The 40,491-nt window shown below is 69.6% G+C and carries 40 protein-coding genes and 1 tRNA gene (1 of these 41 cut by a window edge); 15 read left to right on the top strand and 26 right to left on the bottom strand.

Annotated elements, in window-relative coordinates; translation table 11 throughout:
• The first annotated feature begins 48 nt into the window (after positions 1-48).
• Positions 49-1,446, top strand: coding sequence for a phosphohexomutase domain-containing protein (locus tag NLF94_RS20060; protein ID WP_254839410.1), 1,398 nt, complete (start codon positions 49-51; stop codon positions 1,444-1,446).
• An 11-nt stretch (positions 1,447-1,457) separates the two neighbouring features.
• Here the strand turns inward: NLF94_RS20060 and NLF94_RS20055 are convergent, their stop codons facing one another.
• The 3 genes from NLF94_RS20055 to NLF94_RS20045 are packed head-to-tail and all read right to left on the bottom strand — an operon-like array spanning position 1,458 to position 3,100.
• Positions 1,458-1,808, bottom strand: a complete 351-nt coding sequence (locus tag NLF94_RS20055) for a GNAT family N-acetyltransferase (protein WP_254839409.1) — start codon at positions 1,806-1,808, stop codon at positions 1,458-1,460.
• Positions 1,809-1,811: 3 nt separating this feature from the next.
• Positions 1,812-2,012, bottom strand: coding sequence for a ubiquitin-like small modifier protein SAMP2 (gene samp2 / locus NLF94_RS20050; RefSeq protein ID WP_254839408.1), 201 nt, complete (start codon positions 2,010-2,012; stop codon positions 1,812-1,814).
• A gap of 53 nt (positions 2,013-2,065) precedes the next feature.
• A complete protein-coding gene (locus NLF94_RS20045; protein ID WP_254839407.1) occupies positions 2,066-3,100 on the bottom strand; it encodes a bactofilin family protein in 1,035 nt (344 codons plus the stop codon).
• Between the two features lie 96 nt (positions 3,101-3,196).
• On the opposite strand from NLF94_RS20045, the gene NLF94_RS20040 reads away from it, so the two are divergent.
• Entirely contained in the window at positions 3,197-6,259 is a 3,063-nt protein-coding gene (locus NLF94_RS20040) for a replication factor C small subunit (RefSeq protein ID WP_350355836.1), read from the top strand.
• 71 nt (positions 6,260-6,330) lie between these two features.
• Positions 6,331-6,624, top strand: a complete 294-nt coding sequence (locus NLF94_RS20030) for a translation initiation factor eIF-1A (protein ID WP_256558664.1) — start codon at positions 6,331-6,333, stop codon at positions 6,622-6,624.
• Between the two features lie 6 nt (positions 6,625-6,630).
• Here NLF94_RS20030 and NLF94_RS20025 read toward each other — a convergent pair whose 3' ends face one another.
• The 5 genes from NLF94_RS20025 to NLF94_RS20005 all read right to left on the bottom strand — a co-directional run bounded on the left by NLF94_RS20025 (position 6,631) and on the right by NLF94_RS20005 (position 12,193).
• Positions 6,631-7,833, bottom strand: a complete 1,203-nt coding sequence (locus tag NLF94_RS20025; protein ID WP_254839406.1) for a cation:proton antiporter — start codon at positions 7,831-7,833, stop codon at positions 6,631-6,633.
• Positions 7,834-7,836: 3 nt separating this feature from the next.
• Positions 7,837-8,382: a cation:proton antiporter regulatory subunit gene (locus NLF94_RS20020; RefSeq protein ID WP_254839405.1), complete on the bottom strand. Its 546-nt coding sequence runs from the start codon at positions 8,380-8,382 to the stop codon at positions 7,837-7,839.
• A 49-nt stretch (positions 8,383-8,431) separates the two neighbouring features.
• Positions 8,432-10,165 (bottom strand): glycine--tRNA ligase, encoded by a 1,734-nt coding sequence (glyS, locus tag NLF94_RS20015; protein ID WP_254839404.1) that lies wholly within the window; start codon positions 10,163-10,165, stop codon positions 8,432-8,434.
• On the bottom strand, positions 10,162-11,013 hold the full coding sequence (locus NLF94_RS20010) for a CBS domain-containing protein (RefSeq protein ID WP_254839403.1): 852 nt from the start codon (positions 11,011-11,013) through the stop codon (positions 10,162-10,164). The genes glyS and NLF94_RS20010 overlap by 4 nt, the downstream gene beginning before the upstream one ends.
• A 73-nt stretch (positions 11,014-11,086) precedes the next feature.
• Complete coding sequence (locus tag NLF94_RS20005; RefSeq protein ID WP_254837548.1) at positions 11,087-12,193, bottom strand: IS630 family transposase; 1,107 nt, start codon at positions 12,191-12,193, stop codon at positions 11,087-11,089.
• Positions 12,194-12,591: 398 nt separating this feature from the next.
• Between NLF94_RS20005 and NLF94_RS20000 the strand changes: the two genes are divergently transcribed.
• A complete protein-coding gene (locus NLF94_RS20000; RefSeq protein WP_254839402.1) occupies positions 12,592-13,059 on the top strand; it encodes a DUF4395 family protein in 468 nt (155 codons plus the stop codon).
• Positions 13,060-13,087: 28 nt separating this feature from the next.
• Here the strand turns inward: NLF94_RS20000 and NLF94_RS19995 are convergent, their stop codons facing one another.
• From NLF94_RS19995 to NLF94_RS19960, 8 genes are all read right to left on the bottom strand, one after another.
• Positions 13,088-13,459 (bottom strand): DCC1-like thiol-disulfide oxidoreductase family protein, encoded by a 372-nt coding sequence (locus tag NLF94_RS19995; protein WP_254839401.1) that lies wholly within the window; start codon positions 13,457-13,459, stop codon positions 13,088-13,090.
• Between the two features lie 39 nt (positions 13,460-13,498).
• Entirely contained in the window at positions 13,499-13,966 is a 468-nt protein-coding gene (locus NLF94_RS19990; RefSeq protein WP_254839400.1) for a cupin domain-containing protein, read from the bottom strand.
• A gap of 248 nt (positions 13,967-14,214) precedes the next feature.
• Positions 14,215-15,882 (bottom strand): thermosome subunit beta, encoded by a 1,668-nt coding sequence (gene thsB, locus NLF94_RS19985; RefSeq protein ID WP_254841460.1) that lies wholly within the window; start codon positions 15,880-15,882, stop codon positions 14,215-14,217.
• Positions 15,883-16,258: 376 nt separating this feature from the next.
• A tRNA-Ser gene (locus tag NLF94_RS19980) sits at positions 16,259-16,340 on the bottom strand.
• 77 nt (positions 16,341-16,417) lie between these two features.
• Positions 16,418-16,642 carry a DUF7981 family protein gene (locus NLF94_RS19975; protein WP_254839399.1) on the bottom strand — a complete coding sequence of 75 codons (225 nt, stop codon included), beginning with the start codon at positions 16,640-16,642 and terminating at the stop codon, positions 16,418-16,420.
• Entirely contained in the window at positions 16,639-17,022 is a 384-nt protein-coding gene (locus NLF94_RS19970) for a Rid family detoxifying hydrolase (RefSeq protein ID WP_254839398.1), read from the bottom strand. The genes NLF94_RS19975 and NLF94_RS19970 overlap by 4 nt, the downstream gene beginning before the upstream one ends.
• A 106-nt stretch (positions 17,023-17,128) precedes the next feature.
• Entirely contained in the window at positions 17,129-17,797 is a 669-nt protein-coding gene (locus tag NLF94_RS19965) for a type 1 glutamine amidotransferase (protein WP_254839397.1), read from the bottom strand.
• A 124-nt stretch (positions 17,798-17,921) separates the two neighbouring features.
• Positions 17,922-20,297 carry a DEAD/DEAH box helicase gene (locus NLF94_RS19960; RefSeq protein ID WP_254839396.1) on the bottom strand — a complete coding sequence of 792 codons (2,376 nt, stop codon included), beginning with the start codon at positions 20,295-20,297 and terminating at the stop codon, positions 17,922-17,924.
• 103 nt (positions 20,298-20,400) lie between these two features.
• Here NLF94_RS19960 and NLF94_RS19955 point away from each other — a divergent pair, with 103 nt between their 5' ends.
• Entirely contained in the window at positions 20,401-21,015 is a 615-nt protein-coding gene (locus NLF94_RS19955) for a histidine phosphatase family protein (RefSeq protein ID WP_254839395.1), read from the top strand.
• 30 nt (positions 21,016-21,045) lie between these two features.
• On the opposite strand, the gene NLF94_RS19950 is transcribed toward NLF94_RS19955, so the two are convergent.
• From NLF94_RS19950 to NLF94_RS19940, 3 genes are read right to left on the bottom strand one after another with little or no spacing between them, the layout of a single operon-like run.
• Positions 21,046-21,552, bottom strand: coding sequence for an acetone carboxylase subunit gamma (locus tag NLF94_RS19950; protein ID WP_254839394.1), 507 nt, complete (start codon positions 21,550-21,552; stop codon positions 21,046-21,048).
• Positions 21,552-23,825 (bottom strand): hydantoinase B/oxoprolinase family protein, encoded by a 2,274-nt coding sequence (locus NLF94_RS19945; RefSeq protein ID WP_254839393.1) that lies wholly within the window; start codon positions 23,823-23,825, stop codon positions 21,552-21,554. Before NLF94_RS19945 ends, NLF94_RS19950 begins: the two co-directional genes overlap by 1 nt.
• Positions 23,822-25,984: a hydantoinase/oxoprolinase family protein gene (locus NLF94_RS19940; protein WP_254839392.1), complete on the bottom strand. Its 2,163-nt coding sequence runs from the start codon at positions 25,982-25,984 to the stop codon at positions 23,822-23,824. Before NLF94_RS19940 ends, NLF94_RS19945 begins: the two co-directional genes overlap by 4 nt.
• A 138-nt stretch (positions 25,985-26,122) precedes the next feature.
• Between NLF94_RS19940 and NLF94_RS19935 the strand changes: the two genes are divergently transcribed.
• Complete coding sequence (locus tag NLF94_RS19935) at positions 26,123-27,016, top strand: universal stress protein (protein ID WP_254839391.1); 894 nt, start codon at positions 26,123-26,125, stop codon at positions 27,014-27,016.
• Positions 27,013-28,215, top strand: a complete 1,203-nt coding sequence (locus NLF94_RS19930) for an inorganic phosphate transporter (protein WP_254839390.1) — start codon at positions 27,013-27,015, stop codon at positions 28,213-28,215. The genes NLF94_RS19935 and NLF94_RS19930 overlap by 4 nt, the downstream gene beginning before the upstream one ends.
• A 42-nt stretch (positions 28,216-28,257) precedes the next feature.
• On the opposite strand, the gene NLF94_RS19925 is transcribed toward NLF94_RS19930, so the two are convergent.
• From NLF94_RS19925 to NLF94_RS19895, 7 genes are all read right to left on the bottom strand, one after another.
• Positions 28,258-28,695: a universal stress protein gene (locus NLF94_RS19925; RefSeq protein WP_254839389.1), complete on the bottom strand. Its 438-nt coding sequence runs from the start codon at positions 28,693-28,695 to the stop codon at positions 28,258-28,260.
• 152 nt (positions 28,696-28,847) lie between these two features.
• Positions 28,848-29,705: an ATP-dependent sacrificial sulfur transferase LarE gene (gene larE / locus NLF94_RS19920; protein ID WP_254839388.1), complete on the bottom strand. Its 858-nt coding sequence runs from the start codon at positions 29,703-29,705 to the stop codon at positions 28,848-28,850.
• Between the two features lie 57 nt (positions 29,706-29,762).
• Positions 29,763-30,590: a YqcI/YcgG family protein gene (locus NLF94_RS19915; RefSeq protein WP_254839387.1), complete on the bottom strand. Its 828-nt coding sequence runs from the start codon at positions 30,588-30,590 to the stop codon at positions 29,763-29,765.
• A 59-nt stretch (positions 30,591-30,649) separates the two neighbouring features.
• Complete coding sequence (locus NLF94_RS19910; protein WP_254839386.1) at positions 30,650-31,135, bottom strand: MOSC domain-containing protein; 486 nt, start codon at positions 31,133-31,135, stop codon at positions 30,650-30,652.
• 36 nt (positions 31,136-31,171) lie between these two features.
• Complete coding sequence (locus NLF94_RS19905) at positions 31,172-32,449, bottom strand: D-arabinono-1,4-lactone oxidase (protein WP_254839385.1); 1,278 nt, start codon at positions 32,447-32,449, stop codon at positions 31,172-31,174.
• Positions 32,437-33,621, bottom strand: coding sequence for an alanine racemase (locus tag NLF94_RS19900; RefSeq protein WP_254839384.1), 1,185 nt, complete (start codon positions 33,619-33,621; stop codon positions 32,437-32,439). The genes NLF94_RS19905 and NLF94_RS19900 overlap by 13 nt, the downstream gene beginning before the upstream one ends.
• Before the next feature lie 83 nt (positions 33,622-33,704).
• A complete protein-coding gene (locus NLF94_RS19895) occupies positions 33,705-34,160 on the bottom strand; it encodes an NUDIX hydrolase (RefSeq protein ID WP_254839383.1) in 456 nt (151 codons plus the stop codon).
• A 208-nt stretch (positions 34,161-34,368) separates the two neighbouring features.
• Here NLF94_RS19895 and NLF94_RS19890 point away from each other — a divergent pair, with 208 nt between their 5' ends.
• From NLF94_RS19890 to NLF94_RS19855, 8 genes are all read left to right on the top strand, one after another.
• Positions 34,369-35,052: a helix-turn-helix domain-containing protein gene (locus NLF94_RS19890; RefSeq protein WP_254839382.1), complete on the top strand. Its 684-nt coding sequence runs from the start codon at positions 34,369-34,371 to the stop codon at positions 35,050-35,052.
• A gap of 79 nt (positions 35,053-35,131) precedes the next feature.
• Positions 35,132-35,542 carry a MoaD/ThiS family protein gene (locus tag NLF94_RS19885; RefSeq protein ID WP_254839381.1) on the top strand — a complete coding sequence of 137 codons (411 nt, stop codon included), beginning with the start codon at positions 35,132-35,134 and terminating at the stop codon, positions 35,540-35,542.
• A 101-nt stretch (positions 35,543-35,643) separates the two neighbouring features.
• Positions 35,644-36,357, top strand: a complete 714-nt coding sequence (locus tag NLF94_RS19880) for an endonuclease NucS domain-containing protein (RefSeq protein WP_254839380.1) — start codon at positions 35,644-35,646, stop codon at positions 36,355-36,357.
• Between the two features lie 50 nt (positions 36,358-36,407).
• Positions 36,408-36,821, top strand: coding sequence for a DUF1648 domain-containing protein (locus tag NLF94_RS19875; RefSeq protein WP_254839379.1), 414 nt, complete (start codon positions 36,408-36,410; stop codon positions 36,819-36,821).
• 56 nt (positions 36,822-36,877) lie between these two features.
• Positions 36,878-37,885, top strand: coding sequence for a tRNA-intron lyase (gene endA / locus NLF94_RS19870; RefSeq protein ID WP_254839378.1), 1,008 nt, complete (start codon positions 36,878-36,880; stop codon positions 37,883-37,885).
• Between the two features lie 342 nt (positions 37,886-38,227).
• Positions 38,228-39,775 carry a tryptophan--tRNA ligase gene (locus tag NLF94_RS19865; RefSeq protein WP_254839377.1) on the top strand — a complete coding sequence of 516 codons (1,548 nt, stop codon included), beginning with the start codon at positions 38,228-38,230 and terminating at the stop codon, positions 39,773-39,775.
• Positions 39,776-39,791: 16 nt separating this feature from the next.
• Entirely contained in the window at positions 39,792-40,055 is a 264-nt protein-coding gene (locus NLF94_RS19860) for a DUF7967 family protein (protein ID WP_254839376.1), read from the top strand.
• Positions 40,056-40,111: 56 nt separating this feature from the next.
• Positions 40,112-40,491, top strand: the 5' end (the start) of a protein-coding gene (locus NLF94_RS19855; protein WP_254839375.1) for an ABC transporter ATP-binding protein. 529 nt of this gene lie beyond the right edge of the window; only the first 380 of its 909 coding nucleotides appear in the window; it begins with the start codon at positions 40,112-40,114; the stop codon falls past the right edge of the window.

Below are 40,491 nucleotides of genomic sequence, written 5' to 3'. Positions count from 1 at the left end.
GCGCCCGCGACGGCGGGCTTTTTGTCGGTCCCCCCCGACGCCGTCGGCATGGACATCGAGTTCGGCACGGACGGGTGGCGGACCACCGTCGAGGAGTTCACGACGCCGCGGGTCCGCGCCGTCGGGCAGGCCGCCGCCGACTACGTGCGGGCGGAGGCCGACCCCGGCGACCGACCCACGGTGGCGGTCGGCTACGATCCCCGCGAGGGCTCGCGGGCGGCCGCCGAGGAACTGGCCCGCGTCCTCTGTGTCAACGGCGTCGACGCCCTGGTTCCCGACCGCGACACCCCGACGCCGGTCGTCGCCTGGACCGTCACCAACCGAGGGCTTTCGGGCGCGCTCCAGGTGACCGCCAGCCACAACCCCCCGACGTACAACGGCATCAAGTTCGTCCCCGCGGACGGCGCCCCCGCCATGCCGGCGGTCACCGACCGCCTGGCCGAGAGTCTCCGCGAACCCGACCCCCGCCCGGAAGCCGAGTGGGGCGCCGTGACGGAGACCGACCTCGTCGAACCGTACCTCGAACACGCCCTGGCGTTCGTCGACGCCGACCTCTCGGGGCTGACCGTCGCCCACGACGCGATGCACGGCAGCGGCCGCGGCGTCACCGACGAACTGCTCTCGCGGGCGGGCGCGGACGTGGTCCGTCTCCGCGCCGAGCGGGACCCGGAGTTCGGCGGGACACCCCCGGAACCCGCCGGCGAGCGACTCGAAGAACTAATCGAGCGCGTCCGAAACGGCGCGACCGAACTCGGCGTGGCCAACGACGGCGACGCCGACCGCCTCGGCGTCGTCACGCCCGACCGGGGAGCCGTCGACCCCAACTGGGTGTTCGCGGCGCTGTACGACTACCTGCTCGAGGACGGAACGGTCGGAGCGGCGACGGGCGGCGACGCCGTCCGGACCGTCTCGACGACGTTCCTCATCGACCGGATCGGCGAGGCCCACGGCCACGCGGTCCACGAGACGCCGGTCGGCTTCAAGTGGGTCGCCGCGGCGATGGCCGACCACGACGCCCTCGTCGGCGGCGAGGAGTCCGGCGGCTTCGGCGTCGCCGGCCACCTCCGCAACAAGGACGGCGTGCTGGTCGCGCTTCTGGTCGCCGCCGCCCACGCCGCCGAACCGCTGGACGACCGCCTCGACCGCCTCCGCGAGACTCACGGCGACATCGTCCAGGACCGGATCAGCGTCGACTGCCCCGACGACCGGAAGGCCGCCGTCGTCGACGCCCTGGGCGACGAGATACCCGACAGCGTGGCAGGGACCGCCGTCGACGACGTCGGCACCGCCGACGGGTTCAAGCTACTGCTGGCCGACGGGTCGTGGCTGCTCGTCCGCCCGAGCGGGACCGAGCCGAAACTGCGGGTCTACGCCGAGGCCGGCGACCGCGACCGGGTCGAGGAACTGCTCGCGGCCGGCCGCGGCATCGTCGAGCCGCTGGTCTGAGGTGGCCACCGCTAGGCGTCGAGCACGCCGCGACACCGCCCGCCGTCGCAGGTGACCTCGAACCCCAGCGCCTCGTAGAAGGGCCGCACCCCGGGGTCGAAGCCGGCCGTCAGTCGCGCCCGGCGGTCGGCGGCCGCGTCGACGAGCGCCGTGCCGACGCCCTGGTCCCGTCGCCCGGGTCGGACCGCGACCGCGTGAACCGCCTCGCCGTCGAGGACGAGAGCCCCGAGCAGGCGACCCTCCTCGACGGCCACGAGCGTCGTCCCTCGCCGCAGGGCACCCTCCTCGACGGCGAGCATCGCGGCGTCGAGAATCCCGCGGGCGGCCGTCGCCTCGCCCGGTTCTGCGGTGCGGACCTCCATCGGTCAGCCGCCCTTCACGAGCCGTAGGACGCGAACCGAATCGGCGTCGACGGGCCGGTCCTCCGGGACGGGCGAACCGTCCACGAGGACCGACGCCTCCTGCGTCGAGAGACCGACCGCCGCGAGCACGTCGCCGTAGGTCGCCTCGGCGTCCAACTCGAGGTCGTGGGTGTCCCCGCCGACGACCGCACACGTCACGCGCATACGCCCGATAGGAACCCGGAGTTGTTCAGCGTGGCGCCTCGGGATGCGCGCCGCTAGATGCTCGAGAGACCGCCCCGGCTCTCGGTGACCAGTTCGTAGAGCCGAAGCAAGGCCAGAGCGACGACACCGGCCCCGATCAGGAAGACGACCGCCCGGATGGCGAAGCCGAGGTACGGGACGATGCCGAGCAGGCCGACCACGACGACACCGACGAACAGGGCGAGGTAGCGGCTCTCCCGTCCGGTGTACGACAGGAGCCACTGCCCGACGACGTAGCGGCCGTAGACCGCGGCCACCCACGCGAGGACGACGGTGAGCATGAGCAGGGCGACCGCGAGCGGCAACCCGACTATCGTGATGGCGAGCAACGCGACGGCGAGGGCGACGCCGCCGACCGCTGCAAGCCCCGCCCCGCCGGTCCGCAGCGGTTCGGTGAGGACCGTCTCGTAGGCGGCGTCGGCGAAGCGGGGACCGACGTACAGCAGTATCGCTCCCAGGAGCAGGTTCGCAAAGAACATGAACACCGAAAAGACGACCGACAGCGGGCCGGCCGGCGGGAACAGCGCCAGGTCCTGGGTCTTCTGTGTCACGCCGTCGACGGTGCCGCCGCGGTCGTCGAGTTCGCCCTCGTAGGTCAGGTCGCCGCCGACCGTCGCCGTCCGCGCGAGCGTGATCTCGCCGGCGAAGGCGTTGGCGTCGCCGTCGATCTGCCCCGCGAGGACCACGTCGCCGGCGACCGCGCCGAACGAGCGGTCGATGGTGGCCGTCTCGCCGACCCTCACGCTGCCGGCGTACGCGAGGACGTTCCCGCCGACGGTACCGTCGATTCGCACCTCGCCCGCGTAGGCCCGGACGATGCCGGTCACCTCGCCGCTCTCGGCGATTCGGACCTCGCCGCCGTAGGCCCGGAGGTCGCCGTCGACGGTGCCCTCGATGACGATGGTCCCGGCCGTCGCCGAGAGCCCGTTGACCGTCTCGCCCTCGTCGACGACGACCGTCCCGCCGGCGCGGGTGTCGGCCGCCGTGACGCCGGTGAAAAGCGACAGCACCAGTACGACACCGAGGACGACTGCCAGAGCACGGCGCATACCCGAATCCCGCCGGGCGCCCAAAAATAGGTTTGGGGACGCCCCGGCCGGAGGCGTCTCGCGGGGTTTATGCCCGACGGGAGCGACCCACCGGGCATGAACGAGGCTGCCGCCGTCGACACCGGGCGGGAGATCTGGATCGAGAAGTACCGCCCCCGGAGCCTCGAGGACGTCGTCGGCCACGAAGCCATCACCGAACGGCTGCAGCGGTACATCAACCAGAAAGATTTGCCGCATCTTCTGTTCGCGGGGCCGGCCGGGACCGGAAAGTGCGTAACCGGCGAAACGCCGGTCCTGACGAGTAACGGTGTCGAGCGAATCGAAGACATCGTGGGAGAGCAGCAGGGATTCAGTACGCCGGACGAGACGCTGGAAGTCGCCACGTTCGACGACGGCGAGTTCGAGTTCGTCTCGCCGTCGCACCTGTTCGGCAAGGAGGCCGAGGAGCTCGTCCGCGTCTCGACCCGGGACGGGAACGAATCGGCGGTCACCCCGGAGCACCGCCTGCTTACCATCGACGAGGACGGCCTCTCGTGGTCGGCGGCGGCGGACCTCCGCCCGGGTGACCGGGTCGTCCGTCCACGCGAGGCTCCGCTTCCGGAGAGCGACGGTTCCATCGACTGGCTGGATGAACTCGACGGGGACCGGATATTCGTCCACGTCTCGGAGGAACTCGCAGCGCGGCACGGAATCACGGTCGCCGAGAACCACGTCGGGTACAAGCAGGAGGTGTTCGAGGGCATTCGCTCGGGCGAAACCGACGACGAGATAGTCGACCGGACCGGTATCCCCGCGAAAACCGTCCAGAAGTATCGCCAGCAGGCAACCGGCGTAGACCTCGGGGAGGCGTCGACGGTCTGTCCGCTCTCGCACCTCCGCGCCCTCGGTATTCCTCGGGAAACCCTCCGCGAGCACGTCGAGGCGATTCAGCACGTCTCGTCGAACAACAACCGCTCGGAGCCGGTCGAACCACCGTGGGAACTGACATCCGAACTCGCGACGTTCCTCGGCCTCGCGTTGAGCGAGGCTCGGATCGAACGCACGCGAATCAAGTTCTACAACAGCGACGAGGGACTCCTCGAGGCGTTCAGCGAGGCCGCCCGGGAGACGTTCGGCGTCGACCCGAAACGGGGTGAACAGAAGGGCGTCCCGTATCGAGTCGTCGACAATCGGACCGTCGTCCACTATCTCCGGAGCTGTTTTGCCGTCCTGTGCGACGACGACGCAGTCGGTACGGGCATCGTCCGGGCACCCGCGGAGCCGCGTCGAGCGTTCCTCCGGGCGGTCTTCGACGCCGAGGGCCACGTCACCGAGAAGGGCATCGTCGAACTCACACAGAAAGACGAGGACATCGTCACGCTGCTCTCGTATCTGCTCGCAGGGGAGGGAATCCCGACACGGCGAAAGACCGAGTCGAAAGCGGCGACCAACGGGACCGGTGAGAAGCGGGAGTACGACGTGCTCTATCTTTCGGGCGCGTCGGCCCTCTCGCGGTTCGAGGAACGAATCGGGTTCACGCTACGGACCAAGGCCGACCGGCTCTCGGAGAACGCGGCACGGACGGGTAATCCGAACCACGATACGATACCAGCCCAGTCCGCCATCGACGACCTGTGCGAAACGCTCTATCTCCCGAAGGACGACCTGCTGACGAGGAGTCTGAACCCCGAGACGCCGGGCCACGACAGCTACCTCGCGGACCTCGACCGCGTACTGGATGCCGCATCGGAGCGGATAGAGACGGCCCAGGAGGCGCTCGAGACGGTCCAGCGGCTGGAACACGACGTCGAGCGTGTGGAGGCGATACCGGCGGCGTGGGTCGACGAGCGGAATCGAATCGAGCCGATTTCGGTTCGGCGGTCGCTCAGCGACGAGACGGGAGTCAGGTCCGACCGGTTGCTCGAGTACGCCGACGGGCGCCGGACCCCGGAGCGTCAGCGTGCGACGGAACTCCTCGAGCGCATCGATTCGGTCGAGAGAGAGCCGGACGTCGAGACGGTCCAGACGGAGCTACGTACACTCATCGAGCGTCTCGGCGTACCGTACAGCCACGTCGCGGAAGGGACCGACCTGCTCGGGACGGACGTCATCAACCTGCTGGAGAACGACGACCACTCGCTTTCGACGACGACCCGGTTCCGCACGGTCACGGAGCGGGTCCGCGAGGTCGCCGCTGGGATGCTCTCCAGCGAAGTGCTGGAGTGTCTCCGGACGCTGGACGCCCTCGCCCGCGGCAACCTCTACATCGACGAGGTCGAATCGGTCGAACGGGTGGAGGAATCACGCCGGGTCTACGACCTGACGGTTCCCCGGACGCGAAACTACGTCGCCGGCGACGTGCCGACCGTGATGCACAACACGACGTCGGCCATCGCCATCGCCCGCGAGATCTACGGCGACGACTGGCAGGAGAACTTCCTCGAGTTGAACGCCTCCGACCAGCGCGGCATCGACGTCGTCCGGGACCGCATCAAGAGCTTCGCGCGGGCCTCCTTCGGCGGCTACGACCACCGCATCATCTTCCTCGACGAGGCGGACGCCCTCACTGACGAGGCCCAGTCAGCGCTCCGCCGGACGATGGAGCAGTTCTCGGACAACACCCGCTTCATCCTCTCGTGTAACTACTCCAGTCAGATCATCGACCCCATCCAGTCGCGGTGTGCGGTGTTCCGCTTCTCGCCGCTGGGCGACGAGGCCGTCGAGGCACAGGTGCGCGCCATCGCCGACGCCGAGGGCATCGAGGTGACCGACGACGGGGTCGAGGCGCTGGTGTACGCCGCCGACGGCGACATGCGGAAGGCGATAAACGGCCTCCAGGCCGCCGCCGTGATGGGCGAGACCGTCGACGAGGAGGCCGTCTACACCATCACCTCGACGGCCCGGCCCGAGGAGATACGCGAGATGGTGCAGAAGGCCCTGGACGGCGACTTCACCGGCGCGCGGGCCCAACTGGACACGCTGCTGACGGACGTCGGCATCGCCGGCGGCGACGTCATCGACCAGCTCCACCGCTCCGTCTGGGAGTTCGACCTCTCCGAGCGGGAGGCCGTCCGGCTGATGGAGCGGGTCGGCGAGGCCGACTACCGCATCACGGCCGGCGCCAACGAGCAGGTCCAACTGGAGGCACTGCTGGCGTCGCTGGCCCTCGACGACGGGTGAGCGGGCCGGGCCGTGGAGCGGTCCCGTCCCGAAAAGCGATTACTTAAACGTCTCCGCCGCGTATATATCGTGTGACTGAAGAGACACAGCGGAAGGACCTCCGGATGCCGGGGGACGGTGAGATGTTCGCCCGCGTCACGGAGATGCTGGGCGGTCAGCGCGTGCGCCTGCAGTGCGACGACGGCAAAAAGCGGATGGGTCGGATTCCGGGCCGGATGCGGTTCCGAACGTGGATCGACACCGACGACATCGTCGTCATCGACCCCTGGGACTGGCAGGACGAGAAGGCCGACATCGAGTGGCGCTACGAGGGCGCAAACGCCGACCAGTTGCAGCGCGAGGGCCACCTCGAGAACCTCGTCTGAGGACGCTTATCCGGTCGTAGACCCCGACTTCTTCCCGACGAACCGGTCGAAGACGCCCGCGTACTGCATGAGCACCGTCCCGAGGATGCTCATCACGAGGACGTAGCCGACCGCCACCGAGGGAATCGTCTCGGTCAGTACCGCCGAGCCCCCAGAGCCCGCCGCCAGCGCGGCGATGATGAGCGAGAACTCCCCGCGAGTGACCATGCCGAGACCGACCCGGAGGCTCCGGCGGTCCGAGAGACCGTAGATGCGGCCGCCGAGAAAGCCCGACAGTAGCTTCGTCGGCGTCGTCACGACGACGAGGACTGCCAGCAGTCCGACGACGGCGAGGTCGGCGAAGACGGCCGGATCGGTGTTGAGACCGATCCCCAGGAAGAAGACGGCGGCGAAGACGTCCCGCAGCGGCGTCAGGCGGGATTCGAGGTCGTGGACGTGGCTGGTGCCCGAGAATCCCATCCCGACGAAGAAGGCGGCGACGGCCTCGCTGACGCCCAAAGCGAGGGCGCCACCGCCGACGAGGACGGTGAGCGCGACCGCCCGCACGACGAACAGTTCCCGGGAGCCGACATCGAGGTAGCGCTCGAAGTACTCGCCGCCCCGGTAGACGGCCACGACGAGTACGAACAGGAAGCCGACGGCGACGGCGACGTCGGTGGCGACGGCGGCGATCCCCCCGCCCCCGACGAGGACCGCCGAGACCACCGCCAGATACACCGCGATGAAGAGGTCCTCGAAGACGAGCGTCCCGAGCATCGGCTGGGCCTCGTCGTTGGCAATCCAGCCGAGGTCGATGAGCGACTTCGTGATGACGGCCGACGAGGAGATGTAGACGATGCCGCCGAGGACGACCGCCTCGAGGGCCGACCAGCCGAGCGCCAGCCCCACGACGACGCCAGCCGGGAAGTTGACGACGAGGTCGACGAGTCCCGACTTGCCGACGTTCTCCTTCGCTTCGAGCAGGCGGTCGAGGCTGAACTCCAGCCCCAGGAAGAAGAGCAGGAAGACGATGCCCAGTTCCGCCAGCAGCGTGACGAACTCCTGATCCCGTAGCGCGGGGTAGCCGGCCCGCCCCAGCACGGCGGGGCTGACGAGCATCCCCGCGACGACGTAGAACGGGATGACCGAGAGGTCGAGGCGGGCGGCGACCGTCCCGGCGACGGCGAGGACGGCGAAGAGGGCACCGGCCTCCAGCAGCAGCGCCGCCATCCCTCAGGCGTCCTCGTCGTCGGATTCGGGGGACTCCGCCGCCTCGGCGGCCGTCTCGTGGGGGTCGGTCGCCCCGGCCGCCAGCCGCTCGACGCGGTCGCAGTCGGCCCGGGAGCCGACGACTATCAGCGTGTCGCCGGCCCGGACCGTCGTGTCGGCTCCGGGGTTGGCTTCCGTCTCGCCGTCGCGCTGGACGGCGACCACGGAGGCACCGGTCGCCTCCCGGAAGTCCAGGTCCGCCAGCGTCCGCCCGACCAGTTCCGACCCCTCGACGACCGCCACCCACTCGAAGAGGGTGTCCTCGCCGAGCATCGTCTCCGTCGACTCGGTGACGACCGGCTGGAAGTACGCTCCCTCGAGGATGGTTCCGACCTGGCGTGCCAGTCGGTCGGACAGCTCGAACAGTTTCTCGGCGTCGTCGTCGCCCCGCCGCCGGAACACCTCCCGCTTGCCGGTGTTGTGCGTGACGACGACCAGCCGCTCGCCGTCGTCGATCTCGACCTCGAACTTCTTGCCGACGCCCGGCAGGTCCGACTCGTAGACGGTCATACCGACCGTTGCGTCGCCAGGAGTAAAAATCGACCCGCAGGCCGGGCGGCTACAGGTCCGACAGCGTCGCGCCGCTCACGAGCCGGTCGATGGCGGCGGGCAGTTCCGCGACGGCGACGCGGGTCTGGTCGGTCGAGTCCCGCTCGCGGACGGTGACGGTGTCGTCCTCCAGCGTGTCGTAGTCGACGGTGACACAGTAGGGCGTGCCGACCTCGTCCTGGCGGCGGTACCGCCGGCCGATGTTGCCCGTGTCGTCGTACGTCACCTCCAGACCCGCATCGCGCAGCGACTCGGCAACCTCGCGGGCGCGGTCGTCGAGGCCGTCCTTGGTCATGAGCGGGAAGACCGCGACGGCGGTCGGCGCGATTTCGGGCGGCAACTCGAGGTAGGAGCGCTCCTCGCCGTCGACCTCGTCGGTACCGTACCGGTGGGCCAGCACGCTGTAGACCAGCCGGTCGACGCCGAAGGACGGTTCGACGACGTGCGGCGTGATGTGCTCGCCGGACTCGGTCTGCTCCTCGACGGCGAAGCCGGTCTTCTCGACGGGCAGCGTGTAGGATTCGCCGTCGACCTCGACGGTGACGGCTTCGCCGTCGAACGCCGAGCGGTCGCGGGCGGCCAGCGACTCCAGGGCCTCGACCACATCGCCGGCGTCGTCGCCGAACGTCGGTCCCAGGTAGCTCATGTCGGGGTCGACCGTCGCTCGCTCTACGGTCTTCGGCTCGTCGTACTGCCGGAATATCGTGAAGTCCTCCTCGGAGTACTCACCGTGCTTCCGGAGGTCGTAGTCCGACCGGTAGGCGAAGCCGGTGACCTCGATCCAGTTGCCGCCGAGTTCGGTCTCGGCGTCCCAGCAGTCGGCGGCGTAGTGGGACAACTCGCCCGGCAGGTGCTGGCGGTAGCGGAACCGGTCCATGTCGACGCCGATCCGCTCGTAGAAGGCCATCGACTCGCCGAGGTAGTAGGCGACCCACTCGCTCTCGACGACGCCGGCCTCGACGGCTTCACGGACAGTGTAGGTCTCGGCGGTGCCGTCGCCCTGCTGGGCTTCCGCGGAGTACAGCGGCAGTTCGACGTCTTCGACCCGCTCGATGGGCGGGTCGTCGTACTCGGGGTCGACGAAGTGCTCCAGTTCCGCCTGCGTGAACTCCCGGACCCGGACCAGCGCGCGCCGCGGGGAGATCTCGTTGCGGTAGGCGCGACCCACCTGGGCGACCCCGAAGGGCAACTGGTTGCGGGCGTACTCCTTCAGACGCGGAAACTCGACGAAGATGCCCTGGGCGGTCTCCGGCCGGAGGTAGCCGGGCGAGGAGGAGCCGGGGCCGATGTTCGTGCCGAACATGAGGTTGAACTCCTCGACGGGCTGGCCGGCCAGCGGCGCCCCACAGGAGGGACAGTCGATGCCGTGGTCGGCGACCAACTCGGCGACCCGACTCGGCTCAAGGGCCTCGGCGTCCTCGACGTCCGCGACAGCGTCCTCGACGAGGTGGTCCGCCCGATGGGTGGCGCCGCACTCGGCGCACTCCAGAATCATGTCGTCGAACGTCTCGAGGTGGCCCGACGCCTCGAAGACGGCCTCCGGCATCACCGTCGGCGCCTCCAGTTCCATGTGGCCGAGTTCGCGGACGTAGACGTCCCGCCAGGCGTCCTCGAGGTTCCGCTTTACCGCCGCACCCTCTGGACCGAACGTGTAGAAGCCGGCCGTCCCGCCGTAGGCCTCGTTCGAGGCGAAGAAGAAGCCCCGGCGCTTGGCGAGTTCCGACAGTTCGGCCAGTTCGCTCATACCAGCGCCTCCAGCAGGTCGACGTCCCGGACGATGCCGGCGAGTTCGTCGCCCGAGACCAGCGGAATCTGCTCGATGTCGTGCGATATCATCAGCTGGGCAGCCTCGCGGGCGCGCTTCCGGCCCGACACCGTCACCAGATCCTCGGTCATGAACTCGGCGACCGGCTCGGCCGGAATCTCGACGTTCAGCGTCGGAATGGCGCGGCTCCCGACCGCCTTGATGCCCTCCCACATCCACTCGTCGTCCTGGTTGGCGACGGCGTCGCCGGGGTCGGACTCGCCCTGGACGACCCGGGCGACCTCGATGACGTCGACCTCGGTGAGCATGCCGGCCTGCCGCCCCTCGTCGTCGAGGACGACCGCGTATGGGACGCCGGCGTAGTCCAGTTCGCGCTCGGCGACCGGCAGCGGCGTCTCCCGGTAGACGGTGTTGATCTCGCGGGTCGCCAGGCCGCCGACCTCGGTGTCGCCGTTTTCCTCGCCCTCGGCGATGGCCCGGACGACGTCGGTGACGGTGACGATACCCACCAGTTCGTCCTCGTCGATGACCGGGACGCGGCGCTCGCCGGACTCGAGGACGAGGGCGGCGAGTTCGGTCAGCGTCGCCGACGGCTCGATGGTCGGCACCTCGCGGACGAGCATCGCCAGCTGGTCCTCGTCGGGCTGCTCGATGAGCGACTCCCGGGTAACGAGCCCGCGGAACGTCTCGCCCTCGTCGCCCTGCTTGACGATGGGAACCGACGAGAAGCCCCGCTCCTGGAGGTACTCGAGGACGTCCTCGCGGGTACCGGGGATGTCGACCGACACCACCTCCGACCTGGGCGTCATCGCGTCTGCAACGTTCATGTCCGCCGTCTATCCTCGCCTTCGTACTAAGTCCTCCGAACGAACTTTTTGCACGGCCGCTCGCCGGTAGTGATTAGCGGATCTTATTGAGGAATCCACTGAGGTGATTGTCAATCCACGATGCAGCGAAGCTCAGTTGCTCGGTCAGTTCTTCGAACAGATCGTCAAGGAGTGTTCGGTACTCGTCTTCATCTTCGACAATCAGCGGTGATGACTCCCACTTGAGACTTTTCCAGACTGGCTCGATTGGATTGAGATGCGGCGATCCAACCGGAAGGAATACGAGATCAATTCCTAGTTCGTGGGCACGCTTGCGAGTGTACTTGCAAATGTGAGATGAGAAGTTATCTAAAACGAGCAGAATCCGGGTACGCGGATTCTGCTCGCGGATCGTCTCGAAGCACTCACAGATCTGTTCTTTCTCCTGGTTCGGCGGAAACGACAGTACACTCTCACCGTTGAGTGCATAGAACCCGGCCGCTGGTGTGTCGATTTTCACCAGCGGCCGGGTGATGTGTGGGTCATCAACTGTGTACATCCGCTGAGAATTGTCCCACGGCTGTGGATGTGACAGGTCGAAAAACCCGATGACTGTGCCACCATCTGTTCGAATATCCTCGTCACGGTCCCAGTCTTCGTCGTCTTGATCTTTCTCTCGTTTGTTGTGAGGCTGATCGTCGGCATCCTCGTCGAACGCGTACTCGACGCGTTCGTCGAGAATCCCTTCGGCGTCGTCTGGTCGATCAGGACGTTTCGTCCGTGGAATAGCGTACGAGAGGCCGAGGTTGTCCAGAAACGTCGGTAGATAGTGTGGATGATACTCGATATTGAATTCCTCGTTGAGGAGATGCTGAATCTCCTGTTTTTTCCAGGGCTGGCCCTCACGGAGTCGCTCGATCAGTCGCTGCTGTTCGGCCTCGCCGAGCTTCGGGGGCCTGCCGCCCCCGAAGTTCGGCGTGAGTTTGCCCAGTCCTCCTTCATTCCAGCGTTCGACCCAGTTGTCAGCTGTCCCCTCTGATCGCCCAACGTCATCAGCGGCTTCAGCGAGCGTCGCTCCCTTGTATAGCCGTTTGATGAACACGAGCCGTTCGTGTTGCTTCACGTCGTCAGTTTCCGTGAGCAGTCTATCCAGGTCTTCCTCGCTCAGGTGGCGTACAACTTCTTTCTCACGGCCAGTCATTACATCGAAAAGACGGTTTTCCTCAATAACTTCCCCGAATGACTATGGCGAGCGGCCGGCAAAAACTTCGATGAAAAATAGCGCCTCCCTCCAGTCGCGCTCTCCCTGCGGTCGAGCGCGGTAGTCGGTCGGCGTCCTCGGAAGCGCGAAGCGCTTCCGATGTGCTCGGAAATCGCCGAAGGCGATTTCAGACCGCTACGCCGACTCGCTCGCTCGAACCCTCACATCGCTCGTCGCCGCGAACCGCTCGCTCACTCCGTTCGCTCGCGGATGCTTGCACCGACGCCGGCGGACCCCCTCAACGGTCGGTTCCAACGGTCCCGGCGGCGCCGACCCGTGGACGCGGGCCGCACATTGCCGGCACAACCTTTTCCTCGCCCTGGTCGTCAGGAGCGACAATGACACCCGATATCGACACGGACCCGGCGATGGTCGACCCGCGGGCGCCCCGGTTCGGCCAACTCGTCACGATGTCGGCGCTCGCCGCCGGCATCGCCCTGCAGGAACCGCTCGTCGTCCTCGCCGTCGCGGCGGTGCTGAACCTCGCGCTGCTGTCGGGGTGGCGTCTCGACCTCTACGGCGTCGTCTGGCGGCGCGCGATGATTCCCGTCGTCGGCAAGCCGGACGAGAAGGAGGCCGCCGCCCCCCACCGGTTCGCCAAACTGATGGGCGCGACGTTCACCGGGACCGCGGCGGTGCTGCTGTACGCCGCCCCCGCCGTCGGCGTCGAGGCGCTGTCGCTGGCCGGCTACGCGGTGGCCGGTATGGTCGCGGTGCTGGCCGCCGTCGCCGGCGTCGGCGGCTACTGCGTCGGCTGCCGGATGTACAGACAGGTCGGGTTCTTCCGGCGACTCGGCGTGGTGTAGGAACCCCGCGCCGACGGCCGGGAGCAGGTCACTCCTCGCCGACTTCCTCTTTCGAGACGAACTGCCCGAGCGCGTCCCGCCGGTCGGCACCGGCCTGGTACAGTTCCTCGCGGAAACGCTCGTAGTCGCGGAACTGCCGGAGGAACCCGAAGAGGTCGTCGGCGCCCGGCGGCACGTCCGCCCGGGCCAGCGCCTGCTCGATGGCGGCGCCACAGGAGTACACCGCCCCGTCGGTCAGCAGGTGGGCACACTCCTCGTAGTCGTCGGGGAGTCGCTCCAAGTGCTCGTCGGTCAGTTCCGAGAAGGCGACCATCTCCAGGTCGGTCCGCCGCGCGAAGTAGTCGGCCCACCACTTGCAGAACCCGCAGTCGTCGTCGTAGACGAACGCGTCCTCGGACATATCCGCCGGTAGGACACGGGGGCGTTTAGAAGCCCCGACTCAGGTGAACCGGCCGGTCTCGGCGCCGCACTCGACGCAGACGGTCACGAGCGCCGCGCCGTCGTCGGTCGGCTCTATCTCCTGGTCGGTGCGCTCGCCGCACGCCTCGCAGTCCCGCAACAGCGTTAGCTCGCCGGCGTCGGCGGGGGCGCCGATGCCGAGTACCCGGACCCGGCCGTCGCTGTCGTTGCGGCTCCGCTGGAACTCGCCGGGGGCGAAACGGACGGCCTCGCCGTCGGCGACCTCGACGTCGCCGTCCTCGGTCTCGAAGGCGAGCGTGCCGTCCAGCACGTAGAAGACCTCCTCCTGATCCCCGTGGGCGTGGTAGCCGAAAGCGGTGGACTCGCCCGGTTCGAGTTCGTAGAAGCGGACGCCCATGTGCTCGGTGCCGAGCGCCTGCCCGACCGGACGCTTGACGTCGGCCGGTCCCATCCAGTTGTCGAGTTCGTCGATGGCGACTTTCTCCATGCGCGGCTATGCGACGTTCCGAGCAAAAAACGATTGGATGAATCGACGACAGGAGGACAGTCGAAAGCGATGCGGGTGGGCGGGGGCATACGGCGCCGGAGGCGCCGTTTTGGTTCGAGAGAGCGCGACTCCGCGGTCTTTCGAACGACACCGCCGACGAGCGCCCGGAGCGCGAGTCGGCGGCCTTTTTCATGAACGTTTTTCCGCCGAGTGGTTCGCCGTTGGCGAACCCGAGGCGGAAAAAGGTTCTACATCATACCGCCCATGCCGCCGCCCATGCCGCCCATGCCGCCGGGCGCGCCGCCCGGACCACCGGCGCCGCCCTCGGGCTCTTCGCCCTCGGTGCTCAGGTCGCCGGCGGCGATGATGTCGTCGATCTTCAGCACGAGGTTGGCGGCCTCCGTCGCGGAGGAAAGCGCCTGCCGCTTGGCGTGGGCCGATTCGACGACGCCGGCGTCGTAGGTGTCGACGACCTCGCCCGTGAAGACGTCGAGTCCGGCGGTCTCGTCGCCGTCCTCGTGGGCGGCCCGCAGGTCGACCAGCGTGTCGATGGAGTCCAGCCCGGCGTTCTCGGCGAGCACGCGCGGGACGAGTTCCAGCGCGTCGGCGAACGCCTCGACGGCCAGCTGCTCGCGGCCGGAGACGGAGTCGGCGTAGTCGCGGACGCGGCGGGCGACCTCGACCTCGACGGCGCCGCCGCCGGCCAGCACGCGACCGTCGGAGACGGTCTGTGCGACGACGTCGAGGGCGTCACCGATGCCGCGCTCGAGTTCGTCGACGACGTGCTCGGTCGAACCGCGGAGCAGCAGCGTCACGCCGTGGGCCTCGTCGCCGGTGCCCTCGACGTAGAACAGCTCCTCGCTCTCGTCGTAGCTGACGTCGGCGCTGCCGAGGTCGTCGGCCGAAAGGGAGTCCAGATCGGAGACGACGTTGCCGCCGACGACCTCCCGGAGGAAGCCGAGGTCGCTCTTCTTGACCCGGGAGGCCGCCAGGATGCCCTCCTGGGCGAGGAAGTGCTCGGCGAGGTCGTCGATGCCCTTCTGACAGAAGACGACGTCGGCGCCGGACTCGGCGATGGCCTCGACCTTCTCGCGGAGCTGCTCTTCTTCCTTGTCGAGGAAGTCCTGGAGCTGGTCGGGGCTGTCCAGCTGGAGGCTGGCGTCGGCGTCGGTGTCCTCGACCTCGATGGGCTCGTTGATGAGGAGCACCTTCGCGTCGTCGAAGGCCGTCGGCATGTCGGCGTGGGCCGGGTCCTTGTCGATGACGGCGCCCTCGAGCAGTTCGGAGTCGCCCGCGGAGCTGCCGGTCTGGGTCTCGACGTTGATGTACTCGAGGTCGACGACCGTCTCGCCGTCGTCGGCCTCGACGGTGACCGCCTGGACCGCGTCGACGACCAGCTGGGCGAGGACGTCCTTCTCGAGTTCGGCGCCCTTGCCCGTCATCGACGTCTCGGCGACGTTCTTGATGAGTTCGGTGTCCTCGGGGTCGACCTCGTGGGCGACGTTGTCGATCTCGGCGCGGGCCTGCTCGGAGGCCAGGTGGAAGCCCTTGATGATGGCCGTCGGGTGGATGTCCTGCTCCAGGAGGTCCTCGGCGTTCTTCAGGAGTTCGCCGGCGATGGAGACGGCGGTGGTGGTGCCGTCGCCCGCCTCGTCCTCCTGTGTCTCGGCGACCTCGACGATCATCGAGGCCGTCGGGTTGTCGATGTCCATCTCCTGGAGGATGGTGACGCCGTCGTTCGTGACGGTGACGTCGCCCATCGAGGAGACGAGCATCTTGTCCATGCCTTTCGGCCCGAGCGTCGAGCGTACCGACTCCGCGACCGCCTGCGCCGCCGCGATGTTGTGCGACTGTGCGTCGCGGTCCTTCATCCGCTGGGAGTCCTCGCCGAGGATGATCATCGGCTGACCTCCCATTCGCTGCTGTTGACTCATGTTCGTCCGAAGGATTGTCCACGGTTCTATATAAAATTGCCTGATTCGCACGACCCTCGCCCACCGGACGAGCTCGCCAGTTCGAGGTGAAAACCAGGGGAATACAGGCGTGTGACAAAGATTGACTCATTTCTCAGGCGGACGAACTGCCGTGTCATCTGTCGGGGGTTTATTATCTAGACGGTTCGCGCCGTTCGGGGGCGCTCGCGGAACGGACTCGCCACAGAGGGAGTTCACGGCTCGCTACGCTCGCCGTTCACAATACCGAGGCCCTCCCTGCGGTCGCGCCCGCAGTCCACGGCTCGCTACGCTCGCCGTTCACAATACCGAGGCGCCTCACTTCCTTCGGCGCCTCGCACGCCAGGACTGGGATTTGAACCCAGAATCCCGGAAGGGAACACGCTTTCCAGGCGTGCGCCTTGCCGTTCGGCCATCCTGGCCCGCACTCTACTCTGAATCATCCGGCGCATAAGGGCTTTCGTTCTCGGGCGAGGGGTTCGGTGGGATTTCGTCGCCCTCACTCCCGCTCCTCGCCGTCGCCTTCCGGACGGGGACCCGCCAGCCGCCCCTCGAGGTAGTACGCCGTGGCGGCCGTGGTGCCGAAGACGGCGACGGCGACGCCAGCGACCGGCCCGACTCCGAGGAAGGCACCGTCCGCGAGCAGGTACGCCTGGTGGGCCACGAGGAACACGAGAGCGCCGACGGCACCCCAGAGCACGGCCGCCTTCCGGCGCGGCGTCACTCCCGGACGGCGACCGCCTCTATCTCGACGGCCATCCCGAGCGGCAGGTCGCCCACCTCGACGGCCGAGCGTGCCGGCGGGTCCGACTCGAAGTACTCGCCGTACACCTCGTTGACCGTGCCGTAGTCGTCGATGTCGGCCAGATAGACCGTCGTCTTGAGCGCGTCTTCGAGGCTCGAATCCGCGGCGTCCAGTACCGCCTCGAGGTTCGAAAGCACCTGCTCGGCCTGGACGTCGACGGGTTCGTCGGCCAGCGAGTCGCCCTCCGGCGTCAGCGCGACCTGGCCGGCGGTGAAGACCAGGTCGTCGGTGACGGTCGCCTGACTGTAGTCCGCGGCGGCGGGCGGTGCGTCGTCGGTGTGGACGGTCTCCTTGCCCATGGGCGCCGTTCCGTCGCCGAACGTGATAACAGTGATTGGTCGCACGGCGGTGTGGGTCGGTCGGCAGAGGCCACGCCCGAATCGAGCGGCCACGGCCGCGACGCGATTACGTCCGCGCCTCGCCGACCAGCGCCTCGAAGTTCTCGAAGATTCGTCCCGCGGTGACCGCCTCGAAGGAGTTCCCCCCGGGTTCCCAGCCGAAGTCCTCAACGAGGCGAGTTCGGTGTTCGGCGGTAATCTCCGGGTGGAACTGGACGGTCCACAGCGGTGCCGTCCGGTGGCGGGTGCCGAACACCCGGGCGTGGTCGGCCGACGCGATGACCTCCATGTTCCGCCCGGGGTCGGTCACGGCGTCGCCGTGCAGCGAGACGACGACCGGGTCCACCCCCTCGAACAGCGGGTCGTCGGCGAGCGTCGCCTCGACGAGCGTCGCCGTCGTCCCGACGTGCTCGACGGTGCCGCCGAGCGCCGAGTTCGCCACCTGATGGCCGAAACAGACCCCGAGCGTCGGAATCGCCCGGTCGACGAGTTCGCGGACGAGAGTCTCCTGCTCGGCGATCCAGGGGCGGCGTTCGGACTCGTAGACGGCGGCCGTGCTGCCGGTCAGGACGACGCCGTCCGCGTCGTCGAGGGGGACCCGTTCGCCCGCGACGAAATCCACCTCCTCGGCGTCCGGAAACTGTGCTGCCACCGCGTCGCAGTGGTACTCGCAGTCGGCGTCGACCTCGCTACGGACCACGTACAGGGTCGAGACATCCGCGTCGGCGGTGCTCACTCGGTTCCGGTTTCGGTTGCGAGAGACCTCATACTTTCGGTCCGTTCGGCAAGTCGGCGACGACGCCCGATTCAGCCGGCGGTCGGGTCGGTGCCGGCCGCGGTCGAAGTCGCGTGGGGGGCGGTCACTCCACCCGAACGGTGCGGCTGTCGGTGACCGGCGCGAGCGGCAACTCCGGGAAGGCCACCTCGACCTCGTAGGTCAGTTCCTCGGCGTCGCCGCCGAAGACGCCGACCGGGACCGTCGTCGTCCCGAGGTACCGCGTCTCCGCGGACATCTCGACGCCGTTGACCGTCACCCGGATTCCGGCCGGTTCGCCGTCGCCGGCGTTGTCGACGGTCACCTCGGCCATCGCGTTCTCGCCGCGACCGATGCTCTCGGGGACGCCGTTCCACTCGAAGGAGAGGTCGGGTAGCGCCTCGGCCCCCTCGAGGACGCGCTCGGCGAGACCCTCCGAGAGACCGGCCGAAACGAGTCCCTCGACGCCCGCCGTCCGGACGTCGCCCGGCGTGGCCAGCCCGTCGCTCGCGAGTTTGCTCGCCCGGCCGGAGCCGACGCCGTCGATGGCGGTGAGACCGACCGCGTCGGCGCTGATGCCGTGCTCGACGCGGGCCTCGATGCGCCGGACGAGGCTGGCGTCCCGCGGCGCGGCGAACCGCTCGCAGAAGGCCCGCAGCGCCGCGAGCATCCGGAGGGCGTTCTGCCGGATGACCCAGGCGTCGCTCTGCAACTCGGCGGGCGTCGTCCCCGACATCCCGGCCCGGAGGATGGCCAGTACCTTCCGGTTGCCCGGGTCGAGGTCGTCGCCCTCGCCGCCCAGCACCGCACCGAAGGCCTCCCGTTCGTCGCGGCGGGCCGAGACGCTGTCGAACTCCGCGGCCTCCGCGACGGTCCGCAGGACGGCCGCCTCGTCGATGGTCTCGCCGTCGCCTGCCTCGTCGCCGCCGGCCCGCTCGCAGAGGCCGTGAAACGCCGCCGCCGTCTCCAGGCGCAGGTAGTACTGGGAGGCGAGTCGGCCCAGCGGCGTCGGGTCGATTGCCAGTCCCGACTGCTCGACGAAGCCGTCCTCGACGAGTCGCTCCAGCGTCGCCGACACCCGCTCGCGCAGGGAGTCGCCGGCGTCGTACGCCTCCGGCGCGCTCTGTGCGCGGGCGTAGTAGAACGTCGTCTCCAGCCACTCCATGACGTCCTCGATGTCGTCGACGACGCCCAGCGCGATCTCGGCGTTGAGGTGCGTCGCCAGTTCCCCGGCCAGACGCGACTCGATGGGCTTGCCGTCCGCCAGGAGTTCGCGGTACTTCTCGGCGTCCGATCCGTCACAGACGACGTAGGCGTAGCCCGCGTCGTCGTAGCCCGGCCGGCCCGCACGGCCGAGCATCTGGAGGATGTCCAGCGGGCTCATGTCCACCTCGCCCTCGAGGGGGTCGTGCAGTTTCGTGTCCCGGATGACGACACACCGGGCGGGGAGGTTGACGCCCCACGCCAGCGTCGACGTCGAGAAGAGCAACTGTATCTTGCCCTCGCGGAACCACTCCTCGACGCGGTCCTTGTCGGCCTTCGAGAGACCGGCGTGGTGGAAGCCGACGCCGTCGATGACCGACTGCCGGAGCGTGTCGTTGCTCAGTTCCTCGGCGTCGGTGTGGAAGTCGTAGTCGCCGCGGGCGCCGACCTCGATGTCGCGCTCGGCGAGCTCGTCGCGGGCCTTCTCGGCGGCCCGGACGGTGTCCTGCCTGGAGGCGACGAACACCAGCGCCTGCCCGCCGTCGTCGACGTGCGGTTCCGCCAGGTCCAGCGCGCGGTAGAGCCGCCGGTACTTGTCGGCGAAGGCGTTGTCGCCGTGGGCGTACGTCTCGACGCCGGCGTGCAGCGGGACCGGCCGGTAGTCGTCGCCGAACTCGAAGGTGCAGTCGTCGGGCGCGTCCAGCCACTCGGCGACGTCGCCGACGTTGGACATCGTCGCCGACAGCGCGACGACGCGGGGGTCACACAGCCGCCGGAGCCGCGAGACGGTCACCTCCAGCACCGCGCCGCGGCGGTCCGAATCGAGCAGGTGAACCTCGTCGATGACACAGCAGTCCACGTCGGTCACGAACGAGTACCGCGGCGAGTCGTGCTTGCGGGTCGCCGAATCGGCCTTCTCCGGCGTCATCACGAGGATGTCGGCCCGCTCGGCCCGCCGCGGGTTGAGGTCTCGCTCGCCGGTGACGACGTACACCGAGTAGCCCAGCGCCTCGAACCGTTCCCACTCGTCTTCCTTCTCGTTGGTGAGCGCCCGCAACGGCGCCAGGAAGAGGGCGGTGCCGCCCTGCCGGAGCGTCCGGCAGATGGCCAGTTCCGCCAGCGCGGTCTTGCCGCTGGCGGTCGGCGCGCTCACGACGACGTTCTCCTCGGAGTCCAGCACCGCCGGCAGCGCCGCCCGCTGCATCCGGTTGAACGACTCGAAGGGGAACGCCTCGGCGAACTCGGGGACGAACTCCTCGACTCCGGAGGGGGTTGCCACGTCCGGAGGCGCGGTCGCCCGGAGTAAAAACGCACCCCTTCCGGCACGGCCGGGTCCCGGAGGGAACACTCATACCGGGGGGCGGCGTAGCGCCGCCGATGACATGACACGCGTCGTCGCCGTCCGCCACGGCGAGACCCACTGGAACCGCAACGGGCGGATGCAGGGGTGGGCACCGACCGACCTGAACGACACCGGGCGCGAGCAGGCCAGCGCCGCCGGCGGGTGGCTGGCCGACGCCTACGACGTCGACCGCGTCTTCGCCTCGGACCTCCGGCGGACCCGGGCGACCGCCGACCGCATCGGCGAGGCCCTCGACGACGCGCCCGTCGAGTACGACCCCGCCTGGCGCGAACGGGACATGGGCGTCTACCAGGGGCTGACCTACGAGGACGTCGAGGACCGGTTCCCGGAGTTCGGTCTCGGCCAGACCGCCTACGAGGCCGCCCTCGCCATCCCGGAGGGCGGCGAGTCCCTGCGCGACATGGCCGACCGCGTGACCGCGGCGTTCAACCGCCTCGTCGACCGCCACCCCGGGGAGACGGTGCTGGTCGTCACCCACGGCGGCCCGCTGCACGTCCTGCTGGGCTACGTCAAGGGGATGGCCCTGCAGGAGGCGCTCGGCAGCCACCACATGGCCAACTGCGGGGTCAACGAGATTCGCGCGACCGAGGAGGAGTGTCGGGTCGTCAGCGAGAACGTCACCGACTGGCGGTGAGGTCGTCGCGGGCGACCGGTCTCTGGACCGCTACCGCCGGTCCGGCGCCGGTTCGCCCAGCCACTCCTCGTAGAAGGTGTCGACGTCCGGTTCGAACCCCTGCCGGACGGGGTAGCCGGCCGGAACCGCGTCGACGTCCAGTTGCGCGAAACAGCCCGGACAGAACCACTCCCGCAACTGGAAGTCCCAGTCGGGGTGCGGCGTCTGGTACTGCGGGTAGATTTCGCGGTGCTCCTCTTCGTCCTCGCGGACGCGGACGCGGGCGTGGTGCTTCCAGTTCTCCTCCAGCGAGCAGAACTCGTGGCCGCAGTCGCACTTGACGATGCGGCCCTGCTCGGCGCCGACGGCGTAGAGATGGTCGTTGAGCGGCACGAGAATCGGGTTGTCCCAGTCGACGCGCTCCTCGAGCAGCCGCCGGGTCACCTCGAAACGCTGGTCGTCCTTCGGGTCCGGGAGGACGTCGTTCCGCAACTCCTCCCAGCCGAGTTCGCCCTCGATGAGCTTTGCGACCTGCCGTTCGTCGGTCTCGCTCGCCATCAGAACCCACTCCCGTCGAGGTCCCAGAATTCGTGGAACTCGGTCTCGAACGCCTCCGAGATGTCGAAGGCGTCGACGTACATCTCGGCGACCTGGTGGGCGACGTCGCCGTCCTTCACGCGCTCGCGTTCGTCCTCGTAGAACTCCTCGAAGGTGCGGCTCTCCTCGCGGCGGCGCTCGCGTATCTCCTCGCGGGCCTCGTCGGTGGCCGCCTCGTCGAGTTCGAACTCGCGGTTCTTCTCGTCGAACTCGCCGACGACGCCGTACACCGACTCGACGGTGCCGGGCGAGTAGATCTCCTCCTCGACGTCGGCGACCACCTTCGCCAGCGGGCGCTCCAGTGGGTCGCCCCAGCCGGGACCGCCGCCCATCTGGAAGTGCATGAGGTCGTGGTTGTCGTACTCCTTGGGGAAGTAGTTGCCACGGTGGGTCCGGGTGACGTCGCCCTCGATGTGCTCCTCGAAACTGCCGGGCGGCGTGTCGCCGGTCGGGTACGGTTCGCCCTCGCGGGCCCGGTCGGCCAGGTCGGTGTCGTGGGCGCGAACCGCGTACTTCGTCGAGCCGGGATAACCGCCGGACATACCGGCCTTCGAGAAGGTGACGTCCGGCTGGGCCGCCTTGTACAGCGTGCAGTCCTCGGCGCCCATCACGGTGAGGACGCCCTCCCAGCCGGAGCCGCCGCGATACTTCCCGTGGCCGGCCGAGTCGGTCTTTATCTGCCGGGAGAGGTACTGGGTGCCCCACTGAGTGAGCTCCCACTCCTCGATGTCGCCCATGTCCGATTCGGGGTTCCACATCGCGTAGCCGTAGTCGAGGCCGTCCCGGACCGCCGAGGCACCGAGGCCCTGACAGGAGAGGTCGAACGGCGAGACGGGGAAGTAGTCGCCGACCTCGTCGGGTATCATCTGGGCCATCGACTCCATCAGCGTCCCGCCGCCCTGCACCGAATCCGACGTTTCGGAGTAGCCGGTGACCACCTCCTCGCGGAAGCCGCGGGCGAAGAAGGCCTGCGAGACGTTCTCCCAGACCGACTGGAACGCCGGCATGATGGTCCCCCATGGCGCGTGGAAGGACAACTGCGGGTCGTCGGGGTTCGTGAGACTGCCCTCCGGGAAGTGGGTGTCGAGCGCGTAGTGGGAGCCGTCGTTGACCTTCCCGTCGTGGAGCAGACACTGCGTCAGCGACACCCACAGCCCGCCGGTCATCGACCCCTCGGCGGCGTTGAACGAGTGGTCGCCCTGCGAGGAGGTCCCCTCCATGTCCAGGCTCATCGTCCCGTCGGCGTTGATGTCCATCTCCACCGGGAGGTGGTGCATCGTGTCCGTCTGCTGTTCGGGCTTCCACCCCTCCTCCTCCAGCGGCAGCGCGGCGAAGGACGTGCTCCGGTAGGTGCCGGGGAAGAGCCGCTCCTGGACGCGCGATTCCATCGTCCGGCGGCCCTCCTCGACGGCCTCGCGGGTGAACTGTTTGAACATCTCGGCGCCGACGTCGTCGATGATCTCGTGGACCGCCTCCCGGATCATGTGACAGCCGGCGAGCCGGCACTTCTCGTCTAAGTCCCAGTACATCGGCGTCCGCGTCGACCGCTCGCCGCGGACCTTCCAGTCCTGGTACAGTTCGTCGTTCTCGCCGATCTTCTCGCAGGTGGCGTAGATGCCGTCCTCGAACCGGGAGGTGTGGACGATGCTCGTGTGGCCCTGCGAGGCGCCGCCGATGTCGGCCTCGTGGGTGACGCCGTCGGCCCACGCCACCAGTTCGCCGTCGTGGAAGATGGGGACGATGGTGTGGACGTCCGTCGTGTGGACGTTGCCGAGGTCGTTGTCGTTGTTGCAGAACACGTCGCCCGGTTCGATGCCGCGGTCGTGCTCGTAGTCCTGCTCTATCATCCACTTGATGGCCAGCGAGCCGGTGTGGACGTGGACGATGATGCCGGTCGAGACGGCGATGGAGTCGCCCTCCGGCGTGTAGATCTGGAAGCACAGTTCGCCGATCTCCCGGACGATCGGCGACGCCGAGACGTGCAGTGCGGTCTCGCGGGCCGACACTAAGGCGCCGCGGAGCCGCGAGTAGAGCCGCTCGTACTCGAAGCGGTCCTCCTCCTTCAACTCGAGCGATTCGAGCCCGCGGTAGTGGCCCGTCTCCTCGGTGAGTCGTTCGGTGTCTTCGAGCATCGACTGGAGCGTCTGGCCGTTCCAGCCGATTTCGCCGCCGTTCGTCAGCTTCTCCGTGACGGCGAGTTTCTCCTCGCCGACCTTCGTGTTCTCGATGCTCATGCTTTCTCCTGGAGGTGGTAGATGCGGTTCTCGTCGAGCGGTGCCTCGTAGCCGGGCGGGACGAGGATGGTCGTCGCCGGCGCCTCCACGACGGCGGGACCGTCGATGCGGTTGCCCGGCAGAATCGACCGCATCTCCCAGAGGTCCGCCTCGTGCCAGTCGTCGTCCCAGTAGATGTCGCGGGTGCCCTTGTGGGCCTCGTCGGGCGGCGTCTCGCCCTGCAGTTCCTCCTCGGGGATGGTCGGCTTCGGCGAGGGCGCGACGCCGACGCCGATGGCCATCGTCAACTGGTAGCCGTTCTCCGGGGACTTGGCGGCGCGCTGGAACACCTGGTCGAACTTCTCCTCGTAGCGGTCGATGATGGTCTCGACGTCCTCGGCGTCGATGCCCTCCTCGTCGTCCCACACCTCGCCGATGTCGACCTCGAGGTCGTCCAGCATGCCGAGGTACTGGATGCGGAGCGACGGCCGGAACTCGACGGTCCCGGGGTCGACGCCGTCGCGGTCGAAGGCCGCTTCCGCCCGCTCCCGGAGCGTCTCGAGGGTGTCGTTCAGCGAGTGGGCGACCATCCCGGCGTTCGAGAAGTCCGGCTGGAGTATCTCGTCGACCGACTGGTCGTACCGGTAGGCCGAATCGGCACACGCACAGCCGAACGCCGAGAACGCGGCGGCCCACTGCGGGATGAGGACGTCCTGGAAGTCCAGGCCGCGGCTGTAGCCGGCGGCGTGCAGCGGGCCGCCGCCGCCGTAGCTCATCAGCGTGTAGTTCTCCGGCGAGTAGCCCAGGCCGAGGATGAGCCCCCGGAGTTCGTTGGACATGTCCCGCTCGACGATGTCCAGCACGCCGCGGGCGGTCTCGTGGACGTCCTCGCCGAGCGGTTCGGCGACCTGCTCGCGGATGCCCTCGACGGCGACGTCGCGGTCGACGGGGATGTCGCCGCCGAGGAACGAGTCGGGGTTGAGGTAGCCGAGCGCCAGCGTGCAGTCGGTGACGGTGACGGTGTCGACGTCGGCGTCCCGGTTCGAGTAGCCGACCTCGTAGCCCGCCGAGTCCGGCCCGACCTCGATACGCTCGGAGGTGCGGTCGACGCGGACGTACGACCCCGTCCCCGAGCCGATGGTGTCCATCGCGGTCATCGGGATGGAGACCATGAACTGCGCGAGGCTCTGGTCCCACCGGGTCGGGTAGTGGCCCTCGGTGATGAGCCCGACGTCGAAGGAGGTGCCGCCGACGTCCGAGCAGACGAGGTTGTCGATGCCGAGTTCGTCGGCGACGTACTCGCCGCCGAAGATGCCGCCGATGGGACCGGACAGCATCGTGTCGGCCAGCCAGTCGTGCTCGGGGGCGACGGTGCCGCCCGAGGAGGTGAGCACGCGGACGGGCGCCTCCGAGCCGAGGTCGCTGAAGCCCTCGTCGACGCGGTAGAGCTGGTCGCGGGACGGCTCCGCGGCGTAGGCCTCGATGACCAGCGTGTTCATCCGCGGCACCTCCCCGCGGATGGGCTTCTGTTCGGAGGAGAGCCACACCGGGACCTCCTCGCCGCGCTCGGCCATCACCTCCTCGGCGATTTCCCGTACCTTCTGCTCGTGGTTGTCATTGAGATACGAGTACACGAGACAGACGCAGATGACCCGGACGCCGCGGTCCAGCAGGTCGTGGACCGCCTCGTAGGCCTCCTCCTCGTAGAGCGGCAGCGTCGGCAGGCCGGCCATGTTCATCCGGCCGCGGACGCCGCGGATGTTCTCGCGGGGGACCAGTGGCTCGGGGTGTTCGTGCTCGCGGGCGTGCAGACGGCCGGCGTAGGAGCGGTCGGCCCACGACTGGATGCCACGGCCGAACCGCAACTGGTCCTCCATGCCGCCGTTGGTGATGACGCCGATGTCGCCGGTGCCCTCCCGCTCCAGCAGGCGGTTCAACATCGCGGTCCCGGAGTAGACGATGCCCTCCAGGTCGCCGGCGCCGACGCCGGGGGCGACCCCCCAGTTCTCGAGGGCGTCGCCGAAGGAGTTCGTCGTACAGACGGACTCGTCGTCCGGCGTCGTCTGTGCCTTCCCGACCGTGTAGTTCGCCTCGTCGTCGACGACGAAGGTGTCCGTCATCGTGCCGCCCGTGTCCATCGCCAGCAGGCGCGGCCGGTTGCGGCCGTCGTCGGCGCTCACGACGACCACCCGTGGTGTGTGTTACTGTGGCTCACGACAGACGGTACTCGTCACGATTAATCATCTAGTTGGGGCCTCGCACCGGAGGGGGGTTGAAGTACCGACAGCCGTTAGTACCGACATTGGGAAGGATACACGATGGACACGGACCCGGAGGTCGTCGTCGCGGTTGGGAACCCCGACCACGTCGAGCAACTGGTCCGGACCGCCGGCGACCTCGCGCGGGTCCGAAACGGCGGGATACGGCTGGTGAGCGTCGTCGTCAAGAGCCAGGACTCGCCGTTCGAGGTGTTCTCCGACGAGACGATTCGCCGGGAGTACTCGGGCGACCGGCAGGCACTGCTGGACCGCGCGACCGCGGCCGCACCGGCCGACGTCCCGGTCGAGGCGGACCTCGTCGTCGCGCGGTCGGTGGCTTCGGGCGTGCTGGACGCGGCGGCCGACCCCGCCGTCGAGGCGCTGCTGGTCGGCTGGCACGGGCCGCCGCGCCGCTCGGAACTCGTCCTCGGGACGAGCGTCGACAGACTGCTCCGGCGGGCCCCCTGTGACGTCTACGTCGAGCGCATCGGCCGCGTCGCCGACGGCGTCGACGGCGTCCTCCTGCCGGTCGCCGGCGGCCCGCACGTCCGGCCGGCGGCGACCGCCGCCGCGGCCATCGCCGCCGCCAACGAGGCGACGGTGAGCGTCGTCACCGTGGTTCCGCCGGGAACCGACGACGAGGCGGCCACCGGGAGGCTCACCGCCGCGGTGGAGGCGCTCTCGGCGGCGCCCGGACCCGACATCCCCGTCGAGACGGTCGTCCGGGCGTCCGACGACGTCGAATCGGCCCTCCTCGAGACCGCCGCCGAGCACGACGTCGTCGTCTTCGGTGCCACGAGACGGAGCGGTCTCCGGGACCGCCTCGTCGGGTCGGTCCCGCGCCGGGTCGCCGACCGCACCGACCGGACGGTCGTTCTGGCCCGCGCAGCCGACGCCGCCGGCCCCCTCGCATCGCTGTTCGGCCGCCTCGGGTCCCGCCGCCGAGGCGCATGACAGCGACGTTCTGGGTGCTCGTCGGGGCCGCGGCACTGGCCGGCCTGTTCATGGCGTGGGCGCTCGGCGCCAACAGCAACTCCCCGCCCTTCGCGCCCGCGGTGGGCGCCAACGCGGTGCCGACGATGCGGGCGGCCTTCCTCATCGGCGTCTTCGCCGCCCTCGGCGCGCTCACGCAGGGCGGGAGCATCTCCGAGACGGTCGGCACGAGCCTCATCGACGGCGTCGGTATCACGCCGCTGGCGGCGACCGCCGGCCTCCTCACCGCCGCGACGTTCATGGCGCTCGGCGTCTACACCGGCTACCCCATCCCCGCCGCGTTCGCCACGACGGGCGCCATCGTCGGCGTGGGACTCTCGCTCGGCGGCGCGCCCGCCTGGGAGACCTACCGCCGCCTCGGGACCTTCTGGCTCGCGGTGCCGTTCATGTCCGCCAGCGTCGCCTACGTCACCGCGACGCTGTTGCGCCGCGAGGACGTCCCCGAGGCCGTCGGCGTCCCCCTCCTGGCGGCGGTCGTCGCCGCCATCGTCGCCAACGTCCGCCTCGGCGTCATCCCTGCCCCCGACGCCGACCAGGGCACCATCGCCGGCGCCGCGGGACTGCCGTTCGGGAGTCCGGCCGTCGCCGGTATCGACGTCGTCGCCGCGGCCACGACCGTCGCCTTCGCCGTCGCGGCGTTCGGCGCCCTCCGCCGCCGGATGCTCGACGACGTCGACGCCGGTATCAGGGGGTTCCTCCTGATTCTCGGTAGCGTCGTCGCCTTCTCCAGCGGCGGCAGCCAGGTCGGCCTGGCGACCGGGCCGCTGGAGAACCTCGCCAGCACGGAGCTCGGTCTCCCGGCCATCGCGCTGCTGGCGTTCGGCGCCAGCGGCATCCTCGCCGGGGCGTGGATGGGCGCCCCGCGGCTCCTGCAGGCGACCTCCCGGGAGTACGCCCAGCTGGGCGTCCGCCGCTCCATCGCCGCCCTGGTGCCCGGCTTCCTCATCGCCCAGTTGGCCATCGCGCTGGGCATCCCCGTCTCGTTCAACAACATCATCATCTCGGGCGTCATCGGCGGCGGCCTCGCCGGCGGGTCGGCCGGCGTCTCCCGCGAGAAAATCGTCCGGACGGTCGTCTTCTGGTTCGTCACGCTCGGGTCGTCGGTCGCCGTCGGGTTCGGCCTCTACCGGCTGCTGACGTCGGTGCTCGGCGTCCGGTGAGCGGGGGCGACCGCCGGCCGACGGCGACCGGACCGGGAGCGACTACCGGACCACGGTGACCGGGACGGGCGACTCCCCGACGACGGCCGTGGCGACGGTGCCGAGCAGTCGCCGGGCGAGGGCGTTCTTCGACTCGCTGTGACTCCCCATCACGACGTGGTCGACACCGTGGGCCTCGGCGTACTCGACGATCGTCTCGGCGGGGTCGCCCGTCTCGACGGCCGTCTCGACCTCTCGGCCGGCGTCCTCGGCCTGCCGGCGGGCGCGCTCCAGCACCGTCTCGGCGCGCTCCTCGGCGGCCTCGCGGCGGTCCTCGCCCACCTCGAGGACGCCGCCCTCGCTCAGCGGGCCGTCCAGCGGCGTGACGACGTTCAGCACCGTCACCCGGCAGTCGTACACCGTCAGAGCGTGCTCCAGGGCCGCCTCCGCCAGCGGCGAACCGTCCAGCGGCACCAGTACGTGCTCGGGTGGGCCGTCCATGCCGGCGCTTCGTCGGCCACGAGCAAGTACCCTCGGTCGCGTCGGCCTGGACTGTCGAGAGCAGAGCGTGAGTCGGAGTTCGTGACACCGACAGCCCGCGTCGTTCTCGACGACCGCTATCCCACTGCCAAGCCGACCCGACGCCGCTCCGCCTACGTCGGGTACTCGGCGTCGAACACGTCCGACTCCTCGGGCGTCGTCGCCTCGCTCTCGGGTGAAACGCTGCCGGTCTCGTAGCCCGCGAGGTCCAGCGTTACGTGATCGAAGCCGGCGTCAGTGAGGTGCTCGCGGGCCGCCGCCGCGAAGTCGGAGTCGAGCGCCGCCTCCAGTTCGTCGGCGCCGACTTCGATGCGGGCGAGGCCGTCGTGGTCGCGGACGCGGAACTGCTCGAAACCCCAGGTCCGCAGCAGCGTCTCGGCCTTCTCGACGCGGCCGAGGCGTTCCTCGGTGACCTCCAGGCCGGTCGGGATGCGCGAGGAGAGACACGCCATCGAGGGCTTGTCGGCCACCGAGAGGTCGTACTCGCGGGCGATGTCGCGGACCTCCTCCTTCGTGATGCCGTGTTCGAGCAGCGGCGAGTAGGCGTCCAGTTCCTCGACGGCGCGGAGGCCGGGCCGGTGGCCCTCGCCGGGGTCGGAGGCGTTGGTGCCGTCACAGACCACGTCGATGCCCAACTCGCGTGCGGTGTCGAACATCTTCCCCAGTCGCATCGACCGGCAGTGGTAACAGCGGTCGCCGTCGTTCTCGACGAACGCCTCGCTGTCCAGTTCCGAGAAGGAGACCACCTCGTGTCGAACGCCGATCTCCTCGGCGACGCGGGTGGCGTCGTCGAGTTCCGCGTCGGGCAGCGTCTCGCTCTTTGCGGTGCAGGCGACGGCGTCCTCGCCCAGGGCGTCCTCGGCGAGGGCAGCGACGACGGCGGAGTCGACGCCGCCGGAGAAGGCGACGAGGACGCCGTCGAAGCCCCGCAGGTCCTCGACGGCGGCCTCGCGCTTCGCGCGCGTGTCCATACCCGGTCGGTCGGGACGCGCGTAGAAAAGCCCGGCGTCACGCCGCGGCGGGACGGGTCACAGGCCGACCGGCCCGACGACCGGGTCGTCGTCGAGGAGCGACTCGGACTTGGGGTGCTCGCGGGTCACGGTGATGGGGCACTCCTCGGGCGCCTGGGCCTCGTCCGAGGAGAACATGTACTGGGGCCACTCCCGGTCGCCCTCGACGCCCCAGTCGCCGAGGTCGGCGTGCGGGCAGACGCCGTCGTACTCCTCGAGGCGGCCCTGGATGACATCGCGGGCCTGCTGGCCGCGCTCGGTGTCGGCGGTGACGCCGAGGTTCTCGAAGAGCGCCCGCGGCTGGAACGTTATCTCGAGGCCGATTGGACAGTACCGGCTCATCCGCTCGTCGTAGAACGGGGCCCGGCAGGTGGGGAACATCGGCTCGCCGGCGAAGCAGAACTCCCAGCGGGGGTCGTCCGGGTCCGTCGGAATGTCATCGGGCCACGGCTCGGGGTCGTGGACGTGGAGGAACTGGAGGACGTGCCACAGCGCCTCGTGGTACTCGGCCTCCGAGAGCGGTTCGGCGGGCGGCCGGAAGAACGTCACCAGCGACGCGCGGTCGCTGTGGTCCTGCCAGGTGTCGAGGTACTCGACGAGCGTCCGGCCCAGGTCCAGCAGGGCGTCCTTGTCGGTCATCGAGGGCACGGCGGTGTAGAGCGGTTCGCCGTCCCGGACCGACTCGGCGCCGAAGAAGCAGGGGAAGGGCGTGCCGTTGCGCTCGCCGGTCAGCCCCTCGCTGAAGGTGCGCCAGTGGTCCTCGACCCACCCGGGGGCCTCGCCGGCCTCGACCCGCGCCTCGACGGTCGCCTGGTCGACGAGCGTTCCGACGATGGGCTCCGTCATCACCCGTACGGAGGCGCCCGATTCGCTTTTACCCTTCGGTCCCGGGCGACCGGTGGACGTTAGTCCTCGGTTCCGGGGTCGTCGGTGGACGTTCGTCGAACCGGGTCGCCCACGGCGATTCGGCCGCCCTCGACGATTCGACACCGGAGGCCGCCGCGGCCGGCCAGCGCCGCCCAGAGGCCCCGCTCGTCGACGTGTCGCTCCAGATACGCGCAGGGCTCGCAGGGGCCGGTCCCGACGCAGACGGCGCTGCCGACGCGGAACCGCTCGCCGACGAGGGCATCGAGGGCGATCCCCTCGCAGGTGACGTTTCGGCGGTGGGCGCCCGCCGGGAGGTCGATGCCGTGGTCGCGCTCGACGGCGGCCAGCGCCTCACGCTCGACGAGCGTGAGGTCGCTGCCCTCGCGCTCGTCGAAGGTGCCCCCCTCCCGGAAGTAGCGGTCGCCGCGGAGGCCGCGCCCGGCGACGGCCTCGACCGATTCGACGGCCTCGGGTGGGTCGCCCTGCCCGGGCGCGAGGTGGATGCGGCTGACGGTGCCGGTCATACGCCGAACAGGTGCCGGTCGACCTTAGAGGCGACGCTACGCCCCGAAGACGTCCCGGAGGTGGTCGTTGAGGAAGAGCCCGTCGGGGTCCATCTCGGCCCGCGTCTCGCGGAAGGCCTCGAACTCGGGGTACAATTCGGCGAACTCGGCGGCCGTCTTGGTGTGGTGTTTCCCCCAGTGGGGCCGGCCGTCGTGGCGGTCGAAGACGGCCTCCGCGTCCCGGATCAGCGGTTCCCACTCGCGGCGGTGGTAGGCGTGGACCGCCAGGAACGTCGAGTCGCGGCCCGTGGCGGGCGACAGCGGCAGGTCGTCCCCGGCCACGTCGCGGAACTCGACGGGGAACATGACGTCGTGGGACTCGACGACCGACCGGAGGTCCCGGAAGGCCTCGACGGCCGACTCGCGCGGGACGCCGTGTTCGGTCTCGTTGAACCGGACCGACCGCGTCGTCGGGAAGACGTCGCGTGCGGGACCGCTCCGCTCGGACGCCGAGAACGTGGCCGTCACGAAGCGATTGAGCGCGGGCGAGGCGGGCCGGACCCGGTCGCCGGCGCGGCACAGTCCCTCCCAGGCGAGGTTCTCCAGGCGCTCCTCGACGGCCTCGAGGCGACCCGGCGACCCCTCCGGCGCCGTCTCCTCGTGGGTCTTGACCAGCGCCGTGTCGGTGTGCGGGAACCACCAGAACTCGAAGTTGCGGAACTCGCGGTACTCGTCGAGGCTGGCGAGCACGTCCTCGACGTCGGCGGGCAACTTCCGCTCGTGGAGACCGTAGTCGTCGACGACGTCGAGCGTGACGGTGCTGAGGACGCCGAGCGTCCCGAGCGACACCTGCGCGAACGGGAAGCGCTCGTCGCCCGGTCCCAGCTCGACGATGTCGCCGTCGGCGGTTATCAGCCGAAGCCCGGCTGCCTGGGTCGACATCACGCCGAACTCGGTACCGGTGCCGTGGGTGCCCGTCGAGAGCGCGCCGGCTATCGACTGGGCGTCGATGTCGCCCATGTTCTCGAGCATGAGGCCGTGATCGGCCAGCGCGTCGGTCAGCGCCGACAGCGGCGTACCGGCCCGGACGGTCACGCGTCGGGCGCCGGGGTCGACGTCGACGAGGCCGGTGTACCGCTCCAGGGAGACGAACGTCCCGTCGGACTTCGAGACGGGCGGGAAGGAGTGGCCCGCGCCGGCCACCCGGAGCGTGCCGTCGGCCTGCGCGACGACCTCGCGGAGTTCGTCCTCGGTCTCGGGGTAGTGGACGTGGGTCGGCCGCGCCCGGGTGCTCCCCGACCAGTTCTCCCAGACGCCGTCGGTCAGATGTAGCACTTGCCCTCACCCCGGTAGGTCGCGTGCGTGTCGACGACCGTGTCGCCGTCGACGACGGCCAGTTCCTCGAAGAACCGGCACAGTTCGCCGGCCTTGCCGTGCCGCATCACCACGGGGTCGCCGACGCCGAGGTCGACCGACCCCGAGTAGCGGACCGGCGTCTGGACCTCGCCGGCGCCCTCGTTGTCCAGCAGACTGGCGCCGTCGGGCAGCCACGGGACGGGCGCCTTGTCCTCGCCGACCGGACCGGAGGCGATGTAGCCGCCGCCCCGGCAGGTGTAGACGTCGTCGTCGGGGCGCCGCGTCACCTCGACCGCGTAGCCCGCCGCGGGTTCGTACGCGAGGTGGTCGTACCAGTCGAACTGCCGGGGGGCGTAGAACGCGGAGCCGGCGGTCACCTCGGTCACCCAGGGGTCCTCGCGGGTGAACTCGACGCTGCCGGTGCCGCCCCCGTTGACGAACTCGAGGCCGTACTCGTCGTCGAGCGCCTCCGCGACCGACTGGCGGCGCTGCCGGACGGTCGGCTTCGAGCGGGACTTGAGCCGGCGGATTGCGGCGTTCTCGACGGCGCTGTTGGCCGGGTTGCGGTCCGGTAGCCCCGCCAGCTGTGCCTCGTAGCCCATCAGCCCCGAGAGGTGGACGCCGTCGGTCTCGGCGACCGTCTCGGCGACCGACAGCGCCTCCTCGGCCGTTCGAATCGGCGAGCGCTGGACGCCGAAGTAGATCCCCAGGTGCTCGGTCGACAGGTCCAGGTCGATACACAGCGGGACATCGGCCTCGGCCTCGGTCGCGGCCGCGCCCGCTCGCCGGACGTGCTCTTCGGAGTCGACCATGAGGACGATTCGGTGGCCGTCGGCGACGGCCCCCGCGACCCGTTCGAGTTCGGCCGCGCCAACCAGGGGGTAGGCCACGAGGAGGTCCTCGAAGCCCGCCTCCGCGAGGTCGACCGCCTCGTGGCCGGTGTAGCACATCAGCCCCTCGAAGCCCGGTTCCGCGAGGATGCGCTCGAGGACGCCCCGACACCGGACCGACTTGGAGGCCACCCGGACCGGGACCCCGTCGGCGCGGTCGGCGGTCCGCTCGACGTTGGTCTCGAAGGCCTCCCGGTCGAGGAACGCGGCCGGCAGCGGCCGGTCCTCGAGGGCCGTCCGATAGGCGCCGTACTCGTTCATAGCGCGACGATGTGCGCCGCCCCACCTGACCCTTCCGGCGTGGATATCCGGCCCGTTTAGTCGGTCGCGGGGCGGCGAGGGCGCTACGTCCGCACCTCGGGGTGTCGCTCCAGCAGCGTCCGCACCTGCGGCAGCGTCCGCGGCGGCAACTCGTCGGTCGGCACCCAGCGGGCCGCGAGCGTCCCCTCGGCGGGGTTGGGGTCGACCGACGACGCGACCGCACAGTCGTAGACGTCGTACGAGGACAGCGTCCCCGCCCGGGAGTGGTGGGCGTACCAGACGCGGTCGGTCTGGCCGTCGACGACCACCTCGCAGTCCAGTTCCTCGCGCAGTTCCCGCCGGAGGCCCTCCACCGGCGACTCGGAGGCGTGGAGTCCGCCGCCCGGCAGCGTCCAGAACGCCGAGCCGTCGTCGTGGGATTCCTTGACGAGCAGTACCGCATCGCCGGTCGACACCAGCGCCTTCACGCCGCGCCGGAGCCGTCCGGCGCCCGCTCCAGGGAATGGGCCCCCCTCGACGGTGCGTAGCTTCCCTTGCATGTTATACACTGACACACTAACGAACGTATAACGTTTCTCCTAAAATACCCTAAATTGTCTAACTCTCTTCCACATACTTCGACTTTCTTCTTCATTTACGTCCGTCACAGTCGGAGAGCGAACGCGAATGGCGGACGCGACGGAGGACCGACCGCGGCCGCCACGTCACCGGCGCGGGGACTTTGCCCATGGCGCCAGAGGACCCGACATGGCGCTGGCCGAACTCGACGTCCGCCTCCCGGAGGGGACCTGGATACACGACGTCTCGACGGCGCATCCGGAGGCCTGCTTCCGCGTACTCGCCGGGATGCCCGACGGGGACGTCGGGTTCGCGCTCCTGTCGGTCACCGCCCCGTCGCTGGAACCGATTCTGGAGGCGATGGCTGCCCACGAGGGACTCACCGACATCGAGTCGCTCCGGCGGGACGGCGACCGCGCGCTCCTCCGCGTCGAGACGACGGCGCCGCTGCTGTTGCTCTCGGCGCGGGCCGCCGGAATCCCCGTCGAACCGCCGGTCGAGATTCGTGACGGGGTCGCGTGCGTCGCGGTGCGGGCCACCCGGAATCGGCTCTCGACGCTCGGCGAACAATTGGAGCGGTTCGGCCTCTCCTACACCGTCGCGTCGGTCTACGACGACGTTCAGGCCGAGTCACTGCTGTCCGACCGGCAGGCCGACCTGCTCCTCGCGGCGGTCGAACGCGGCTACTACGACACGCCACGCGGGTGCTCGCTGACCGAACTGGCCGACGAGTTCGGCATCGCCAAGTCGACCTGCAGCGAGACGCTCCACCGCGCCGAGAGCCGCGTCGTCCGGCAGTTCGTCGACCGGAATCTCGCACCCGGCGGCGCCGACACGGACCGAGACGAGCGCCCGCCGCCCGGGGACGGCTAGCCGACCCGGACGACACCGGGGGCGGTGACCGAACATGTTCGGGGACGGGCTGTTGCCCGTGGCGCCCCTCCGGACACACATGGCAACGAACGAACCGACGGCGGTCGAGCGCGGCGCCGGCACGGAGGCGACCACGACCGTCGACGTCCGGTGTACCGGACACGTCCGGACCGAGATCGGCGAACCGAGGATGGAGTTCACCTTCGAGGGCGAGACGCTTCGGGCGTTCCTCGAGGCGTTCTTCGAGGAGTACGACGTCGCCGACCTGCTCATCGCCGAAACGGAGGCGGAGGCGACGGCCCACGGGTGGGCGCCGACCGACGGCGACCCCCCGGGCACCTGGAACAAGAACCCCGAGGGCGAGCAGACCCGCGCCTTCGCCCGCGTCGCGGTCAACGGTCGGTTCAACGAACACCTCGACGGTCTCGACACCGAACTCGAGGACGGCGACCGCGTCGCGCTGATGTACCCGTTCATCTTCTGCTGTTGACCGGCCGGTCGGATTATCGGCCCGCATCGACCGGCAGCGCCGGCACGCGGCGGGACCGCCGGACCCCCGTATTCAAGTACGATAGCGGGACCAGACGCCCCATGTCGACGCGCGTCATCGCCGGCGACTGCATCGTCCGCACCGGCGGCCGGAGGGAGACCACCCAGCGCGGCCGCGTGGTCGTCCTCGTCAAGCCCGACGACACCGTCCTCGTCCACGACGGCGACGGCTACCAGCCCGCCGCCTGGCTCACCCGGCCGGCCGAGTTGACGCTGGAGGCCGACCCGCTATGGCTCGTCGCGGTCGACGGCGACGAGTCCCTCCAGATCGAGGCCGAGGGACCGGTGACGGTGACCGAACACGACACGACGGACGCGGGCGTCCCCGTCGGCGACTGCCCCTGCGGCGGGCCGCTGGTCCGGTCGGGCGGCGCCGTCACCTGCCTGGACTGCGACGACCGGTTCCCGCTCCCCGGCGGCGCCGCGGTCCTCGATTCGGCCTGTGGGGACTGCGGGCTTCCGCAGATTCGCGTCGAGCGCGGCGAGGCGTTCGAGGTGTGTCTCGACTACGAGTGCGAGGCGCTCCTGGCGGCCGTCGAGGCGCGCTTCGACCGCGAGTGGGACTGTCCGATGTGCGGCGGCGACCTGGAGATACTCCGGCGCGGCGGTCTCATCGCGGGCTGTGAGAACTACCCCGACTGCGAGACCGGGTTCGCCGTCCCGGACGGCACCGTCGCCGGCGAGTGCGAGTGTGAACTGCCGCGGTTCGACACCGGCGGCGGCCGGCGGTGTCTGGACGCCGGCTGTGAGGCCTGACCCGCGAGGCGGCGAAAGACACTCCGGGCCGGAGGCCGACCGGTCCCGACATGGCGCTCGACTCGCGGTGGCCCGACGTGCTCGCCGCTGGCCTGCTGGCCGCCTCGGCGCTGGCCGGCCTTGCGCTGTGGCCGCGCCTGCCCGCGGAGATGGCGATTCACTTCGATTCGGGCGGCGACCCCGACGACTTCGTCGCCAGGCCGCTCGGCGTCGCGCTGGCGCCGGCGCTCGGCGTGGCCGGAATCGCCATTGCGCGGCTGTCCGCCCGGGCCGACCCGTCCACCGACGCCCGCGTCCTCGGCGCCGCGGTCCTGTTCGTCGGGGCGGTCGTCGCCTACGTCCAGGCGCTCGTGCTGGCGTACAACCTCGGGTACGCCGTCCCGTTCTCGCTCGGCCTGACGCCCGTCCTCGTCGCCGCGGCGCTGCTCACCGTCTACGCGCTCCGCGTGGACGGACCGCTGTAGGGACGGGCCGTCACCGACCGTAGCGGCTATACGCCAGCGTCCGCGAGACGGGGACGATGGAAGGCCACCAGCGCGGCGACGTCGTCGAGGTCGGCGCCAACGCCCGCGAGCGATACTACGACTCCAGCGGCTACGGCCGGCCGGACGGCGACGGGGTCGTCCTCTCGGTCGTCGAGGCCGCCCACCTGCTGTACCGCGGCGACCTCGACGCCGTCGACGGCCACGGGTTCGGGGCGTTCCTGGCGGACAACGCCGACAGCGTCGTCCCGTTCCTCGTCTACCGCGACCTCCGCGACCGGGGATTCTACGTCTCGCCCGCCCGGGACGGATGGGTCGACGACGCCGACGGCGCCGACTTCGTCGTCCACCCTCGCGGTGACGGCCCCTGGGACGGCACCGTCGAGTACCGCGTCCGCGTCGTCGACGAGCGGGCCGACCCCGCGGTGGCCGGTCTCGGCGACGTCGTCGTCGCCGTCGTCGACGAGGAGAGCGAAATCACGTACCTCGAGACCGACCGCCCGGACGTCTCGGGGAGCAACGACCTCTCGCTGGAGGAGCCCGCCGAGGGCGTGCTGCTGGACGACCGGGTGCTCTGTTTCGACCCGCCCGCCGCGCTGTACGAGCGCGGCTTCTACGGCCAGCGGATGGGCCGCGAGGACGCCACACTCCAGCTTTCGCTCCTGGAGGCGACGCACCTCGCCGAGCGGGACGACCTCTCCCTCGACGGTGGGGCGGAAGCGGTCCGCGAGCGGGGCCGTGCCGTCGAGGGTGAGCGGTTCGACCGACGGCTCGCCGTCTACCGGCGGCTCCGCGAGCGTGGCGTCGTCCCCAAGACCGGCTTCAAGTTCGGCGCCGACTTCCGCACCTACGCCGACGTCGAGCACGTCGACGAGCTGGGCCACTCCGAACTGCTGGTGCGGGTGCTGCCCGCCGGCGCCGTCCGGTCGCCGCGCGACCTCGCGTTGGACGTGCGGCTGGCCCACGGCGTCCGCAAGCGGATGGTGTTCGCGCTGGTCGACGGCGAGGACATCGAGTGGGTCACCGTCGGCCGGCTGACGCCCTGAGTTCCGTGTGGCATGTTATCTGCCCACACGGCGGCGCAAGAACTACCTTCGAGCCGGGGTACCGGCCGTCCGTGCAGTCCGCTCTTCCCGCGACGTGGCGCTGGCGACGGCGGGCAGCGGACAGTGTCGCGGTCGGGAGCGGACGGGCCTCACTCGCCTGACCCCCGCCGCGTCGCTCACTCCGTTTCTCTGCGCGCCGCACCGCCCGCCGAGCGACCGGACTACCGACCCATGCACGACGAACGCGACGACGCGACCGACGGGGTACAGCCACGGGACCGACGCGACGACCCGAGGAAACGAACGCTTTTTGCGTCTCACGGGCCGAAGTTCCGCCATTCAATGACACGCGACACCGGAGACGGTCCCCTCCCGGACGGCGGCACCGACGCCACCGGCGCCGACGAGGTGGCCCTGGACCCGTGGGGGTCCTCGACCGTCGACGACTACCGGAAGCTGTTCGAGGAGTTCGGCATCGAGGAGTTCGACGACGTCCTCGGCGAGGTGCCGTCGCCGCACTACCTGATGCGCCGCGGCGTCATCTTCGGCCACCGGGACTACCGGCCCGTCGCCGAGGCGATGCGCAACGACGAACCCTTCGCGGCGCTGTCGGGATTCATGCCGACCGGCGACCCCCACGTCGGCCACAAGCTCGTCTTCGACGAGATAATCTGGCACCAACAGCGGGGCGGCGACGCCTACGGCCTCATCGCGGACCTGGAGGCCCACGCCGCACGCGACCTGTCGTGGGAGGAGATCGACGAGCACACCGAGAGCTACCTGCTGTCGCTCATCGCCCTGGGCTTCGACCCCGAGGAGGGCGAGATCTACCGGCAGTCGACCAACCGCGAGGTCCAGGACCTCGCCTTCGAACTCGGGACGAAGGCCAACTTCTCGGAGCTGGGCGCCATCTACGACTTCGACGGCGAGACGGAGGTCTCCTACATGCAGTCGGTCGTCACGCAGATGGCCGACATCCTCTACCCGCAACTGGACGACCCCAAGCCGACGGTCATCCCGGTCGGTCCCGACCAGGATCCCCACATGCGGCTGGCCCGCGATCTGGCGGCTCGGATGCGGTTCTTCAAGGTGACCGAAGCGTACGCGAGTTTCGAACTCGAGGACGACGAGCGCGAACTCGCCGCCCGCGCATACGAGGCGCTCGTTGACGACGCTGACGACGCCGACGTCCGGTGTGTCGAGGCCGCCGACTGGCTCGAGGAGGAGTCGCCCGACGCGCCCGCGCTGTGGGAGGCCGTCGAAAAACTCCGGTCCGGCGGCAAGGAACCCCTCCGCCCCCGCGTGCGCTTCGTCGACCAGAACGCCACCGACGAGGCATTCGAGGCGCTCATCGGGGCGGTCGACGGCGAGAAGCGCGTCTACGAGGGCCACGTCGACGCCTTCGAGATGGACCACGAGGCGGCCGCCGAACTCGCCCGCGAAATCGAGGTCGACCACGGCGGCTACGGCTTCCTGCCACCCTCCTCCATCTATCACCGGTTCATGACCGGACTCACGGGCGGGAAGATGTCCTCGTCGGTGCCGGCCTCCCACATCTCGCTGCTGGACGACCCCGAGGACGGCTACGACAAGGTCAAGGCGGCCACGACGGGCGGCCGCGAGACGGCCGAACTCCAGCGCGAACTCGGCGGGAAGCCCGACGAATGCCCCGTCTACGAACTGTACGCCTACCTGCTGGCGGAGGCCGACGACGACTTCGCCGCCCGGGTCTACGAGGAGTGCGCCACCGGCGAGCGCCTCTGCGGCGACTGCAAGGAGCAGGCCGCCGAGTTGATGGCCGAGTTCCTCGCCGAGCACCAGGAGAAGCGAGAGGAGGCCCGCGAACTGCTCGCCGAAACGGACGTTCAACTGGAGAGTGACCGGCGGTGACCGGCCGGGACCGACGATGACCGACGAGGTGCGGTGCTGGCTGGTCGAGCGGACCTACACCGACCGGGACCTGATCGTGCTGATCTACGCCACGCCAGACGGCGAACGGAAGTACCGCAAGGAACTGTCGGCGTCGATGCTGGGGCGGACGACGGTGACGGCGGCCACGGCGGTCGACGCCGACGACCTCGAACCCGTCGAGGACGCCGAGACCCGCGAGCGGTACGCCATGGAGGTCGACCGCGTCCGGGATTCCCACGAGCCGGATGAGGCTATCTAGCACACCGCAGGAAACCCTCAAGGCATATAATCCGTCAGTTTCAACCCGGAACCGATATGGCCGCCATAGAACTGGACGACGTACACAAGTCGTTCGGCGACGTCCGTGCGTTGCAGGGGGTCGACCTCGAGGTCGAGGAGGGCGAGGTGTTCGGCTTCCTCGGCCCGAACGGTGCCGGCAAGTCCACCAGCATCAACATCCTGCTCGACTTCGTCCGGGCCGACCAGGGCGACGTCCACGTCCTCGGGTACGACGCCCACGAGGATACCGTCCCGGTCCGGGAACGGACCGGCGTCCTCCCCGAGGGGTTCGACCTCTACAAGCGGCTGACCGCCAGACAGCACCTCGAGTTCGCCATCGAGTCGAAGGAGGCCGACGACGACCCCTACCCGCTGCTGGAGCGCGTGGGCCTGGAGGACGCCGTCGACCGGAAGGC

This window comes from Natronomonas marina, assembly GCF_024298905.1.
In the GTDB taxonomy this organism is placed as follows: Archaea; Halobacteriota; Halobacteria; order Halobacteriales; family Haloarculaceae; genus Natronomonas; species Natronomonas marina.
Note: the sequence above shows the minus strand (reverse complement) of the source record. Positions and strands in the feature narration are given on the sequence as shown.

What these genes read in the sequence shown, in the direction of transcription:
- NLF94_RS19925 (WP_254839389.1), bottom strand. Translation starts at nt 28,695, where the DNA reads ATGGACGGCCCACCCGAGCACGTACTGGTGCCGCTGGACGGTTCGCCG.
- thsB (WP_254841460.1), bottom strand. Translation starts at nt 15,882, where the DNA reads ATGGGAGGTCAGCCGATGATCATCCTCGGCGAGGACTCCCAGCGGATG.
- NLF94_RS19900 (WP_254839384.1), bottom strand. Translation starts at nt 33,621, where the DNA reads ATGAACGAGTACGGCGCCTATCGGACGGCCCTCGAGGACCGGCCGCTG.
- NLF94_RS20055 (WP_254839409.1), bottom strand. Translation starts at nt 1,808, where the DNA reads ATGGAGGTCCGCACCGCAGAACCGGGCGAGGCGACGGCCGCCCGCGGG.
- samp2 (WP_254839408.1), bottom strand. Translation starts at nt 2,012, where the DNA reads ATGCGCGTGACGTGTGCGGTCGTCGGCGGGGACACCCACGACCTCGAG.
- NLF94_RS20010 (WP_254839403.1), bottom strand. Translation starts at nt 11,013, where the DNA reads ATGAACGTTGCAGACGCGATGACGCCCAGGTCGGAGGTGGTGTCGGTC.
- NLF94_RS19885 (WP_254839381.1), top strand. Translation starts at nt 35,132, where the DNA reads ATGGCAACGAACGAACCGACGGCGGTCGAGCGCGGCGCCGGCACGGAG.
- NLF94_RS19875 (WP_254839379.1), top strand. Translation starts at nt 36,408, where the DNA reads ATGGCGCTCGACTCGCGGTGGCCCGACGTGCTCGCCGCTGGCCTGCTG.
- NLF94_RS19865 (WP_254839377.1), top strand. Translation starts at nt 38,228, where the DNA reads ATGACACGCGACACCGGAGACGGTCCCCTCCCGGACGGCGGCACCGAC.
- NLF94_RS19890 (WP_254839382.1), top strand. Translation starts at nt 34,369, where the DNA reads ATGGCGCTGGCCGAACTCGACGTCCGCCTCCCGGAGGGGACCTGGATA.
- NLF94_RS19895 (WP_254839383.1), bottom strand. Translation starts at nt 34,160, where the DNA reads ATGCAAGGGAAGCTACGCACCGTCGAGGGGGGCCCATTCCCTGGAGCG.
- NLF94_RS19880 (WP_254839380.1), top strand. Translation starts at nt 35,644, where the DNA reads ATGTCGACGCGCGTCATCGCCGGCGACTGCATCGTCCGCACCGGCGGC.
- NLF94_RS20020 (WP_254839405.1), bottom strand. Translation starts at nt 8,382, where the DNA reads ATGACCGTCTACGAGTCGGACCTGCCGGGCGTCGGCAAGAAGTTCGAG.
- NLF94_RS19970 (WP_254839398.1), bottom strand. Translation starts at nt 17,022, where the DNA reads ATGGGCAAGGAGACCGTCCACACCGACGACGCACCGCCCGCCGCCGCG.
- NLF94_RS19910 (WP_254839386.1), bottom strand. Translation starts at nt 31,135, where the DNA reads ATGACCGGCACCGTCAGCCGCATCCACCTCGCGCCCGGGCAGGGCGAC.
- NLF94_RS19935 (WP_254839391.1), top strand. Translation starts at nt 26,123, where the DNA reads ATGGACACGGACCCGGAGGTCGTCGTCGCGGTTGGGAACCCCGACCAC.
- NLF94_RS19950 (WP_254839394.1), bottom strand. Translation starts at nt 21,552, where the DNA reads ATGGCGAGCGAGACCGACGAACGGCAGGTCGCAAAGCTCATCGAGGGC.
- glyS (WP_254839404.1), bottom strand. Translation starts at nt 10,165, where the DNA reads ATGAGCGAACTGGCCGAACTGTCGGAACTCGCCAAGCGCCGGGGCTTC.
- NLF94_RS19995 (WP_254839401.1), bottom strand. Translation starts at nt 13,459, where the DNA reads ATGTCCGAGGACGCGTTCGTCTACGACGACGACTGCGGGTTCTGCAAG.
- NLF94_RS20040 (WP_350355836.1), top strand. Translation starts at nt 3,197, where the DNA reads ATGAACGAGGCTGCCGCCGTCGACACCGGGCGGGAGATCTGGATCGAG.
- NLF94_RS20045 (WP_254839407.1), bottom strand. Translation starts at nt 3,100, where the DNA reads ATGCGCCGTGCTCTGGCAGTCGTCCTCGGTGTCGTACTGGTGCTGTCG.
- NLF94_RS19860 (WP_254839376.1), top strand. Translation starts at nt 39,792, where the DNA reads ATGACCGACGAGGTGCGGTGCTGGCTGGTCGAGCGGACCTACACCGAC.
- NLF94_RS19955 (WP_254839395.1), top strand. Translation starts at nt 20,401, where the DNA reads ATGACACGCGTCGTCGCCGTCCGCCACGGCGAGACCCACTGGAACCGC.
- NLF94_RS20060 (WP_254839410.1), top strand. Translation starts at nt 49, where the DNA reads ATGGACATCGAGTTCGGCACGGACGGGTGGCGGACCACCGTCGAGGAG.
- NLF94_RS19930 (WP_254839390.1), top strand. Translation starts at nt 27,013, where the DNA reads ATGACAGCGACGTTCTGGGTGCTCGTCGGGGCCGCGGCACTGGCCGGC.
- NLF94_RS19990 (WP_254839400.1), bottom strand. Translation starts at nt 13,966, where the DNA reads ATGGAGAAAGTCGCCATCGACGAACTCGACAACTGGATGGGACCGGCC.
- endA (WP_254839378.1), top strand. Translation starts at nt 36,878, where the DNA reads ATGGAAGGCCACCAGCGCGGCGACGTCGTCGAGGTCGGCGCCAACGCC.
- NLF94_RS20025 (WP_254839406.1), bottom strand. Translation starts at nt 7,833, where the DNA reads ATGGCGGCGCTGCTGCTGGAGGCCGGTGCCCTCTTCGCCGTCCTCGCC.
- NLF94_RS20005 (WP_254837548.1), bottom strand. Translation starts at nt 12,193, where the DNA reads ATGACTGGCCGTGAGAAAGAAGTTGTACGCCACCTGAGCGAGGAAGAC.
- NLF94_RS20000 (WP_254839402.1), top strand. Translation starts at nt 12,592, where the DNA reads ATGACACCCGATATCGACACGGACCCGGCGATGGTCGACCCGCGGGCG.
- larE (WP_254839388.1), bottom strand. Translation starts at nt 29,705, where the DNA reads ATGGACACGCGCGCGAAGCGCGAGGCCGCCGTCGAGGACCTGCGGGGC.
- NLF94_RS19945 (WP_254839393.1), bottom strand. Translation starts at nt 23,825, where the DNA reads ATGAGCATCGAGAACACGAAGGTCGGCGAGGAGAAACTCGCCGTCACG.
- NLF94_RS19915 (WP_254839387.1), bottom strand. Translation starts at nt 30,590, where the DNA reads ATGACGGAGCCCATCGTCGGAACGCTCGTCGACCAGGCGACCGTCGAG.